Annotated in this window: 32 protein-coding genes and 1 pseudogene; 19 read left to right on the top strand and 14 right to left on the bottom strand. The window is 43.2% G+C overall.

Going from position 1 to position 41,740, the window contains the following annotated elements:
- From A3IK_RS19060 to A3IK_RS20300, 4 genes are all read right to left on the bottom strand, one after another.
- Positions 1-878: class I SAM-dependent methyltransferase (locus A3IK_RS19060; protein WP_162596634.1), on the bottom strand; the 878-nt coding region annotated here is incomplete at its 3' end.
- 8 nt (positions 879-886) lie between these two features.
- Positions 887-2,260 carry an ABC transporter ATP-binding protein gene (locus A3IK_RS0109540; RefSeq protein WP_020559762.1) on the bottom strand — a complete coding sequence of 458 codons (1,374 nt, stop codon included), beginning with the start codon at positions 2,258-2,260 and terminating at the stop codon, positions 887-889.
- Positions 2,250-2,999 carry an ABC transporter permease gene (locus A3IK_RS0109535; RefSeq protein ID WP_020559761.1) on the bottom strand — a complete coding sequence of 250 codons (750 nt, stop codon included), beginning with the start codon at positions 2,997-2,999 and terminating at the stop codon, positions 2,250-2,252. Before A3IK_RS0109535 ends, A3IK_RS0109540 begins: the two co-directional genes overlap by 11 nt.
- A 607-nt stretch (positions 3,000-3,606) precedes the next feature.
- On the bottom strand, positions 3,607-3,996 hold the full coding sequence (locus A3IK_RS20300) for a glycosyltransferase family 9 protein (protein WP_281167272.1): 390 nt from the start codon (positions 3,994-3,996) through the stop codon (positions 3,607-3,609).
- Positions 3,997-4,168: 172 nt separating this feature from the next.
- Here A3IK_RS20300 and A3IK_RS0109525 point away from each other — a divergent pair, with 172 nt between their 5' ends.
- From A3IK_RS0109525 to A3IK_RS0109495, 7 genes are read left to right on the top strand one after another with little or no spacing between them, the layout of a single operon-like run.
- Positions 4,169-5,311: a glycosyltransferase family 4 protein gene (locus tag A3IK_RS0109525; RefSeq protein ID WP_020559759.1), complete on the top strand. Its 1,143-nt coding sequence runs from the start codon at positions 4,169-4,171 to the stop codon at positions 5,309-5,311.
- Positions 5,312-5,366: 55 nt separating this feature from the next.
- Positions 5,367-6,521, top strand: a complete 1,155-nt coding sequence (locus A3IK_RS0109520; protein ID WP_020559758.1) for an O-antigen ligase family protein — start codon at positions 5,367-5,369, stop codon at positions 6,519-6,521.
- A gap of 19 nt (positions 6,522-6,540) precedes the next feature.
- Positions 6,541-7,542 carry a glycosyltransferase family 9 protein gene (locus A3IK_RS0109515; protein ID WP_020559757.1) on the top strand — a complete coding sequence of 334 codons (1,002 nt, stop codon included), beginning with the start codon at positions 6,541-6,543 and terminating at the stop codon, positions 7,540-7,542.
- A complete protein-coding gene (locus tag A3IK_RS0109510) occupies positions 7,542-8,636 on the top strand; it encodes a glycosyltransferase family 4 protein (protein ID WP_020559756.1) in 1,095 nt (364 codons plus the stop codon). Before A3IK_RS0109515 ends, A3IK_RS0109510 begins: the two co-directional genes overlap by 1 nt.
- A gap of 8 nt (positions 8,637-8,644) precedes the next feature.
- Positions 8,645-10,468 (top strand): asparagine synthase (glutamine-hydrolyzing), encoded by a 1,824-nt coding sequence (gene asnB / locus A3IK_RS0109505; protein ID WP_020559755.1) that lies wholly within the window; start codon positions 8,645-8,647, stop codon positions 10,466-10,468.
- Positions 10,465-11,652, top strand: a complete 1,188-nt coding sequence (locus A3IK_RS0109500; RefSeq protein WP_020559754.1) for a glycosyltransferase family 4 protein — start codon at positions 10,465-10,467, stop codon at positions 11,650-11,652. Before asnB ends, A3IK_RS0109500 begins: the two co-directional genes overlap by 4 nt.
- Positions 11,633-12,601, top strand: coding sequence for a hypothetical protein (locus tag A3IK_RS0109495; protein WP_020559753.1), 969 nt, complete (start codon positions 11,633-11,635; stop codon positions 12,599-12,601). Before A3IK_RS0109500 ends, A3IK_RS0109495 begins: the two co-directional genes overlap by 20 nt.
- Here A3IK_RS0109495 and rfaQ read toward each other — a convergent pair.
- Positions 12,564-13,655, bottom strand: a complete 1,092-nt coding sequence (gene rfaQ, locus A3IK_RS0109490; RefSeq protein ID WP_020559752.1) for a putative lipopolysaccharide heptosyltransferase III — start codon at positions 13,653-13,655, stop codon at positions 12,564-12,566. The two genes, A3IK_RS0109495 and rfaQ, sit on opposite strands and share 38 nt — an antisense overlap.
- A gap of 75 nt (positions 13,656-13,730) precedes the next feature.
- On the opposite strand from rfaQ, the gene recC reads away from it, so the two are divergent.
- Entirely contained in the window at positions 13,731-16,913 is a 3,183-nt protein-coding gene (gene recC / locus A3IK_RS0109485; RefSeq protein WP_020559751.1) for an exodeoxyribonuclease V subunit gamma, read from the top strand.
- Positions 16,914-17,046: 133 nt separating this feature from the next.
- Here recC and A3IK_RS0109480 read toward each other — a convergent pair whose 3' ends face one another.
- Genes A3IK_RS0109480 through A3IK_RS0109465 form a run of 4 tightly spaced genes read right to left on the bottom strand, consistent with a single transcriptional unit; the run spans position 17,047 to position 22,314 of the window.
- Positions 17,047-18,258: an ABC transporter permease gene (locus A3IK_RS0109480; RefSeq protein ID WP_020559750.1), complete on the bottom strand. Its 1,212-nt coding sequence runs from the start codon at positions 18,256-18,258 to the stop codon at positions 17,047-17,049.
- On the bottom strand, positions 18,245-18,967 hold the full coding sequence (locus A3IK_RS19050; protein WP_020559749.1) for an ABC transporter ATP-binding protein: 723 nt from the start codon (positions 18,965-18,967) through the stop codon (positions 18,245-18,247). The genes A3IK_RS0109480 and A3IK_RS19050 overlap by 14 nt, the downstream gene beginning before the upstream one ends.
- Entirely contained in the window at positions 18,964-20,910 is a 1,947-nt protein-coding gene (locus tag A3IK_RS0109470; protein WP_020559748.1) for an efflux RND transporter periplasmic adaptor subunit, read from the bottom strand. Before A3IK_RS0109470 ends, A3IK_RS19050 begins: the two co-directional genes overlap by 4 nt.
- A 15-nt stretch (positions 20,911-20,925) precedes the next feature.
- Complete coding sequence (locus tag A3IK_RS0109465; RefSeq protein ID WP_020559747.1) at positions 20,926-22,314, bottom strand: efflux transporter outer membrane subunit; 1,389 nt, start codon at positions 22,312-22,314, stop codon at positions 20,926-20,928.
- A 416-nt stretch (positions 22,315-22,730) separates the two neighbouring features.
- On the opposite strand from A3IK_RS0109465, the gene A3IK_RS0109460 reads away from it, so the two are divergent.
- The 6 genes from A3IK_RS0109460 (at position 22,731) to A3IK_RS0109435 (ending at position 31,151) form a co-directional block, all read left to right on the top strand.
- Positions 22,731-24,485: an assimilatory sulfite reductase (NADPH) flavoprotein subunit gene (locus A3IK_RS0109460; RefSeq protein ID WP_020559746.1), complete on the top strand. Its 1,755-nt coding sequence runs from the start codon at positions 22,731-22,733 to the stop codon at positions 24,483-24,485.
- Between the two features lie 23 nt (positions 24,486-24,508).
- Positions 24,509-25,279, top strand: coding sequence for a phosphoadenylyl-sulfate reductase (locus A3IK_RS0109455; protein ID WP_020559745.1), 771 nt, complete (start codon positions 24,509-24,511; stop codon positions 25,277-25,279).
- Positions 25,276-26,178: a sulfate adenylyltransferase subunit CysD gene (gene cysD, locus A3IK_RS0109450; RefSeq protein ID WP_020559744.1), complete on the top strand. Its 903-nt coding sequence runs from the start codon at positions 25,276-25,278 to the stop codon at positions 26,176-26,178. The genes A3IK_RS0109455 and cysD overlap by 4 nt, the downstream gene beginning before the upstream one ends.
- Entirely contained in the window at positions 26,178-27,494 is a 1,317-nt protein-coding gene (gene cysN / locus A3IK_RS0109445) for a sulfate adenylyltransferase subunit CysN (protein ID WP_020559743.1), read from the top strand. Before cysD ends, cysN begins: the two co-directional genes overlap by 1 nt.
- The gene (gene cysI / locus A3IK_RS0109440; protein WP_020559742.1) at positions 27,491-29,248 is read left to right on the top strand and encodes an assimilatory sulfite reductase (NADPH) hemoprotein subunit; all 1,758 of its coding nucleotides are present in this window, start codon (positions 27,491-27,493) and stop codon (positions 29,246-29,248) included. Before cysN ends, cysI begins: the two co-directional genes overlap by 4 nt.
- A 136-nt stretch (positions 29,249-29,384) precedes the next feature.
- Positions 29,385-31,151, top strand: coding sequence for an SLC13 family permease (locus A3IK_RS0109435; RefSeq protein WP_020559741.1), 1,767 nt, complete (start codon positions 29,385-29,387; stop codon positions 31,149-31,151).
- A 61-nt stretch (positions 31,152-31,212) separates the two neighbouring features.
- On the opposite strand, the gene A3IK_RS21315 is transcribed toward A3IK_RS0109435, so the two are convergent.
- Positions 31,213-31,359, bottom strand: a complete 147-nt coding sequence (locus tag A3IK_RS21315; RefSeq protein WP_162596633.1) for a hypothetical protein — start codon at positions 31,357-31,359, stop codon at positions 31,213-31,215.
- 249 nt (positions 31,360-31,608) lie between these two features.
- Between A3IK_RS21315 and A3IK_RS0109430 the strand changes: the two genes are divergently transcribed.
- From A3IK_RS0109430 to A3IK_RS0109420, 3 genes are all read left to right on the top strand, one after another.
- Positions 31,609-31,959 (top strand): DMT family protein, encoded by a 351-nt coding sequence (locus A3IK_RS0109430; RefSeq protein WP_020559740.1) that lies wholly within the window; start codon positions 31,609-31,611, stop codon positions 31,957-31,959.
- 154 nt (positions 31,960-32,113) lie between these two features.
- Entirely contained in the window at positions 32,114-32,380 is a 267-nt protein-coding gene (locus tag A3IK_RS0109425; protein WP_020559739.1) for a hypothetical protein, read from the top strand.
- A gap of 353 nt (positions 32,381-32,733) precedes the next feature.
- Positions 32,734-35,532, top strand: a complete 2,799-nt coding sequence (locus tag A3IK_RS0109420) for a 2-oxoglutarate dehydrogenase E1 component (protein WP_020559738.1) — start codon at positions 32,734-32,736, stop codon at positions 35,530-35,532.
- Between the two features lie 61 nt (positions 35,533-35,593).
- On the opposite strand, the gene msrA is transcribed toward A3IK_RS0109420, so the two are convergent.
- The gene (gene msrA, locus A3IK_RS0109415; RefSeq protein ID WP_020559737.1) at positions 35,594-36,208 is read right to left on the bottom strand and encodes a peptide-methionine (S)-S-oxide reductase MsrA; all 615 of its coding nucleotides are present in this window, start codon (positions 36,206-36,208) and stop codon (positions 35,594-35,596) included.
- A 38-nt stretch (positions 36,209-36,246) separates the two neighbouring features.
- Entirely contained in the window at positions 36,247-37,155 is a 909-nt protein-coding gene (locus A3IK_RS0109410) for a cation diffusion facilitator family transporter (protein ID WP_110690399.1), read from the bottom strand.
- 141 nt (positions 37,156-37,296) lie between these two features.
- Here A3IK_RS0109410 and rlmD point away from each other — a divergent pair, with 141 nt between their 5' ends.
- Together rlmD and A3IK_RS0109400 are read left to right on the top strand one after the other, a co-directional pair.
- Entirely contained in the window at positions 37,297-38,640 is a 1,344-nt protein-coding gene (gene rlmD, locus A3IK_RS0109405) for a 23S rRNA (uracil(1939)-C(5))-methyltransferase RlmD (protein WP_020559735.1), read from the top strand.
- A gap of 23 nt (positions 38,641-38,663) precedes the next feature.
- On the top strand, positions 38,664-38,882 hold the full coding sequence (locus tag A3IK_RS0109400) for a DUF2798 domain-containing protein (RefSeq protein WP_020559734.1): 219 nt from the start codon (positions 38,664-38,666) through the stop codon (positions 38,880-38,882).
- Here the strand turns inward: A3IK_RS0109400 and A3IK_RS19045 are convergent.
- Together A3IK_RS19045 and A3IK_RS21890 are read right to left on the bottom strand one after the other, a co-directional pair.
- Entirely contained in the window at positions 38,849-40,762 is a 1,914-nt protein-coding gene (locus A3IK_RS19045; protein WP_020559733.1) for a S8 family serine peptidase, read from the bottom strand. The two genes, A3IK_RS0109400 and A3IK_RS19045, sit on opposite strands and share 34 nt — an antisense overlap.
- 161 nt (positions 40,763-40,923) lie before the next feature.
- Positions 40,924-41,651: pseudogene (locus A3IK_RS21890) on the bottom strand (IS5 family transposase); the annotation flags it as partial.
- Between the last annotated feature and the right edge of the window lie 89 nt (positions 41,652-41,740).

The following is a 41,740-nucleotide window of genomic DNA, read 5'->3' as shown; positions in this document are numbered from 1 at the left end:
TGATCACGCTCTTCAACTATTTGATTAAGGCTATCAATTTGCTGATTATTAGCATTGATAGTATTATTGTACTCAATAATTTGCTTATCACGCTCTATAATAGTTTTATCAACTGCCTGAGCCCATTTTGCAAACCCGACATAGTGTTCAACCAAATCTAATTTATCAGGATAAATAATTGATGCGTTTAATAATGGCAGCGTAGCATTGTTAGAGCCGCAAACTGCTAAAAAATAAACTGGTTTTTGTATAAGTGTAGATCCAGTTTTAATATTGATACCATCATCATGCCATGTTTGATAAGTACTTGTCCTATTCTCGATAGATTGAATAGTAGAACCTATCATCATTTTTTGACCATAATATTGTACTTGAGAAAATTGTCCTTTTAATAATTGATTAAACTCATAAAAATCAAGTTCTTTTAGGTGGAATTTATTATGCTCACCACTTTCCTCAGAATATATAGGTCTATTAGGAGATGATATAATTAAAACACCATCTTTTCGTAAAACTCGTTTAATTTCAGTAAGCATTTCATATTGTTCGATCAAATGTTCGATTGTCTCAAAAGATACTACTATATCAAAGGATTCATTTTTAGCAGGAATTGCAGTAACATCCCCCTGTAAAAATGTTAAATTATTAACATTTTGGTAGGTATTTGTAGCATGGGAAATAGCTTCTGAATCAATATCTACACCTACTACTGACTTTGCCGTCTGTGCCATCATGGCAGAGCCATAACCCTCACCACTTGCTATATCAAGTACACATTTATTAGTTAAAAATTCTAATATAATTGCGTAACGATGATAGTGCTCAAGACGTATCTTACCTTGCTCAGTTGGTATATAGCGTTCGCCAGTAAATTCCATGATTTATCCTACAGGTGACTCTTTGTTATTAATCTGATTTCTTTCATTGGTATGGCTAAGAGGCCAAAACAGACTTGACTAGCATGTACTTTGATCAGCAGAGCATCATGTACCCAATGATGCTGCACATGATTCTCTTGAGTTCCCTCTGCTATTGCTGGAGAAACTGTATATTCACCACTAGGCAAAATGGGTAATCTAAAAATAAATTGAGCGATAAAGACTTCATTTTTATTAATAGTCTGAGGGGTATGCATATATGATAAATAGGTGTTATCTGCAAAAATGACTTGTCCTAATTTATCCTTGAATATAAACCCGATAATTGGCATATAAATTTTTTTATGTGCTATACATTGTATTTCCAAAATGACATCTTCGCCACCAATTATCCATGATAAGGGTATTTGATTTTTATCAAGAATTCGGGTTGAGGTTATCTCTGCGTCACCAGTACCAAAGCTTGCTCGATCAGGATTAAATTTAAATATTTCTATATCATTACGTAAATGAGAAGATTCTATTAGGTCAGATCTAAAGTCTTTATAGTCAACTTTGGTTTCTGTAATATTATTTTCTATAATAGAAATTTTATTTTTTAATACACCATCGACATTTTGGGTGGATTCATAGAGATCAACCAAATACTCTTCGATAACTTCTTTTGGTGTCGAAAATAATAAGTTAATACCATTACGGATTAACATGGCAGATGTACAGAGGTTAACTACAGCTCCAGTATCATGACTTACAAAGAGTACTGTTCCAGTTTTCATAAACTCACGTAAAAAACGCATACATTTTTGAGTAAAAAATGCATCTCCAACTGCTAGTGCCTCATCAACTATTAAAATATCTGCATCAACATGAGCTATAACTGCAAATGCTAATCTAACAAACATTCCACTTGAATAGGTTTTAACGGGTTGTTCTAAATGTTCCCCAATATCTGCAAATGCTGCAATTGCATCAAATTTTTGATCAATTTCTTCTTTAGATAAACCCAAAATAGCAGCATTTAAATAAACATTTTCTCGACCTGTGAACTCTGGATTAAACCCAGATCCTAACTCCAAAAGTGCCGCAACGCGTCCAAATGTTTGTACACTTCCAGAGGTTGGAGTCAAGGTTCCACAGATCATTTGCAATAATGTCGATTTTCCTGAGCCATTACGTCCGATGATCCCTACTGTTTCACCTTTTTTTACTTCAAATGAAACATTCTTCAGTGCCCAAAATTCCTTAAAGTACTGCCGAGGCTCACGCCCCAATAAATGCTGTACTTTTGGGTAAAGTGACTGCTTCAGTCGATCAGAAGGTTTATCGTAAATCTGATAACATTTACTCAAGTTTTCAACTCGAATGGCTACATCAGAGCACATCAGCAAACCCCCTGCGGGTCTTTTGAAACCATATATATCCCAACCAAGCCACACTAGAGGCTATTAAAGTATAAAGTATCAATCCCCAAACATTGGGTAAACGACCCCAAATCACCACATCACGCGCTTGTTCAATAATAAAGGTAAGCGGATTAGCCATAATGATGGGTTGTATCGATTCAGGGATAGCACTGATGGGGTAAAATACGGGAGATAAAAACATCATAATCATCGTAATGATTCCAATAGTTTGCCCCACATCACGCAAATAAACACCTAAAGATGCTAAAAACCAAGCCAACCCCAGGGTCAAAATAATTAAAGGTAGTAAAACTAGAGGCAGAAAAATCACTGTCCAGTATAGAAAACCATTAAATAAGATAAACGCTAGCAATAATACCCCAATACTAATTAAGGTATGAAACAATGCTGCACCCATAGTAATAAAGGGTAAAATTTCTAAAGGAAAAACGACTTTCTTGACATAATTAACATTGCTTAATACCAGTCCTGGTGCTCGATTTAACACTTCTGCAAATAAACCATGTACAATCATGCCTACAAATAGTACCACCGCAAACTGCGTTTTACTCTCCTCACCACCTATACCCCACCGTGCTTTAAAGACCACACTAAATACAAACGTATAAACGGCTAGCATTAATACAGGTGTGAAAAATGACCAAGCTAAACCTAGCATAGAGCCTCTATAGCGCCCTATGACTTCACGCCATGTCATTTGCTTAATCAATGAAAAATTAGAGATAAATGACTTTATTAATAGAGTGGGGTGGATGGAGACAGTTTGATGAGGGTTCATAGCTATTAATTATCTCTGATACCCATGTTGGTTATTTTAGCAACAAGTAGTGGTAATTTATTCATAGTATTTGCTTTAAGTTTAGAATTGCTCACACACGCTACCGCCCTACCGTGTCAATACAGTATGAGCAAAGATGTTGAGGTAAGTAGCAAGCTCGCTTAGTTAGACTGTGTTTAGACAATCTGAAAGGAAGCAGGGTTAGCCATTCAAACAAAACGGATGTGATGTAAATAATGTGGTAATTGTCTGTAATTGTTAAGCGTATAGCAAGGGGGAGCAAAAAAATTGTACTTATTGGCAACAGAGTGTTGCTAATGCGTCCTTAACCTGTGTAGGTTTGATGTCTATCACTTGCTGGCTTGCAGGCTGTAAAACCACATGAGGTACACCCCAAGGGTGCCATTGTGCGGCATTACTAGAGCCAAAGAAACAGACAATAGGTTTGCCTAAACCAGCGGCGAGGCGATATGCATAGTACCACCATCACTACAAATGACCGCATCACACAAGCTCAGTGCAGCAATCAGTTTTGTGTCGGGCAGGGGAATACGGGTAAGTTTGCTACCGCTTGCATAATTTGCTGGGCTTTTTGATCATCACCTGGGTGGTGTTTGTTATTTTCATCTCCGGGAGACCAAAATAGCATGAACTGATAAGAGTATTGTTGAGATAGTAGCTGGATTAGCTCAATAAAATATTCAGCAGGCCAGCGTTGATCAACTTTGCGAGCACTGATGTGTAGACCTATGATCGGGCGATCTTGATACCAGAGAGTTTGGATTAAGTTTTGTTTAAATTGGTTTTGTAGTTCAGGTTGGCTACATAAGGTTAGGGCTGGAGGTTTAGGTTCAAGCGTTAGAGCAGTGAGTAAATAACTAGTGCGTTCCACTTCGTGCAAAATCGTAGCAGGGATGCTAATAGGATGCGCTGGATAGTTTGCATCACGTTCAGAAGTTCCGTTGAAAATAAAGGGGGAGTTTTAATTGCCAGCAGCCAATTGAATAATACTGATTATATCGCTTACTTTCTTGTCATAAAGAGTATTATGCTTACCCTCTTTTACCAGACGGATAACTAATAACAATATGACGCAAAGCCTCGCCATTATTCGCCAAAGCTACCGCCCAGACGGGGGCGCTGAGCGCATTATTCAACGAATGCTGACTGGGTTGCAACAATACCATCCTCTGGATATTACCCTGATTACTGAGCGTTGGCAGGGAAGTGAGGAGTCTTTTAAGGTACTGAAAGTAGCACGACGAGGTTGGACACGTGCCGCACGTTTTGAACATTTTATTGCGAATACCCAAGCGTTATTAACACAGCATACCTTTGATTGGGTGCAAGCTCATGAGCGGGTGCCTGGTTGCCAGATTTATCGTGCAGGCGATGGGGTGCATGCAGAGTGGCTCAGGATTCGAGGCGAGTATTTAGGGCGTGTGGGGCAGTGGTGGCAACAACGTGATCGCTTTCATCAGGCCGTATTAAAATCGGAGCGGGAATTATTTCATCATGCGAATTTGCAAGCGGTGATTTGCAACTCCGAGCAGGTGCGACAGGAAATTCTACAGCACTACCCTAAGATGGATGCGGCGAAATTACATTTAGTGCGTAACGGTATTGACCTAGGCTATTTTAGTCCACCGTCTGCAACGGAGAGACTAGAGGCGCGGCGGTCATTGGGTTTAAAGGCTAAAATGCCTACCTTATTGTTTGTAGGCTCAGGGTTTGAGCGCAAAGGACTCCCCTTATTACTACAAGCTTTAATCCGTTCTCCCTATTGGCATTTATTGGTGGTAGGTCAAGACAAACACTCCAAAAATTATCAAAAAATCTGCCTACAATGGGGTGTTAGTCATCGAGTGAAATTTTTAGGCATGATGAAAGATGTGCGTCCTGCTTATCAAGCAGCCGATGTATTGGTACATCCTGCTTGGTATGATCCTGCTCCTAATGTCATTTTAGAGGCGATGGCAATGGGTTTGCCAGTCATTACTAGCCAGCATTGTGGCAATAAAGAGCTAATTGAGCCTGATGTTAATGGCTTTGTCGTTCCGATTAAGCCGATTCAACCCTTGTTAACAGCACTGAACACTAAAACCGATTGGGCGATGTTGGGGCAGGCAGCTCGCAAAACTGTCGAACAATATCCGATTGAGCGGATGATTAATGAGTTGACGGCGGTTTATCAGCAAGTTATGGCAGAAAAAGTTATGTCAGTACTTTAGCAGACGGATAAGGAGTGGTAAGTTAGCGTCTTTTTAGGGATGCTGAAAGGTATTTATGACCTTAGTGCAACGTTGCTCTTTGCTGATAGCTAGTATTTTGCTGATGGTGTTACCGCTACCTCATACAGTCGCTATTCGTGTATTGGCTTTAGTACTGGCTTTAGGAGTAGTTATTTATCAGTGGCGACTATTAGATGTACCTAAGGTTCCATGTTTTAAAGTTCTATTAGCTTGGTTAGTTATACCATTGTTATTATTGCCTTATGCAGTGGATTGGCGCTATTCATTAAGTGAAATAAAAGTAGAAATAGGTTATGGCTTAGTCGGTTTTATTATTTTTCTGGCTTTAAGTAGCAATGAGCAGTGGTTGCGCTTTTTTATTGCAGTATTAGGTTTGAGTGCTGCCTTTTATTCTCTTATAGGAGTGGCTCAGTTTATACCGTTAGAAGTTTGGAATGAGTTGAGTTTAGTGGGAGGCTCAGCAAGCTTTTCTACCTATATTATTACACTAATACCGTTAATACTACCTGCATGGTATTTATTCCCTAAACATCATGGGTACTTAATAGTAATACTAGTATTAATGGTATTAGGAGGGCTATTAACAGGGCAGCGCATTGTATTTATTGTTTTTATAGCTCAGTTATTGCTAGTAATCTTATTGCTAAAACCACAGTATGTATCTGTGCAAAAAATATTAATATTTATAGCTACAGTAATCATCACTTTAGGCACCATCGCCTTTTTTACGATTCAGGCACGAGATAGAGTCATTGGTATGATCCCTCTTGCCGAAGACCCTAGGTTGATAGTCTTAGAGCGTACTTTAACTATTTTAGGGGAAAAACCTGAAACAGGCTTCGGGTTTGGGCGCAATGCTATGAAATTAGCACATCCTGAAATCAATGACATAATGTGGCATGCCCATAATACCTTATTAAATTATGGTATTAGCCTAGGTTTTCTAGGTATTATCTTGATCGCTGTCGTGTGGTATTGCTTATTATTAGGCTACTGGCGTATACAGCGCTGTAGTATGGATCCCTTCATAAAGGCAACAGCAGTGGCTGGAATATGTCTAGTCGTGGGAGTAGTATTACGCAATCAAGTCAATGATATGTTTCACCGTGATCTGTCATTATTATTTTGGTGCATTAACGGTATGTTATTGGGGTTTTTATTGCGACAATCAAGCACTAGCAATGGCTAACTAGGTATATTATTACTATATGAACATATCGACTATCAAACATATTTTAATTATTCAAGTAGCAAGAATTGGCGATACTTTATTAGTAATACCTGCTGTGAAGGCAATAGCTGACTACTTCCCACAAGCTGAAATTACTGTATTAGCTCATTCTGAGCGTTATGAGTTATTATTAAACTTACCTTTTATTAAAAAAGTTATACCCATTAATAAGTTTTTAGCTTCTATCAAAAGTATAGTAGCAACTAAAAAATATGATTTAGCCTTTGTATATGGATCTACTAAACCATATGTTAATTTGGCTTTAAAATCAGCCCATAAAGTTATAGCCTTTAAACAGGAAGATAATGTATTAAATCAGCAGTTAACAGTAATAGTGAATCCTGATGATCAAAATAAAGATACAGCAGTCGATTTCTTATTGCGTTTACCTCAGGCTGTTGGTATTAATAACGTATCTAGTAGGCGTCTACTTTTTAGTTTAACTGAAAAAGAACAACTATTTGCCCAGCAAAAATTAACAAATCTATTAGCAAAAAATAATTTTCTAGTAGGATTTCAGGTGGCAAGTTTTCCTACTAGAAGCTATCGTGACTGGCCTATCGAGTATTTTTCTCAATTAGCACAGCAACTCAAAGCAAATAACCCAAATACACATATTGTAATTTTGGGGGGTAAGGCAGAGTATGAGCGTGTAGCATGGTTAGCTGAACAGTTAAAAGGCTATGTTACTATATTAGCAGGGCAATTGAATTTACGTGAAACAGCAGCCTGTATGAGTTTATTAGATTTATATGTGGGTATTGATACGGGGCCTACCCATTTAATGGGTTGCTTTGATAAACCCATGGTTGTCCTTTATCATCATACACCAGAGCAGCTTAAGCCTATTGATCATCCTTATTTAGTCACTATTGCCCATCCTGATGTTGCCAAAGCAGGTGAGCATGATATGGCGGCTATTACTGTGGATGAGGTTATGGCAGCTTGTAAAACTGTAGTGGAGCTAAAAAAACTATAATGCGTATTTTACACACGGAGTCTTCTTGTGGTTGGGGTGGGCAGGAAATTCGTATTTTAACGGAGGCTCAGGGCTTTATAGAACGAGGTCATACTATTAAATTATTATGTCCTGTCGAGTCTACGATTTATCAGGCAGCGTTAGAGCGAAATATTCCAGTAGTAGCCGCACCTATAGGGCGTAAAAATCTCAAAAATTTATGGTGGTTGCGGCAATGGTTGAAAACACATATTCAGTCATTCGATCTGATTAATACACATAGCTCAACGGATTCTTGGTTAGTGGCATTAGCACAGCAATTATTAATCGAAAAGCGTCCTATTGTACGAACACGCCATGTTTCATCACCAATCAGTTTAAATCGACCTACACATTGGCTTTATCAATCAGCCGCTCGACATATTGTAGTAACAGGGGAGCCTTTAAAGCGTCATTTAGTTGAGCATAATCATTTTGCGGCTGAGTATATTACTTCTATCCCCACTGGAATTGATTTACAGCGCTTTTACCCTAGAGATAAAGCAACTATAAAAATGGAGTTAGGCGTTGAGGGTAAAGTGATTGGTATATTAGCTACTTTGCGTAATTGGAAAGGGCATCGCTATTTGCTTGATGCTTTTAAAGTGCTAAGTGAGCAAGACCCAGATCTACGCTTACTAATTGTTGGGGATGGCCCCCAAGCAGCTAATATTGAAAATAAAATTAATGAATTAAATCTAGGTAAAAAAGTGTATCGTGTCGGACGACAAGCTAATCCCGAATTATGGTTGAATGCGATGGATATTTTTGTTTTACCTTCTTATGGGGATGAGGGAGTATCTCAAGCGGTGATGCAGGCAATGGCTAGTCGTTTGCCCGTCATTACCACTGCGGTAGGGGGTATGACTGATGCGGTACAAAATAGGCAAACGGGGCTTTTAGTAGAAACCCATAGTAGTCAAGCCTTAATACAGGCTATTAATGAACTGCTGCAGCAACCATTATTAGCTCAACAATTAGCAGCAGCCGGTTATCAGCGGGCACAAGATTTATTTGGCATAACAATTATGTTGGATAAAATGGAAATGGTTTTTCAATCGGTATTAAAACAATAGGGTTAATAATGTGTGGGATAGCGGGTATTCTAGGTCACGAGCCTTTAACTAATGAGTTATTAGCTAAGGTACTACATAATTTGGCGCAACGTGGGCCTGATGCTCAGCAATGGCAAGGTTGGAGTCCTGATTTCGAGCCTATTGATACTAATCCTCATTTAGCTTTATTACATACACGTTTATCTATTCGTGATTTAAGCAGTAATGCTAATCAACCGATGTCTAATCAGAATGGTAACATTTGGCTATGCTATAATGGCGAAGTCTATGGCTGGGAACAAGATGCAGCGTTTCTCAAGCAACAGGGTGTTATCTTTAAAACGCATTCAGATACTGAGTTTATTTTGCATGCCTATGAGTATTGGGGCTTAGCAGGATTAATTCCTCGTCTTAGAGGAATGTTTGCCCTTGCTATCTTAGATTTACGCTCTTTTAGTCTGTATTTATTAAGAGATCGTATGGGCTTAAAACCTATTATTTACCACCAAAGTAAAAAAGGTTTTGCCTTTGCCTCTACGGTACGTACCTTGTTACCTTGGCTACCTAAGGAAGCAAAGTCTTTTAGTAAAATAGGTATTGATGCTTATTTAGCTCATCGTTATATACCAGCACCTCATACAATTCTGCAAGGTGTACAACGTTTAGAGAACGGTCATTATTTACATTATGATTTCAAAAATCATGCTCTCACTAAGCATGCTTATTGGCATCCTAAACCTTCAGAACAGCACTCATTAAGTGATGTATTAGATGAAAGTATTCGGCTGCGTACTGTAGCAGATCGACCAGTCGGCTTGTTTTTAAGTGGTGGAGTTGATTCTAGTGTATTAGCTCAGCGATTAAGAGCCGTAGATTTTAATAATATCCAAGCCTTTACCGCTAGATTTTTAGATAGTGATTTGGATGAAAGTCAGAGAGCAGAGCAATTAGCTCAGCATTTAAAACTATCACAAGTTAGTATAAATATACCAACTGAAATTAAGGAAGATTTTGAGCGTATTATCGCGGATTTAGATGAGCCTTTTGCAGATCCCTCTAGTTTTCCTTTATGGTATTTATCAAAAGCAGCCACCCAATCCGTAAAAGTAGTACTAAATGGCGATGGTGGTGATGAGTTATTCGCAGGGTATAAACGTTATCAGCAACATAAACGCTCTGCTTGGCGAAGTAAATGGCATTTGCCAGGGGTAAAAGTAAAATCTATACAGCGCAAAGGATTTTCTAAACTTTGGAATGAGCTAACTTTAAATTGGGTTGATGCGTATAGCTTACGTTTTTCAGGTTTTAGTATTGGGCAGCGTATGGCTTTACAGCCAAGTTTAGTGATTCCACCTCATTATTGGAGAATGCCAACTAATATGCCTCCTAGCATTGATACTTTGTTGGCAATCGATCAATTAAACTACTTACCCGAATATATCTTACGTAAAGCAGATTTAATGACTATGGCCCATGGTCTTGAAGGGCGCTCCCCTCTACTGGATCAACAGTTTGTACAAAGAGTTATGGGCTTATCTGTTCAAGAACGTTTTACTCAACCTCCTAAAAAAACACTCGTTGATCTCGCTAATTTCCCAGATCAATTAAACCCATTATTACAGAAAAAAAAGGGATTTAATCCTCCTTTGCAACCTTGGTTAGATAGTGATTTAAAGAGCTATACTTATGATTTAGGTGAGGTATTAGAAATATTAACAAATGGCCAAATAATAGCATCCCCTGTGAATAGTTTAGTAGGTGCTTATTATCAAGGTAAATATGACTATGCAGAGCAATTATTACAATTAATTATATTGCGTGTTAGTTTAGAACAATATGACGAGTTGAAATGAAAATAGCCTATATAGACCCACACCCTGTACCTGATATCTTACCTGAAACTATGCAAATTCTACAAACAGTAGATGCTATGGGGAAGTGTGGAGCGGAGGTTTTATTAGTCACTCCGCAAAGCACAAAAAATGCAGAAGAGGTTTTAGGGCGAGCGTTAAATGCTAATGTACATCCAATTGCCTTAAAGGATCTACGTCGAAGTAAATGGTATCCTAGTAACTCAAATAAAGCTTTTTATTGGTTGGCGACTTATTGGGTTTATAAAAATAGAAAGCAATTTGATACTATTCTAGTACGTAACTTAAAGTTAGCAGAACATCTGTTAAAAATTTTTCCTAAATTACCTATTTTTTTTGAGACTCATGAGTTATTTGCTAAGGTTTTTACTGAGGAAAACTCACCTTTGAGTCTAAAAAACAGTAAGAAGTTGGCAAAGCTCGAAAAGAGAGAGTCTTTTGTTTATCAGAGAGCTAAAGGTGTTATTGCCTTAACTCCTTTTCTAATGGATGATATTAAAAGTTATTATGCTATAAAAGATAATAAGTTTGTCATTGCACCGGATGGGGTAGATTTAGAGCTAGCAGAGCAGGCATTGGTTTTACCAAGTGTGAGGAATGAAGTACCTATTATATTATATCTAGGTAGCTTACATCCTTGGAAAGGTGTTGATTTAATTATTAAAGCGATGCCAACTATTGATAAAAGTTTACTCTGGATAGCAGGTGGTGAGCAAGGTAGAATTAATGAATTAAAAGCTTTATCTCAAGAGTTAGGTGTAGCAGAGAGAATAAGATTTTTAGGAAAAATTAAGCCTAAAGAACGCTTTAAATTAATTCATCAAACTGATATTTGTGTTTTACCCTTAAGTGATACTAGTATTGCAAGCTTATATACCTCGCCACTAAAACTATTTGAGTATTTAGCTATGGGTAAGATAGTAGTAGTGCCTGATGTAAAGTCTATGACTTCTATAGTTAATAATATGAGCAATGCTTTAACATTTAGCCTAAATAACCATTTAAATCTTGCATCAGTAATTAATCTTGCAACTAAAGATAGTTTTGATAAAGCTACTGTTTCAGCTAATGCCAAAGCTATAGGTTTTAACTATTCTTGGCTTGTTAGAGCAAATAATATTTTAGGTTTTATGAAGAGTGTTTTAAATGAAAACAGAAAAAATTAGTTTTTTCTATATTTTAGATTATAAGTATATCTCTTACTTAAGAATGAGTTTGAAAATGCTTAGGGTTTTACATCCTCTTTCAAATGTATATATTTATGATTTAAGCGAGTCTCCATCACAAGAAATGATTGAAATTTCAGAAAATGATGATTTGGTTTTTTATAATTATTGGAGTCCTGAAAAGTGGGTTAATATTACATTTGTAAACCAAGTAGATTTCAATTATTTTCATCCTAAGTGGTCAATAAAAGATGAAATAAAATATTTAACACGAAAATTTAGAGCAAAATATTTGGATCAATATAAATCAGAGTGGATTATAGATAAAGAAATTTATATAGAAGAAAAACGCAAGCGCTTAAGTATATGGGCACAAAAAGCCCCCTGCGCCCAAGATTGTTTAAACCATAATGATGATAGTGATCTTCTGATATTTTTAGATGCTGATGCTATGCCTTGGTCTTCATTAAATACTTTGTTTGATGAGGATTACTCCGATGTCGCGTTAACTTTAAGACGGCTAGATGAGGTAAAAATAGGTTTTGATACCAGTGTAAAAATGAGTGTTCCGCTACCTTATCATGCTATTAATGCGGGTGTTATAGTTTTTCGTCGTAATGAAGCTGCAAAGCAATTTGTGCATGATTGGATTTTAGAGCAAGAGAAAATTCAATATTTTATGCTTGAGCAAACTGCACTTTCACAAATTTGTTTAATAAACGATTCAAATGCCTTTAAACAGTATCGCAAACCTATCTATTTAAAAAATAAAATTTGGATTAATCTTTTACCCTGTGAGGAGTATAACAATACCTATTTTAGTAAGGGCTATAGTTTTCCAGAGAATTGTAAAGTCGCTCATTTTAAGGGGTATTTACATCAAGAAAAATACTTTAATCAGCTTGAAAGTCTTATTGCTGCAAGAGTACATGCTCTAGAAAGTCATTAAAACTCAACTCCTCCAAACACCGACTACGTTTACTATTCTCACAGCCCGCTTTACCACAGGGGGCACAGTCCCATTCTTGTTGAATGACGGTATGTTTACCCACTTTTTGAGTCCCATTGCGTTTAGGATAGGGATTCACTTCCAATTGATTCCAGCCATTAGGCCACGGCCCCCAGTCGAATGTACCAGATGGCCCGAATAAGGCTGTGACTGGCGTGTTGACCGCTGCTGCCATATGCATAGGCGCACTATCCACACCTAAGAAAAACGTTGCCTGGCTGGATAAGGCTGCCGTTTCTTTAAGGCTTAATTGACCACCTAAATCAATGGATTTGGTTTTGCAGTGACTAATAATACTATTGAGCTTTTCACGCTCTTTCTGATCAGGTGCGCAGGTTAAAACCACTCTTAAATTTAATTGGTTTTGAATAGTATCAATGGTCTGTGCCATATAGTCATCGCGCCAGCATTTAAAAAACCAACGCGAAACGGGGTGAATATGCACATAAGGTTCTTGATACCAACCCGCTTGTTTTAGTAAGTCCAATACACGCATTTCATCGAATGGAGTGTAGTGAATACTGACATTAATGGCTTGTGGTTTAACAATGTTTTCTAGTAGGTCTAAATTACGCAATACCGTATGCCTGCGTCCTGCTCGCATGGTATGGGATTCGGTGACTAGCTGTTTACGCCACCATTTATCTGTCGTTTTTAAATACCCAATACGCCGCTTTGCGCCACTGAGCCAGCCGAAAATTAAACCCCGATCACCTTCGGTGGTATTAATACTAATATCAAAGGATTCTGCGCGTAATTGTTGAATAAAGGCGATTTGACGTTGGAGAAACGACCATTGCGATTCTTGTTTTTGGCGCTCCGGTAGAATCATGACTTGTTTAATATCGGGATGACCTGTAAGCATAGCCTCCGTACCTTTTTTAACTAGAAAGGTGATTTCAGGTTTTGCGGGTAAGGTCGCTAGTGCCTCCGCCATCGGGCTAGTTAGCAGCACATCGCCAATATTACGGAATTTCATGATCAATATTTTCATAGGCGCTCTTTATACCACAGGCTGACCGTGTTTTGATGTTAGAATAGGCGAATTTATAGTGTTGTATCTTTATCCATGCTGTATCTAATCCATAGCAATCAACTAGAGTCATTAGCCGCTTTATACGCTGAATTTATCCGCACTAAGCCTTTGCCTCCTATGGAGGGCGAGACCGTGGTGGTACAAAACGCGGGCATGGGGCGCTGGTTGTCGATGCAAACCGCTATCCATAATAACATTGCGGCGAATACGCGTTATCTCTTTCCTGCGGAGGCGACTTGGGAATTATTGCGTAAAGTCTTGCCTACTGTCCCTAAACATGACCCGTGCTCGCCTAAGTTATTGCGTTGGCGTTTATTTCAAGAGTTTTTAGAGCATGCGGTGCGTTATCCAGAGTTGCAACATTACTTAAAAGAAGGAGACGAGGGAGCTGCATGGCAATTAGCTCAACAGGTTGCTAGGGTATTTGATGGTTATGTATTCTTTCGGCCTTTGTGGATTAAAGACTGGGAAAATTCTGCCCTCACTTTAGCAGAGCACGATTGGCAGGGGCGACTCTGGCGTAATGTAGTGGTGAGTGAGCAATTACAGCATTGGGTACGCTTACAGGATGATTTTATACAGGCACTGCAACAACAGCCCCCTCAAGATTTACCTAAACGCTATATCTTTTTCTCCATTCCCGCCGTCTCTAAAGCCTATATCAATCTCGTCAATCAAGTGGCGCAATTCATTGATATTTACTTCTTTATTATGAATCCTACCCAAGAGTATTGGAGCGATATTGAATCCGAAAAGCGTTTGATTAAATTAAGCGTAGAACAACAAGAGCTATCCGATATTGGAAATCCCTTACTCGCCTCATGGGGTACACAGGGGCGTGATTTTATTGGTAATTTACGCTCCCTAGAACCTTATCCGCTGGAGCAAGAACAATTTATTTTGCCGATTCAAACGCTAGAGTCACGTAGCCTAATGCTTAAGGTGATTCAGGCCGATATTCTCAATCTGCATGTTCCGAGTTCTGAAAGCGTTTTTCCCTTAGAGCTGGCGGAGGATTATTCGGTGCGGGTGCATAGTTGCCATTCGCCTATGCGCGAGGTGCAGGTGCTGTATGATCAAATCCTTGCGGCGATTGAGGACGACCCAACGCTCGCTCCCTCGGATATAGTGGTGATGACGCCCGATATTGATCAGTATGCCCCCTATATCGAAGCAGTATTTGGCACGGTAAGTGATCCCAAACAACGTCTGCCTTTCAGTCTTGCCGACCAGTCACCTAAACAACTTCAAAGCATTATCACTACCTGCTTGCAATTGTTGGATTTGCCCGATAGTCGTTTTGAAGCGGAACGTATTTTTGAACTCTTAGAAAATGAGGTAGTGCGTGCCGAGGCGGGTTTGGATTTAGACGATGTGCATCAGTGCCGTATCTGGGTGAGTAAAACCAAAATTCGCTGGGGGGTAGATGCTGAGCGCCGTGTTAAACAAGGTGGAGCCGATACCTTTGAGCATACGTGGCGTTATGGGTTAGATCGTTTATTGCTGGGGTTTGTGTATCCGGTTGATGAGTTAATGAATGAGGTTTTACCCTATCCCGCGATTGAAGGGTCTCAGGCACAAGTATTGGGGCGTTTTCTGCAATGGTTAGAGCCTTTATTTGCCCTAGCAGATTGGGGGCGGCAACTACAAACGATTCAGGTCTGGGCAGAGCGAGTACGAGAGTTATTTAAGCAAGTCTTGGGCGATACAGAGGACTTAAAAACAGTACTGAAAACCTTAGAGGATATTGCTCAGCAAAGTCTGACTGAAGCCCAATTCGAGCGTCCGGTGAGTTGGCGTATTGTGCGGGAAGCCTTGCGTAATGGTTTAGAGCAGCGTAATCAAGCCGAAGGTTTTATGGGGCGCGGGATTACGTTTTGCGCCTTAATGCCCATGCGTAGCGTACCCTTTAAGCTTGTTGCTTTGTTGGGCATGCAGGATAAGGCATTTCCACGCATCGATACCTATCTCAGTTTTGATCGTCTAGCACAGGATAAAAAACAACGCGGCGACCGTTCAAGACGGGAAGAGGATCGCTATTTATTTCTAGAAAGTGTGTTATCCGCCCGCTCCCGTTTATATATTAGTTATGTCGGGCAAAGTGTTTATGATAATAATGAAATTATGCCCTCTATTTTAGTCACCGAGCTATTAGATTACATTACCAAGCGCTTTGCATTAGAGCCAAAAGCATTAATCACTAAGCATCCCTTACAACCCTTTAGCACGCGCTATTTTACGGATGAGGGTTTATTTACCTATTCAGCCCATTATGCAGAAGCCTATAAAGCACGCCAGCAAGCTCCTCAGTCATTTATTAAATTTTGGCAAACCGAACCCTTACCACCGTTGCATGAAGAATATAAGCGAGTGGGTTTAGAAACCTTAGTGAGTTACTATCGCCAACCGGCTCGTGATTTTTTAGCGAAACGATTAAATCTAAGAATCCGTGATCGAGCTATTGAGTTACCAGAGCGCGAGCCTTTTGAATTAGAGGATTATGCCGGGGATGAAATAGCCACTACTTTATTAGATCAGCATTTGAATCAAAAGCTTGATCCAAAGCTATTAAGTCGGCGCTTACGGGCGGAGGGGAAATTACCGCATGGTAAACCGGGGGATTTACTCTATGAGGAACAAGTCGAGCGTACCGAGCAGTTTTATCGGAGTTTAACCGCAGCGGGGAATATTGAATGGTTAGCCCCCCAGCATTTTGATTTTAAGGTACAGGATTTTCAGCTCCATGGCAGTATTGGCGAGCTAACTAAACAAGGGCGCTTAGTCTTTAAGATAGGTAAAATCCATGCATGGCAATGGGTGGATATTTGGCTGAAGCATTTAGCACTGAATCATTGTGCGGATAGTCCTACTAAAACAACCTTAGTATATAGCGCCGATAAAACTTTTACTCTGCAAGCTATCGATGAAGATACTCAATACTTACTCATGCAGTTTATAAATACCTATTGGCAGGGAATGTGTGAGCCATTGCCATGTTTTCCTAAGGCCGGTTTAGCCCTTGCTGAAGATAAAAATCAGGATCTGAAAAAAGCTATTAATGCGTGGGAGGGGAGTGAATACAGTAGCTCAGAAGCAGAAAAACCTGAAAATGCTTTGCTTTATCGTGGGCTTAATCCGATTGAGGATGACCCACGTTTTGTGGAGTTAGCTAAGCAGTTTTGGTCACCGTTGGTTCAATGTCGTGCAACCGCATAAACAGCGACCTAAAAGTAAGTGGGTGTTTCTGGAGCAGTCTTGGCGGCATGGATGCCGCCTTGTAGCGTACAAGGATGTATTCACAGCGACTGCGGAAGAAATGCCCACTTACTTTTGATCAGCTATTGGTGACTTACTCATGCCGCAACGCATTAATAGGATCTAGCCGTGCTGCACGTTTTGCGGGCATAAAGCCGAATAGCACCCCAATACCCGCAGAGAAACCAAAGGCGAGCAGGTTAATACCGGCATTAAATTCATAAGGCACATTCATCACACCCGACAGCACATAGGAGGCTAGTGTGGCTAGTATAATGCCAATTAACCCGCCCAAGGCTGAGAGCATCACCGCCTCGGTCAAAAATTGCATTAATACTTCACGCTCTAAGGCACCAATGGCTAAACGGATACCAATCTCACGGGTACGCTCCGTCACGGACACCAGCATAATATTCATAATACCAATCCCGCCTACCAATAGGCTCACCGAAGCAACCGCACCTAAGAGCGTAGTCATGACTTGCGTCGTACCGGAGAGCGCGTCGGCAATTTGGCGGGTATCCATAATATTAAAATTATCATCCTCACCCTCAGTTAGGCGGCGGCGTTTGCGTAATAATTCAGTGATCTCACTTTGAGCTTGAGTAATATTATTTTCGTCTTGAACAGAAATGGAAATGGTCGATACATCGTTATTGCCAAGTAAGCGCCGCTGCACCGTTTTTAAGGGCATGATTAAAGTGTCGTCCTGATCACGCCCCATCGCAGCTTGGCCTTTGGCTTTTAAAATACCAATAATTTCACAGGAAAAATTTTTGACCCTTAAGCGTTCGCCTAAAGGTTCACGAGTGCCATAGAGTTCCTTTCTCAGGGTAGCACCGAGTAAACAAACCGATTGCCCCGTCTCCAGTTCGGCATCTGAAAAGGTGCGGCCTGTTTCTAAGCTCCAATTGCCCGCCGTAAAAAAGTCATTATCAGCACCCGTAACACTCGTAGACCAGTTCTTAGCCATAGCGACCACGGTAGCAGTGCGTGATACTTGAGGTGATACCGCCGCTAGCCCACTAATTTCATTACGAATCGCCTGTGCATCTTCAACGCGAAAATTAGGCACACCGCCCCCACCACCGGGTGGCTCCATCATCCGTTGTCCGGTGCGGATTTGGAGTAAATTACTACCTAAACTAGCGACTTGGTTTTTGACCGCCTGTGTTGCACCATTGCCCAATGTGACCATAGTAATAACCGCAGCGACCCCAATCACAATGCCTAAAATGGTTAAAAAAGAACGTAATAAATTGCGCCGAATTTCACGCATCGCCAAGATTAAACTATTCCAAAACATTGATGATCTCCTCGGCTCTGAGAGGGCGATGGCGGGTATCACTCGCAATATTACCATCCACGAAATGCACAATACGCTTAGCATATTCCGCCATATCCGGCTCATGCGTGACCATCACAATGGTAATGCCGTGGGTTTGATTGAGATCAACCAATAGCTCCATAATTTCGTGACTGCGTTTGGAGTCCAGATTCCCTGTTGGCTCATCGGCGAGTAATAGCTCTGGACTAGTCACAATAGCTCGCGCAATCGCAACCCGCTGTTGTTGACCACCCGAAAGCTCTACTGGGGTATGATGCCCCCATTGGGATAGTCCGACTTGTTCTAGTGCAGCCTGTGCAGCTTTACGGCGTTCACTGCTAGATTCACCGCGATAGAGGAGGGGGAGTTCAACATTTTCTTGGGCGGAAGTACGCGCTAATAAGTTAAATCCCTGAAACACAAAGCCGAAATAAAAGCGGCGTAATAGGGCGCGTTGGTTGCGGTCGAGTTGTTCTACTTGTACATCACGAAAGTGATACTCCCCTCCTGTGGGTATATCGAGGCAGCCTAAAATATTCATACAAGTCGATTTACCTGAACCACTAGGCCCCATCACCGCCACAAAGTCACCTTTTTCAATCACAAGGTCGACGCCTTTAAGAGCTTGAAATTGAGCTTGCCCTTGTCCATAGGTTTTAGTGATTTGACGTAGCTCGATTAGGTTCATGGTTGCGCCCCGCGATTAGCACCTATACCCCTTTGCCCGCCTTGTCCTCCTTGACCGGAGCGTCCTTGGCGATTAGGGCGACCTGAGACACCTGTACTAGTACCTGTAATCACCGCAGTGCCTTCAGTGATTTGATCAGAAATAATCTCGGTTACTTTGCTATTACTTAAGCCTATTTGGACAGTGATAGGTGAGGGCTGATTATCTTTTAAGATCCAAATCTGTTGCTCTCCGCTCCGGGAGCGATTATTAGCACTATTGTTACGGTTGCGATCTCGGCGCATAGGAGGGCTAGGCATGAGTTTAGATAAAAAATCACCCCCCGCTTTTGTCTCGGAATCGGCTGCAGCACTTGGGGGCGTGAAGCGTAAAGCCGCATTAGGCACAAGGAGGACATTCTCATGCACTTTAGTATTAATATTAGCAGTCGCTGTCATACCCGGACGTAGGGTTAGGTCATCATTAGCAACCATCAGCAGCGTGGTATAGGACACAATATTATCGGTAATGGTGGAGCCTAAACTCACCCGTGTAATAGTGGCGGAGTATTTACGCCCAGACCAAGCATCCACAGTAAATTCAGCCGTTTGGCCTTCTTGCACTTGCCCCACATCAGCCTCATCAACACTGACCTGTAATTCCATTTTTTTTAGGTCTTCGGCGAGGGTAAATAGCGTCGGAGCGGATAAGGAAGAGGCTACAGTTTGCCCCGGCTCTACCGAACGGGTGAGCACGATGCCATCAATAGGCGAGATAATCGTGGCTTTGGCAAGATCGCTTTGAGCGCTACGTAAGTTTGCCTTAGCTTCTATAACATTAGCATTAACCGCCTCTACATTGGCTTTAGCGCTGATTTTATCAGCTTCAGCGGACTGCACTAAGGCTTGTAGCCCCTCTACATTGGCTTGCGAGGCTTCAGCACTTAAATTGGAAGCACTCACTCCCGCTTTAGCTGAGTCAATACTGGCTTGGGCAGAAGTGACCCCGGCTTTGGAGGAGGTAACCCCTGCCTTAGCAGAGGCTAGATTGGCTTTAGCCGCTTCAATATTAGCCTTTACCCCCCCAATACTGGCTTGCAAGGCTTGTACATTAGAGACGGTAGCGGATTCTGCCGCTTGTGCTTTTTGCCAAGTTGCTACCGCGCTGTCTAACTCTGTTTGAGCGGGTAGCCGCCCCCCACTGGCTTTTTGTAGCTCGCGTAAGCGATTGAGTTTGACCCGTGCTTCTAAGGTAGTGGCTTTAGCTTGGGTAATATTTGCCTTAGCCTGTTGGATTTGAGCGTTTATTTGTTGAATTTGAGCATAGTATTGCTGAATTTGAGCGTTATTTTGTTGGACTTGAGCCAGACTTTGCTGCACAGAGGCATTGCTTTGTGTGAGTTGTGCGGTGTTTTGTTGTACCTGAGCCTGATCTTTATGAATTTGCACCGAGGATTGCTTGGCATTGGCAATCCCCTGTTTGAGATTAGCCTTGGCTTGTAGGATTTTGGAGTCTGTTTGAGCGAGTTGGGCTTTCGCCTGAGCCACTTTAGAGCGTGCTGAGGCTAAAGCGGCCTCCATTTTGGTAATATTATCTTGTAATTGAGAGGTCTTGAGGCTAGCGAGTTTTTGCCCTTTTTTGACGGTGTCATTGTCATCCACGAGTACCTCATCGATAGTACCAGACAGCTCCGTACCAATATCCACTTGATTGACTGGTTGTAAAGTGCCGGTAGCGGTCACTATGGTACTAATATTACCCCGTGTCACGGCCTCAGTTTGATAAGAGGTGACGGTACTACTAGCCGGAATAATAGCGTTCTGATAGTAGTAATACCCCCCGCCTGCGAGTGCGGCTAAAACCGTTAAGGTGATTAAACGTTTGCCCCAGTTACCCTTTTTTTTAGTGGGTTTGCCCACCACGGCTCGTACAGATTCGGCTACATTAATATCGTTATTAGCCATGTTAGAGACCCCTTGTTACCATGCCCCGCCGACTGCTTTATAGAGGCTGATTAAGGCTAAACTGTAGTCTGCTTGCGCGGATAATAAACTTTCTTGTGTACTTAAGATGGAGCGTTGTGCATCCAGTACATTTTGAAAGTCATCCACGCCAGCTTGATAGCTTAAGTTAGCCAAATGTTCAGCACTACGTGCAGTAGCTAGATTTTTTTGTAGAATTGGTTGTTGTCGTTGTAGACCTTGTAGAGTAGCGAAACCATCTGCAATGTCTTTGAGCGCAGTCAGTACTGTTTGTTGATAATTGGCGACTGCTTGATTATAGGCTGCGTCTTTTATAACAACCTGTTGTCTTAATTTTCCGCCATTAAATATTGGCGCACTAATCGAAGCCACTAATGCTTTAACAATAGCGCTCGGATCTAAAATATCCGCCAGCGTAAGCCCACTGTTAGTTAATGTACCAGATAAACTAAAGCTAGGATACAGGTCGGCTTTTGCGGCTCCAATGCGTGCCTGAGCCGCAGCAATTTGATATTCAGCCGCCCGCATGTCGGGACGCTGGCGCAGTGCATTAGCCGGGATATTGGGTTGAATACGTCCGGTCGCGGTCGGAATAGGTTTAATCGTGCTCAGACGTTGAGTTAGTGCTTGCGGTGATTTTCCGGTTAAAACAGCAAGTGCATATTGGGCGCGTTGTACGGCACTATTTAGGGTAGGCAGATTAGCCTGATTTTGGCCTAAGCTTAAGCGGGCTTGTTCCGTAGTGAGGCCACTATCTAGACCCGCTTTTAGGCGCATTTCAGTTAAGCGCATGGTTTCTTCACGCGATTTATTGGTTTGATTGGATAGACTTAATCGCGCTTGCGCCAGACGAAGATTCACATAGGCACTGGCTACCTCCGCTGCTAAGGAAGCTTTCACATCCTCATAGCTCGCTTGAGCCGCTTTAAGATCCTCATTAGCGGCCTTAGCCGTGAGGCGATTACCTCCCCATAAATCCAATTCCCAACTCGCATCCGCCCCTAATGACCAGCTAGGACTGCTACTACTGGTATCCCGTGCACTCATACTACTGGATACGGTGGGTAATAGGCTGGCTCCGGCTATTACACCTTGAGCGCGAGCGGATTGTACACTAGCTCTTGCCACAGTAAGGGAAGGATTGGCCTGCCACGATTCTTGAATTAAAGCCACCATAAGTGGGTCATTAAAGCGTTGCCACCATGCTGTCTGAATAGCTGGGCGCTTGGCGAGTGGTACACGAATATTAGTGTTAGTTGCTTGAGGTATTGAGGCGGCGCTGTTCGAGGTCGGTGCAGAGGTAGCAGAGGGTGTACCCATACTACAAGCACTGATTAATCCGCTAATACACAATAAAAAAACTAATTTAAACGGATATTGAATCATAAAAATAAAGTTAGCCCATACCAATAAGAGTTTTTAAAGTATGCCGGATAGCATAAAAAATGGCAGGCTCTAGGAACAATATCCTTAATGTTTAAACAATTAATGTTTTGAGTTTGCTTAATTTCTTCAGCTATTCTTCAGGCGCTATTTGAGTTGAACGAAAACAAACAGTGAGCGGGTATTTCTGGAGCAGTCTTGGCGGCAGGGATGCCGCCTTGTAGCGTACAAGGACGTATTCACAGCGACTGCGGAAGAAATACCCGCTCACTGTTTGTAGCTGCAGAGCACTTCTAGCAATTGTTTTTTGATCTCTTTTAGAGATTTAAATATCAATAAACATCACTTTTTTAGCTAAAAGCTTTATTCCATACTATCCCGCATTAACATTTCTCATTAGTGGTATGGAGATTTCAATAATGGTTTTGAGTGAGCAGCAGCTTCAGCAAGTGACCAATGCCATAAGCGGCTTATCACCGACACAATTGGCATGGCTAGGCGGTTATTTCAGTGGTTTATCGCAAACCGCTTTAGTCGGACAAGTGACCCAAACGACCCCCGCCGCTAATCTTACTACGGCACTGACTGCAACCGTGTTATACGGCACACAAACTGGCAATAGTAAAAAGGTAGCGACAGAGCTTCAGGCGGCTCTACAAGCTAAAGGGGTGACTGTAACCCTTAGTAATATTAAAGATTACCGCCCGCAAAACCTGAAAAAAGAAACGCGTTTATATGTTGTTGTGAGTACGCAGGGAAATGGTGAGCCGCCGGATGAAGCGCGTGCTTTTTACAAATTCCTACAAGATAAACGTGCGCCTCGTTTAGAGCAGTTAGAGTATTCTGTGCTAGCGTTAGGCGACTCAAGTTATGAAGAATTTTGCCAAGCCGGTGTGTTACTCGATGCACGTTTAGCCGAGTTAGGCGCTAAACCTATTGTGAAGCGCACCGATTGCGATGTGGACTTTGCCGAGCCTGCGAGTTCTTGGCAACAGGCCGTCATTGAGCAATTGCCCGCAGCACCGAGCAATGTCGTTTCTCTACGCCCGAATGCGGTCAGTGCTCAAGTTGCTCAAGCAACCGATAGTTTTTTTGCAGCTGAAGTTTTAAATCGTGTCAGTGTGACTGCCAGCCAGTCTGATAAAGATGTCTATCATATCGAGTTTTCACTAGAAGATTCTGGTTTAAGCTATGCGCCGGGCGATATCTTAGTAGTGAAAACCAAAAATAATCCCGAATTTGTTGCCGAGTTTATTCAAGCGTTGGGTTTGGACAGTTCCGCAACAGTGACGACTAAAACGGGTAACAGTTCTTTTGCAGAGGCACTACAAGAGCGCGAGTTAACCAGCCTGACCCGCAAACAGCTAAAAGCGTATGCAGAGCTGATTGGCAATGAAACATTGGTAGCGGAGCTGGATGCTAAAGCCGATTTTGAATGGCTAACCGATGCCGATTGGATTGATGTGGTAGGACGTTACCCATCGACCCTTAGCGCTCAGCAATGGATTGATTTATTACGAGTATTACAGCCGCGTCAGTATTCGATTGCCTCTAGCCCTAGTGCTCATACGGATGAAGTACATTTATTGATTAAACGCGTGGAGTATACCCACCTCCAACGTTTACACCGTGGTTCTGCCTCTAATGCTTTGGCACAGGTAGAGCTAGGGGACAAAGTCGAGATTCAAGTCAAACCGAATGCTCATTTTAAATTACCCCAAGATCCTAATACTAAGGTCATTATGATCGGTGCAGGGACAGGTGTTGCCCCCTTCCGTAGTTTCTTATTTGAGCGTGAAGCGCAAGGGATTACAGGGAACACTTGGTTATTCTTCGGGGAGCAACGTTTCCGTACTGATTTCCTCTATCAAGTGGAATGGCAAGCCCTATTAAAGTCAGGTGCCTTAGAAAAAATGAGCGTGGCGTTCTCACGCGACCAAACCCAGAAGATCTATGTACAACAGCGCATTACCGAAAATGCATCCGCCGTTTATGAGTGGCTGCAATCCGGTGCTCATATTTATGTATGTGGCGATATGAACAAAATGGCAAAAGATGTCCATCAAGCCTTGGTCCAAGTACTGGTCAGCGCAGGCAAACAGAGTGTGGAAGAAGCCCAGAATACGTTAGAACAATGGATTAGTGACGGGCGTTATCAACGCGATGTTTACTAAGAACAACAAGGAAGACCTGTAACATGACTTTCACCTGTCCAGACCTTAAAGCCTTAAATGAAGAGTTTGCTCGCTATGAGTTAGCCGTAGCACTTCAGGCTTTGCGTCAACGTTTTCAACATAAAATCGCTTTTTCTAGCAGTTTAGGACTAGAAGATCAGGTGATTACCGCAGCGATTTTTAGCCAACACTTAGCGATTGATGTATTTACGTTAGATACCGGACGCCAGTTTCCAGAAAATTATTCGACCTTAGCAGCGACGACTAAACAGTATGGCAAAACGATTCAAGTACTGTATCCCAATACAGAGATGCTAGAGCAGTATGTGTCAACTAAAGGCATTAATGCCTTATATGACTCAGTAGCTAACCGCAAAGAGTGCTGTGCGATTCGTAAAATCGAACCTCTAAATCGCGCCTTACAAGGTGCAGAAGTGTGGATTACCGGCTTACGTGCCGCACAGTCAGCTTATCGTTCAGATATGCAATTATTTGAATGGGATAAAGCTCGGAATTTATTGAAATTTAATCCGCTCCTGCATTGGTCTTTAGCTGATGTGCGCAACTATATCACCGAGCAGGGCGTACCCTATAACCCGCTGCATGATCAAGGTTTTCCTAGTATTGGTTGTCAACCTTGTACCCGCGCTATTGCTGAGGGTGAAGATGAGCGAGCAGGGCGTTGGTGGTGGGAAACCGCTAATCAAGAGTGTGGTTTACATGATGGCACAGCCGCCGTTCCCTTTAAAAAAATTAATTTACTAGGTATTTCATTGGCGGAGACGAAAGCATGACTAAACCGTTAAGTCATTTGGATTGGTTAGAGGCAGAAGCGATTCATATTCTGCGCGAAGTCGCCGGACAGTGTTCTAACCCCGTTTTACTCTTTTCGGGTGGTAAGGATTCTATCTGCCTCTTACGTTTGGCAGAAAAAGCCTTTCGCCCCGGACGTTTTCCTTTTCCACTCTTACATGTGGATACCGGACACAATTATGCTGAAGTGGTTGAGTTTCGAGATCGTAGAGCGGCTGAATTGGGTGAGCGTTTAATTGTGCGCTCAGTAGAAGACTCGATGAAGCGTGGCACTGTGGTACTGAAACACCCCAATGAGTCACGTAATAAGCATCAATCGGTTACTTTACTCGAGGCGATCGAAGAATTTGGTTTTGATGCCTGCATTGGGGGCGCTCGCCGTGATGAAGAGAAAGCCCGTGCTAAAGAACGCATTATGAGCTTCCGTGATGAGTTTGGTCAGTGGGACCCTAAAAATCAGCGTCCTGAATTATGGAGCTTATACAATGCGCGGAGCCATAAAGGTGAAAATATTCGCGCGTTCCCTATCTCCAATTGGACCGAGTTAGATGTGTGGCAATACATTCAACGCGAAGGTTTAGAGCTACCGAGCATTTACTTTGCCCATACGCGTCCGATTGTAATGCGTAAAGGGGCGATGCAGCCTGTGACCGCTGTGACACCAGCTTTAGCAGGTGAAGAGGTAGTGAATTTACAAGTTCGCTTCCGTACCGTAGGCGATATTACCTGTACTGCTCCCGTACTCTCCGATGCGGATACTGTAGATAAAATTATTGCTGAAACTGCGACCACGACGATTACTGAGCGTGGTGCAACCCGTTTAGATGATCAGGCTTCAGAAGCCGCGATGGAACAACGTAAGAAAGAGGGGTATTTCTAATGACTATTCAAACTCACCCAATCGAAGACCACGGTTTATTACGTTTTCTAACCTGTGGCAGTGTGGATGATGGCAAGAGCACTTTAATCGGGCGCTTATTATTTGACTCTAAAGCGATTTTAGCCGATACCCTGACGGCCATTGAAAAGACGTCTTTAAAGCGTGGTATGGAGCAAGTCGATTTATCCTTACTGACCGATGGCTTACAGGCTGAGCGTGAGCAGGGGATTACGATTGATGTAGCGTATCGCTATTTCACAACGGGCATTCGCAAATACATTATTGCTGATGCCCCCGGACATGAGCAATACACGCGTAATATGGTGACGGCCGCCTCGACCGCTGATCTTGCCGTGATTCTAGTCGATGCGCGTAAAGGTGTGATTACTCAAACGCGTCGCCATTCCTATTTGGCACATTTGGTCGGTATCCCCCATTTAGTGGTGGCGGTTAATAAAATGGATTTGGTCAATTACGATCAAAGCGTGTTTGAAAAGATTCGTAGTGAGTATTTAGCTTTTGCCGAGCAATTAGGGATTAAGGATGTGCGTTTCATCCCCTTATCAGCTTTGAAGGGCGATATGGTGGTTGAGCGTGGTGAAAATCTGCCGTGGTATCAAGGGCAGACCTTAATGGAAATTTTAGAGACGGCTACTACCGCACACGATGAGCATGTCGAAGCGTTCCGTTTACCGGTGCAATACGTATGCCGCCCACAAGATTCGACCAATCCCGAATTACACGATTATCGTGGTTTCATGGGACGGGTTGAGTCCGGTTCGATTAAAGTAGGTGAGCGCGTCACGGTATTACCATCTGGTTTAAGCAGTACGGTTAAAGCGATTGAGTTAGGTGGACAATCTTTGCCAGAAGCATTGACTGAACAATCAGTGACCATATTACTCGATGATGAAATTGATATTTCACGCGGTGATATGTTAGTACGTGCGACCGAGTTACCAAATCAAACTAAACAAATTGAAACCACAGTATGCTGGTTATCTGAAACACCTTTAGATAAATCGCGTACTTATTTAATTCGTCATACCACCCGTGAAACGAAAGCTAAAATTGCGAGCATTCCATACCGTGTGGATGTGAATAGTTTAGAGCGTCAAGCGGTGAATGGCTTGAGTATGAATGATATTGCCGTGGTGAATTTTAAATTAGCCCAACCCTTATTTACGGATTCTTATCGGGATAATCGCAGCACCGGAGCTTTCATTGTGATTGATGAAAGTACTAATAATACGGTCGGTGCAGGCATGATTGGGTTGATTGATAGTGCTAATTCAGATCAGAGGGATGCCGCATGACTAAGCCTACACCTAAGACCTTTAATGTCATGGTCGCGAAGCCTTCTGAGGTGGAGCATATTAAAGACAAAAGTCGCTATTTGCGTGGCACTTTAGTGGAAAGTTTCGCCGATCCTATTACCGGAGCAATTGCGGCTGATGATGTGCAACTGATTAAATTTCATGGTGCCTATATTGAGGATGACCGTGATCTACGCTTAGAGCGGCAAGAGCGCAAATTAGAGCCAGCGTATGAGTTTATGATTCGGGTACGGGTTCCGGGGGGCGATTTGAATGCACAGCAGTGGCTAAAGCTCACGGCTATTGCGGATCAATATGCTAATAAAACCTTGCGTATCACGACCCGTCAGGCAATGCAGTTTCATGGTATTTTGAAATTTGACCTGAAAAAATCGATTCAAATGATGGATGAGGCGGTACTAGATAGTATTGCCGCCTGTGGCGATGTGAATCGGAATGTCATGTGTACGCCGGATGCTTCTCTCTCCGCTATTCATGCCCAAGTCTTTCCGTATGCACAGAAGATTAGTGAGCATCTATTACCTCGCACTCGTGCCTATCATGAGATATGGCTCGATCAACCAGAAGGGCGTACTTTGGTTGCAGGTGGTGAGCCAGAAGAGTTAGAGCCTTTATATGGTAAGCATTATCTACCGCGCAAATTTAAAGTAGCTATTGCTATCCCACCCTATAATGATACCGATGTGTATATTAATGACATTGGCTTAGTGGCGATTGCTGAGGGCGAGAAGCTAGTAGGCTTTAATGTTGCAGTAGGGGGCGGTTTAGGAATGACCTTTGGGCGTGAGGATACTTATCCACGCCTCGCCGATACCATTGGTTTTTGCACGCCTGATCAAGTATTAGATGTGTGTTACCAGATTGTATCCATTCAACGCGATTATGGGAATCGCACGGATCGCAAACTCTCGCGCTTTAAATATACGCTTGATCAGTATGGTCTGGAGTGGTTTAAGGCTGAACTCAATCAACGTTTAGGTTGGGATTTAGCAGCGGCTAAGCCAGTGGAATTTATTACCACCGGGGATCAGTTTGGTTGGCGTCAAACCGCAGATGGTCGTTGGCATTTAACACTACGGGTTGAATACGGACGGGTGAAAGATACCGAAGAATATCAACTCAAAACAGCCTTGGCACAATTATCACAATATGCCTTGGATCATGCTTGGACAAATTTCCGTTTACGTTTGAGCGCGAATCAAAATTTAGTGATAGCTAATGTGGAAGAGGCGGATAAGGCAGTGGTTGAGACTTTACTCACTCGCTACCACTATCAACTAGAAGCCCAGCATATTTCTGGTTTACGACGTAATTCGATTGCCTGTGTATCGCTCAATACCTGCCCACAAGCCATGGCGGAAGCAGAGCGCTATATGCCTAGTTTATTGGATAAGTTAGAGCCTACGTTGCGCCAATATGGATTGCTCCAAGAGGATATCAAAATCCGTATGACGGGCTGCCCGAATGGTTGTGGGCGCTCGGTCATGGCAGAAATTGGTTTAATCGGTAAGTCACCGGGGCGGTATAATCTTTATCTAGGCGGTGATTTTCAAGGTGAACGTTTGAATAAGCTGTACCGTGAAAATCTAGATGAAAAAGCGCTTTTGAGTGAGTTAGATCAGTTACTCGGTCGGTATTCGGTGGAGCGTTTATCTGGTGAGCATTTTGGTGATTTTGTCATTAGAGCGGGAATTATCCGGGCTACCTTAGTAGGTCGCGAGTTTCATCAATAAGATAAACCTTGCTTGGTTCCTATGCTTTAGCGAAACTATTCCATAGCACCCCACGGTTAGCTCTTTTGTCTTGTACCTACCTATTTGGAGGCTAGGGTGGGGGTTATAAAAGTTGCAAGATTCCTCAGGAGGGTATATGGGCTGGGAAGCAATGCTAACCCTAGCAGTGGTTGTGGGTGTATTACTCGCTTTAGCTTTGACAACCATTGCTGCCGATTTAATCTTAATGGCAGGCTTAATGACTTTGCTGGTAAGTGGGGTATTGACGCCGGAAGAGGCTTTTGCGGGGTTTAGTAACACAGGTCTAATGACGATTGCAGCCCTTTACGTGGTTGCAGCAGGGTTACGTGAAACGGGAGCCATACAAGGGCTGGCTCGTTGGGTTTTAGGGCAGCCTCACACCGTGCGGGCTGCTCAATGGCGGTTATTATTACCCACCGCTTTCCTCAGTGCTTTCTTAAATAACACCACCGTGGTGGCTATGTTTATGCCCGCCGTACAAGATTGGTGTCAGCGTCTTAAACTTCCACCCTCGAAACTCTTACTACCCCTAAGCTACGCGGCGATTTTAGGGGGTACATGTACCTTGATTGGGACTAGTACTAATCTGGTCGTGAATGGCCTATTACAAAAAACGGGACATGCAGGACTGGGTATGTTTGATATTACCTTGGTAGGTTTTGCCGTGTTCTGTGCAGGAGCCGGTTTTATTTTATTGTGCGGTAATCGACTCTTGCCTAGTAATGCGGGGGTGCTGGAGTCGCCTGAGCAGATTCGTGAGTATCATGTCGAAATGGTGGTGCAAGAAAAGGGTAATTTGGTGGGTAAAACCCTTGCCGCCGCTGGTTTGTCACAACTAGGGTATGGTTATTTGGTTGAGATTGAGCGGGGGAATGAATTAATTCAAAGCCCTGATGTCGATTTTATTTTACAAGCGAATGACCTCTTAGCCTTTGTGGGTGCGCCCCGTTGCGCTCATGAATTGCGTAGTATTGAGGGTTTACAACCCGCCAATGAGGATATTCATAATCTGGGGATTGTGCATTATCGGCGGCGTCTGGTGGAGGCCGTGCTCAGTAGTGAGTTCCCGTTTTTAGGCATGACGATTCAGGAATGTGACTTTTTAGCGAATTATCAGGCCGTTGTATTGTCGGTTTCTCGTGGGGGCACCCACTTGCCTGATAAAGGCTTAAATATGCGTTTGCAAGCGGGTGATACCTTGTTACTAGAGGCGGGTAAGGAGTTTGCTAATCAATATCGTTTTCGCAAAGATTTTCTATTGGTCAGTGCTTTGGATAATTCAAGCCCGCCCAATTTTGCCAAAGCTAAGTTAGCTTTAGGGATTTTAGTGGGCATGGTGTTGCTGAGTGCTTTTGAAATTATCCCGATTTTAGAGGCGGCTTGGGTGGCAGCAGGTGTTATGTTACTAACGCATTGTTTAAATGCAGGCTTAGCACGGCGTTCGATTGATTTTACGGTATTGACGGTGATTGGTGCTTCGTTTGCCCTAGGGGAGGCTATGACTAAGACGGGAGCTGCCCAATGGATCGCAGAGTCTGTCATGGGGATGGGGGTTAATAGTCCGCTAATGGCTATCGTTGTGGTTTATGTCATGACTTCGCTGTTTACCGAGGTCATTACTAATAATGCCGCAGCCGCCTTGATGTTTCCGGTGGCTATTTCCTTGGCTAAACAGTTTGGGGTGGATATTGTACCGTTTGCGATTACTATCATGTTTGCCGCTTCTGCTAGTTTTATGACACCAATTGGTTATCAAACTAATTTAATGGTGTATAGTCCGGGAGGCTATCGGGCGCTGGATTACCTAAGAATGGGTACACCGATGAACATAATTGCGGGTGCAACAGCGATTGTGATGATTGCGGTGGTGTGGCCTTTCTGATGGGAGGGGGCAGTACAGTGTTACGGGTGACCATACAAAGCAGTATGGTCACTAGAATAGGTTAAGCTAATGATGGTTTCTGTTGAGTTGTTTTTGTATCGGCTTGAGATAGCAAAGTTAATTTGCGAGATTGGCTGAGATAATCACTGGCGTTGTTCATGGCTAAGGCATTAAAGATGCGTCGCCAGATTTCAAGAAATGATTTCATACTGATTCCTCCCTATATTTAAAACCGAGCTAATACTAAGTACTCTATGTTGAGTTATTTTTAAGTCGGCGATACGAATTTAACGTGAATTGTTAGAAAAGGGAAGTGATAAATCCTGAATTGCTTATTCAGATTTTGGATAAGGGACGGTTAGATAAGCTGTTTTTTTACCAAAGTGATTACAAAATTATCAATACACTCTCGTACAATAGCTTATTTTAACATCATTGAGAGGGGGGAAACTAGGCTATGCATCCTATTATTATCACCGTTGGGCTGCTGATTTGCAGTAATATCTTTATGACCTTTGCTTGGTATGCCCATTTAAAGGAGCTGAATAATAAATTTTGGGTGATTGCGGCTTTGGTGAGCTGGGGGATTGCCTTGTTTGAGTATTTATTACAAGTACCGGCGAACCGCATTGGCTATACCGTGTTAAGCGTGGGGCAGCTAAAAATTATTCAAGAGGTAATCACCTTGGGGGTATTTGTGCCTTTTTCGGTCTATTACCTTAAAGAGCCACTGAAGCTAGATTACTTATGGGCGGGGCTATGTTTGGTGGGAGCCGTTTACTTTATGTTTAGGAGTAAGTTCGTTTAGGTTGATTAGGGGAGATTTATTCATCTTACATTCTGAATACTTACTAGACACTAAGGGGTGTAGTTATGGAAGGTTAACTGCATACGAGGTGGCCTTTAGTCATGGGCTTAATGGCTAGGGCGTTGGTTAGCGAGTGAGTATAAAAGAGTGGTGCATGATGAAAATGAAGTATACTGTCAGCCTAAAAAATGGTGAGACTTACCATGCAGGGGAAGTGGAGCAAGTTGGGACTTTTTTGGTCTTAAATGATATCCGTGAGTGTTGGCATCGGGAGCTACGCATTCCAACGGGAGAGGTTGCTGAGGTCTATGTTCCTCTAGTGCCTGAACATGTCTCTGATTTAAGCAATCAAGCACGACTTAACCTAGTGCTGAGTGTGGTTTTAATGCTCTTAATTCTAGTTATTATTTTTGCAAGTTAAACAGCATGCTAACCCCCTATTTAGATTGCTATGCTACCGCTAGGAGAGATGTACAAAACCTACTCATCCCCGCATGTTTTGCGCTAAAAATATCATTATGTCGACAATTTTGCTAAAAACCCGCTTAACTATTTCGCTATGGTATACTTTATAGATATTTTGTGCTTGAGTGTTGACACGATAAAAGTTATTAAAATATCCCCTTTTACGGGTCTAAAGCGTAGATTTATGCTGCTTGCATCTTTCAATCTAGCGCTTTTATCCTATAATATTGCGCCTTGACTATTTAAAGAAACATTGCTTAGCAGTTGCTAACTGTTGACACCCTAAAGCACTAGCTCGGAGTAGGATGGATGAGTAATCACCAAGGTCTAGGTTCATTAGACGAAACTTTCTTAGATGGCGAACATGCGCTCTTTTTAGAGCAGATGTACTTGCAATACCAACAAGCGCCCGATTCGCTCTCTCCAGAATGGCGTGAGTACTTTAGTGGTTTAGACCATAGCCTATTAAATACTTCCCGTGCTAGCTCGTTCCAACAATTAGCTGCCGAAGGCCCTCAGGCTCTTGAGCGTCGTAGTATGCAGGTGAGAGTATCACGCTTAATTAATGCCTATCGTAATTTGGGGCACTTTCAAGCGGATACCAACCCCTTAGGTAGTTATGCCTATAAGCAAGAAATGCCGCAGCTAACTTTAGAGCATCATCAATTAACCGATGTCGATGGTAATACGGTATTTGATCCAGGTTCCTTTAATATTGCCGCGACTCCAACGCTTACTAATATTGTGAATGCATTAAAAGAAACCTACGTGCGTAGTATTGGTTTTGAGTATATGCATATTATGGATGAGGAGGAAAAGCGCTGGCTGCAAAAACGCATTGAGTTAAGTCTAGGGCGTGCGACTCTCACAAATGATGATCGTAAGACCTTATTGCGCCATGTCACTGCCGCCGAGATGTTTGAGCAATATTTACATCGTCGTTATGTAGGGCAAAAGCGTTTCGGTTTAGAGGGTGGCGAAAGCTTAATCCCGATGCTGAAAAAAATTGTACAAAAAGTCGGTGAGTTTGGTGCTAAAGAAGTCGTCTTTGGTATGGCGCATCGGGGGCGCTTGAATGTACTCATTAATGTGATGTGCAAACCTTCCGGTGAGCTATTTGCTGAGTTTGAGGGTAAGGTTGAAGATCCTAATTTCACAGGCGATGTGAAATATCACAAAGGTTACTCCTCTGATGTACAGACTCCGGGTGGGTCGGTACATATGGCCTTAGCCTTTAATCCCTCGCATCTAGAAATTGTTAGCCCAGTAGTTGAAGGCTCGGTGCGGGCGCGTCAAGATCGACGGGGCGATAAGACAGGTACTGAAGTGTTAGGGATTGTAATCCATGGCGATGCGGCCTTTGCAGGACAGGGCGTGGTCATGGAAACCTTCAATATGGCACAAACCCGTGGCTATCGTACCCACGGCACTATTCATATTGTGGTGAATAACCAAATTGGTTTTACCACTAGCACCGTTGCCGATAGTCGCTCTACTTATTATCCGACCGACGTCGCCAAAATGATCAATATTCCCATTTTCCATGTGAATGGGGATGATCCAGAGGCGGTGGTTTATGTGGCTCAATTAGCGGCTGAATATCGTGATCGCTTCCGTAAGGATGTGGTCATTGATTTAGTCTGTTATCGTCGTTTAGGTCATAATGAGGCAGATGAGCCAGCAATGACTCAACCCGTGATGTATGACATTATCCGTAACCTTGCGACCACTCGTACTCAATATGCGAATAAATTAGTAGCCGCAGGGGTGCTGACTCAGGATGAAGCCGATAATATGGTGAAAGCCTATCGGACTCACTTGGAGAACGGTGATGTAGTCTGCGAAAACTATCATCAGACAGGCTTACCCCCTGCATTACAAACGCATTGGAAAATTTACTTAGAAGGTAAGTGGCGTGATGAGGCAAAAACTACTTATCCAGCCGAGCGTATTAGCGCTATTTCCGAGGGATGGTTGAAAAATCTTCCTGCTGATTTTATGGTTCATCCACGGGTATTAAAAGTATTTGAAGCGCGTGCTGAAATGGGACGGGGCGAGAAACCAGCCGATTGGGGCTTTGGTGAGACGCTAGCTTATGCGACTTTGGTGGATCAAGGTATTAATGTCCGTCTATCTGGTCAAGACTGTGGTCGTGGTACTTTCTCCCATCGTCATGCTGTGCTACATAATCAAAAGCAACGTCAGCAATGGGTGCCTATCAAACATACCGCACAGACACAAGGTGAGTTTACGGTGATTGACTCGGTACTATCTGAGGAAGCCGTATTGGCCTTTGAGTATGGTTATTCTACAGCGGAGCCTAGTGCCTTAGTCATTTGGGAAGCACAATTCGGTGACTTCGTGAATGGCGCTCAAGTGGTGATTGACCAATTCATTAGCTCAGGCGAGCAGAAGTGGAATCGTCTCTGTGGTCTGGTAATGTTTTTACCGCATGGTTTTGAAGGTCAAGGCCCTGAACACTCCTCTGCCCGTTTAGAGCGCTTTGTACAGTTATGTGCTCAAGGCAATATGCAGATTATAGTGCCATCGACTCCTGCACAAACTTTCCATATGATTCGCCGCCAAGTGTTACGTAATTATCGTAAACCTTTGATTGTATTCACACCAAAAAGCTTACTGCGTCATCCATTAGCGGTGAGTGAGCTGAAGGATTTCACTGAAGGGCATTTCCACTTAGTGATTGATGATGTGGATGCAGTGACACCAGAGGCTAAAGCAAAAGTTGAGCGCGTGGTCATGTGTAGCGGTAAGGTTTACTACGATCTATTAGAAGAGCGTCGTAAACAAAACTTGGAGCAGGTGGCGATTGTCCGTATTGAGCAACTGTATCCATTCCCTGCACCAGAACTGAATCAGATTGTACGTCAGTACGCTAATATGAAAACCGTATTATGGTGCCAAGAAGAGCCAGTGAATCAAGGTGCTTGGGATGGTATTCGTCACCGCTTTGAGGTGTTTGATGCAGCAGAAATCACTTGCGTCAGCCGCCCCTCGTCAGCAGCTCCAGCGGTAGGTTCGCTCTATGTCCATCAAAGACAACAACGCGCTTTAGTCGCAGAAGCTCTAGGCTTAGCGGCTCCAGAGTAAGCGTTAGACTTTAATGAAATAATGCTGGCAAAGCCCGATTTAATATCGGGCTTTGTTGTTTTTACCTAGGCTCTTCACTTGCAACCGCACCCCAAAGCCTTTCAACTGTGGCATCACGGTTACAATTCCAACGGTAATAGTTATAACGTATAGGATTTTTTTTGTAGTAATCCTGATGGTAATTTTCGGCTAAATAAAACGGTTTGGCGGGCAGTATTGAGGTGACTATTGGAGCTGTGAAAGGTTTACTCGCATTAAGCTCTTTGAGTGAGGCGTCAAAAACCAGTTTTTGGCGTTGGGATTGATAAAATAGCGCAGTGCGATAAGGTTTGCCCTTATCACAAAATTGCCCTCTAGCATTAGTAGGATCAATCGTATGCCAGTAGTAATCCACTAATTCTTTTAAGCTAACCTTGCTATCATCAAAAGTAATACGAATCGCTTCAAAATGTCCGGTATCGGTATACGAAACTTGTTTATAGGTAGGGTTTGGGACGTGACCGCCGGTATAACCGGATACCACATCAAGCACCCCTTTTTTACCCTCGAAATCCGCTTCTGCACACCAAAAACATCCCCCTGCTACCATAAGCGTCTCAGTTTTAGCCTGTGCTAAAGTATGAAAGCTTAAGAAAATTACACTGCTGGCTAAGAGCGCTGTTTTAACAAGTGACATCACATCCCCCTATAGAAATAAATGATAAGCACTTAGACTCAGTGAATGCCATCTGGTTCCACATGGACAGTAACATCGGAATGAGGAAGTAATTCCTCGACTAAATGCTCAATTTCTTCGGTGAGAGCATGGCTTTCCTGCACCGTCATTTGTCCGGGGACGGTCACATGCATATCGACAAACCAACGCCCTCCAGAGGAACGAATGCGTAAAGCATGAGCATTAGTAATACCTTGGAGTTGACTAACTGCGGTGATAATTTGCCCTTGAATCCCATTTTGCGGGGCAGTATCAATTAATTCATGTACTGCTTTTAGCCCCAATTCACCACTCACAAATAAAATAATCAGTGCCACAATAATCGCGGCGATAGCATCGGCTTTTTCCAGCCAAATAATATTGAAAGCACTACTAGCCCAGACTAAACCCAAACCTAAAAGCACTACCATAGAAGACCAAATATCAATACTAAAGTGTAATGCATCGGCCTCTAGTGCTTGAGATTTATGTTTTTCGGCAGCCTTTTTGAGCATTCTAGAGCGTGAATAGTCCACGACAATTGAAATACCCATCACAATAAACGCCCAGATCGAGAGTTCTAAATGGGTGCCGGGGTGTATTAGCCGATCAAAAGCCTCATAAATAATCCAGCCTGCCGTTAAAATAAGAATCAGGCTTTGGATGAGAGCAGAAATATTTTCTAATTTTCCATGCCCAAAGGGGTGTTTTTTATCGGCTGGCTTATCCGATACCCGCACAGTGAAATAGGTAATTAAGGCCGCCATGAGGTCTAAAGCGGAGTGTGCGGCTTCGGCTAAAATACCGAGTGAATTCGTCAGTAAACCCACGATAAATTTTAGGGTAGTTAAGCCTAAAGCGGCTAGGACGGAGGTCGCTGCAACAAGGGATTTTTCTTGGCTAGCAGCACTAGAGTGTGAGTGTGGCATAGTCATTTACAATTAGCGAAATAACATATACTAGCCGCGCTCTGCGGGGGATGCTATGGATTTTCAGCTAGCCGTTTGCACCCTCCCACACTTAGCCTCATAATACGCCCCCTTTGTCAGTGTAATGGATTGAAAGTTTTCATGGGTCATCGTTCGCGTCGTCAACCAGCACGGGTTGATCATCTTCCGCCAGTGGAGTTAACCATTGAGTCAATGACTTTAGAGGGAAAAGGAGTTGCCCACTTAGAGGGAAAGGTCATATTTGTGGAAGGAGCACTCCCCACGGAAACGGTTAAAGCCCGTTATACCCTACAAAAAAAGAGCTTTGATGAGGCCGTGACGGTCGAGGTGTTAACTCCCTCGGATGAGCGTGTTACCCCCAAATGTATGCACTATAGCGTATGCGGAGGCTGTTCTTGGCAGCATTTAGCGCCAGAGGCTCAGATTCGTTATAAGCAACAAGCACTCTTAGATCAATTAAAGCATGTGGGCAAGGTCGAACCGGACACCGTGCTGGAGCCGCTACGGGGAGATATTTGGGGTTATCGGCGCAAAGCCCGTTTGGGGGTGCGCTATGTACCTAAAAAAGGCAAGGTATTAGTCGGGTTTCGGGAGCGTGAGGGTTCCTTTTTAGCCGATTTAACTCGCTGTGAAGTACTACATCCAAGTGTGGGCGAGCATTTAGTCGATTTGCAGCAGTTAATGAGTAGCATGTCGCAAAAAGAACGTATTCCACAGATTGAGGTGGCGGTCGGTGATAATGCAACCGCGCTGATTGTGCGCCATCTAGAGCCATTAACCGCGCAAGACATAGAGCTATTACGTGCCTATGGCGAGCGCATGAATCAGCAAATTTATTTGCAACCTAAAGGCCCCGATACCGTGCATTGCATTTGGCCTACTACACCAACTCTATATTATGAGCATCCGCAGTTTAATACCCGTGTAGAGTTTGGGCCGCAGGATTTCTTTCAGATCAATCAGTCGATTAATCGTCTCATGGTCAAACGGGCTGTAGAACTATTAGACCCTCAAGCGAATGAAACGGTACTCGACTTATTCTGTGGTTTGGGAAATTTCACGTTGCCTTTAGCACAGCAGGCCATGCAAGTCACAGGTGTGGAAGGCGATGCGGTAATGGTGAAGCGGGCGAAACATTCCGCAGAACTCAATGACATTCATAATACGGATTACCATGCTTGTAATCTGATGGATGATGATGCTTTAAAACAGCAAGCTTGGTTAAAACGCCACTATGACAAGATTTTACTAGATCCCCCCCGTGCAGGTGCGATTGAGATCATGCCGTATATCGGACGTTTAAAAGCCAAACGCATTGTCTATGTGTCTTGTAATCCCGCAACACTTGCAAGGGATGCCCATGAACTAGTAAATACGCATGGTTACCGGCTAACAAGTGCCGGAGTCATGGATATGTTCCCACATACTTCCCATGTGGAATCTATTGCTGTTTTTGATAAATAATAATGAGTTAGGATTTGATACTAATGAAACAACCTTTAAAGGTGCGCCTGTTATTTGCCTTATTAATGTCCTTTTCGATGGCGCTACTGATGACCTTTATCATTGTGGCGCTTAATACTGGCTTTTCGAATGGCTTTTTATTGCGTTGGGGAACAAGCTTTATTACTGCATTCCCCATTGCCTTTGGAGCCGTATTAGTAATAGCCCCTCAAGTACAAAAGTTAGTACTCCGTCTGACATAAACTAATAGGGCTAATAGAACTAATACTAACCATTCAACGCTACCGCCACCGCCTGAAGACGTAGTCGTGGTGGTGGCTACGGCGGGGGTAGAGGGAGTTGGGATTGTGGGTGTTACAGACTCGGTAGAGGGGGTTGATTGAGTCGGGGTGTTGGGTGTTGGCATAGCAGGTGTTGGAGTGGTAGTCACAGACTCAGTAGGTGTCACTGGAGTAGGAGCAGCCTTAATCGTTACGGTAATGGTTGTACTTGCACTTAAACCCACATCATCGGTGACAGTGAGTTTAAAGACTAAGCTTTGAGGCTGGCTCGGTGCGGTAAAAGTAGCTTTGGCTTGAGTGTTGTTGCTGAGTTTTACTGTTTCGCCTTGCACTTGTTCCCAGCGATAGGCTAAGCCTTGAGTATTGTAACTATCATCACTGCTAGCCGAAGCATCTAAAGTCGCGGTTTGTTTAACGATAGTTGCAGCAGCCTTGCCTACCGCAACAGGTGGGGTGCTGACCGCATTCACCGCATTAAAAGCATCTAATAATCCCGCCCCACATTGTCCAGCACATAATGTTTGAGTTCCGCTACTAAAGGTACGAGTGCTTTGTTTTAGTTTACTTTCAATTAGAGCAGGAACAGAGTCTGTCGCTACTTTTCCATTAGTCAGATTAGGGTTAGCCGCTAACATTAAAGCACTCACACCAGTCACTAGTGCGGTAGACATACTAGTACCAGTCATAGAGCTATAGGTGGCACTTAAGGGGGCATCATAGCCCGTGTTATAGGTAGATAGGATATCAACTCCGGGAGCCAGCAAATCCACCGCGCTACCCCGATTACTAAAGCTTGCCATTTGCCCGGCATAATCCGCAGCACCTACTACAATCACATGCTCACAGTTCGCAGGCATTTGTTGGCTGACCGAAATCGCGGCATTACCGGCGGCGACCACGACCACGACCCCTTTACGGTTAGCACTATCGAGGGCGGTTTGTAGGGTAGGTGAGCAAATAGCACTACGTCCACCAAGGCTTAAATTTAAAATCCGTGCGGGGTGTTGATTGATAGGGGTATTGAGTACAGGCTCACCAATCGCCCAATAGATAGCATCAATTAGATCCGAGGTATAACCCCCATTAGCGCCCATAATCCGTGCATTGAGTAGGGTGCTATTAGGGCTAACACCAGAAATACCTTGTTCGTTTTGCCGTGCGGCGATGAGTCCAGCCACATGGGTGCCATGCCATTCGGTAGTATCTAGCGTACCTTGATCGGTAGGGTCGCTATCGCGGGCATCATTATCACGCGCCACGTTGGCATTACTAATAAAATCATAGCCAGAGAGAGCAGCACTGTGTCCTACAAGGTTAGCATTAAGATCAGGATGCTCGGTAATCCCAGTATCAAGCACGCCAATGACAAGCGATGAGTCGCCTTGGGTAATAGACCATGCGGCTTCTGCATTAATAGCACTGAGATAGTTAGCTTTAGGGGCAAATAAATAGGATTGTTGAGTATAAAAAGGGTCTTGTGGTTGTAATAAATTGGGGTGCAGAGGGATATCGGGTTCAACACTGACCACACCCGGCAAAGTCGCTAGGGTATCTGCGTAAACTTGGGCGGCTTCAAGGGTCATGTTTTGTCTAGCGACTAAGACATCTGCTCCGGTAGCAAGGGTACGAGTATGTTTTAGGTCTAGACCCGTTAGATCTTCCGCTGCTTGGGTCATGAGATTTTGATGGGCTAGTTGATTAGAAGCACTCATAGCCCCAATAGTAGGTTCGTAATTAATAATAAAACGATCTGTTGTTATGAACTCCTCTGTGTATCCTAAACTAGGTAAGACTAATCCAGCACAGAGTAAAGCAGTACGCCATCCATTGAGCATTAACATAATAAGCAAACCCATAAATTGATAAGGGTTAAATTACGGATTTAGCCTATGAAACCCAATGAGTGCAGGTATAAGGTGTTATAAGGTTAAGATTAATACCCTTAATGGATTTAAGCCGGGGATGAGCGGTAGTGAATTATTTTACTAGGTTCTGTTGACATTTACCGAGTCCAGATTAAAACAGCGACAAAATGAAGAAATGCCCTAAAGTTTTGAGCCTTCTTGTCAAACCGCGAAAAGACTCGTCGATAGTGCTTGATCTTACCAAAAAAGCACTCAATTAAGTGGCGCTCCTGATACCTCACCTTGTCATAGGTGCGGGGTTCCCGCGCATTAGAGCGTGAGGGAATCAGGGCTTCTATCTGATGCTCGTGAAGATAATCGATAAAATCTTGTGAATCATAGGCCTTATCCGCCAACAGGGCTTGAAGCGCTATTGAACCGACTAACGTCTTAGCCGGTGTAATATCCGCCGTTTGACCGGGTGTTAAGATAAAGCGTAAGGGATAACCTAATGCATCGGTTAACACATGGATTTTACAACTAAAGCCGCCAACCGAGCGCCCTAGAGCTTCGGCCTCGGCACTACTTTTTTTGCCCCTGCTGCACACGCATGGGCGCGTACCACCGTGCTGTCAATGCAGCCTTCTTGTAGATCTGGTTCGACCTGAACCGCTTGAAAGAGAGCCTCCCATACCCCTAAGGCCGCCCAGCGGTTATAACGCTTAAACACGCTATTCCAGTGACCGTACTCTGGTGGTAAGCTACGCCATTGACTACCTGATCGTAGAATCCACAACACCGCATTCAAAAACAAGCGACAGTGATCAGGGCGTCCGACATAGACACGTGGGTGGTCTTGGAGGACTTGATGAAGTACTTCCCATTGCTCATCGGTCAAAACGTAACGACTCATCTTAACTAACTGAAATTCAGTGCTTTTAGCAAATGATCGTTATAAATGTCAACAGAACCTAG

Source organism: Thiofilum flexile DSM 14609 (assembly GCF_000380185.1).
Classification (GTDB): Bacteria; Pseudomonadota; Gammaproteobacteria; order Thiotrichales; family Thiotrichaceae; genus Thiofilum; species Thiofilum flexile.
This window is presented reverse-complemented; position numbering and strand designations above follow the sequence as displayed.

What these genes read in the sequence shown, in the direction of transcription:
- A3IK_RS21315 (WP_162596633.1), bottom strand. Translation starts at nt 31,359, where the DNA reads ATGAAATCATTTCTTGAAATCTGGCGACGCATCTTTAATGCCTTAGCC.
- A3IK_RS0109430 (WP_020559740.1), top strand. Translation starts at nt 31,609, where the DNA reads ATGCATCCTATTATTATCACCGTTGGGCTGCTGATTTGCAGTAATATC.
- A3IK_RS0109410 (WP_110690399.1), bottom strand. Translation starts at nt 37,155, where the DNA reads ATGCCACACTCACACTCTAGTGCTGCTAGCCAAGAAAAATCCCTTGTT.
- A3IK_RS0109500 (WP_020559754.1), top strand. Translation starts at nt 10,465, where the DNA reads ATGAAAATAGCCTATATAGACCCACACCCTGTACCTGATATCTTACCT.
- A3IK_RS0109540 (WP_020559762.1), bottom strand. Translation starts at nt 2,260, where the DNA reads ATGTGCTCTGATGTAGCCATTCGAGTTGAAAACTTGAGTAAATGTTAT.
- A3IK_RS19045 (WP_020559733.1), bottom strand. Translation starts at nt 40,762, where the DNA reads ATGTTAATGCTCAATGGATGGCGTACTGCTTTACTCTGTGCTGGATTA.
- A3IK_RS0109520 (WP_020559758.1), top strand. Translation starts at nt 5,367, where the DNA reads ATGACCTTAGTGCAACGTTGCTCTTTGCTGATAGCTAGTATTTTGCTG.
- recC (WP_020559751.1), top strand. Translation starts at nt 13,731, where the DNA reads ATGCTGTATCTAATCCATAGCAATCAACTAGAGTCATTAGCCGCTTTA.
- A3IK_RS19050 (WP_020559749.1), bottom strand. Translation starts at nt 18,967, where the DNA reads ATGAACCTAATCGAGCTACGTCAAATCACTAAAACCTATGGACAAGGG.
- rfaQ (WP_020559752.1), bottom strand. Translation starts at nt 13,655, where the DNA reads ATGAAAATATTGATCATGAAATTCCGTAATATTGGCGATGTGCTGCTA.
- A3IK_RS0109465 (WP_020559747.1), bottom strand. Translation starts at nt 22,314, where the DNA reads ATGATTCAATATCCGTTTAAATTAGTTTTTTTATTGTGTATTAGCGGA.
- A3IK_RS0109515 (WP_020559757.1), top strand. Translation starts at nt 6,541, where the DNA reads ATGAACATATCGACTATCAAACATATTTTAATTATTCAAGTAGCAAGA.
- A3IK_RS0109455 (WP_020559745.1), top strand. Translation starts at nt 24,509, where the DNA reads ATGACTTTCACCTGTCCAGACCTTAAAGCCTTAAATGAAGAGTTTGCT.
- cysI (WP_020559742.1), top strand. Translation starts at nt 27,491, where the DNA reads ATGACTAAGCCTACACCTAAGACCTTTAATGTCATGGTCGCGAAGCCT.
- A3IK_RS0109435 (WP_020559741.1), top strand. Translation starts at nt 29,385, where the DNA reads ATGGGCTGGGAAGCAATGCTAACCCTAGCAGTGGTTGTGGGTGTATTA.
- A3IK_RS0109480 (WP_020559750.1), bottom strand. Translation starts at nt 18,258, where the DNA reads ATGTTTTGGAATAGTTTAATCTTGGCGATGCGTGAAATTCGGCGCAAT.
- A3IK_RS0109400 (WP_020559734.1), top strand. Translation starts at nt 38,664, where the DNA reads ATGAAACAACCTTTAAAGGTGCGCCTGTTATTTGCCTTATTAATGTCC.
- A3IK_RS0109425 (WP_020559739.1), top strand. Translation starts at nt 32,114, where the DNA reads ATGATGAAAATGAAGTATACTGTCAGCCTAAAAAATGGTGAGACTTAC.
- A3IK_RS0109470 (WP_020559748.1), bottom strand. Translation starts at nt 20,910, where the DNA reads ATGGCTAATAACGATATTAATGTAGCCGAATCTGTACGAGCCGTGGTG.
- A3IK_RS0109535 (WP_020559761.1), bottom strand. Translation starts at nt 2,999, where the DNA reads ATGACATGGCGTGAAGTCATAGGGCGCTATAGAGGCTCTATGCTAGGT.
- rlmD (WP_020559735.1), top strand. Translation starts at nt 37,297, where the DNA reads ATGGGTCATCGTTCGCGTCGTCAACCAGCACGGGTTGATCATCTTCCG.
- A3IK_RS0109420 (WP_020559738.1), top strand. Translation starts at nt 32,734, where the DNA reads ATGAGTAATCACCAAGGTCTAGGTTCATTAGACGAAACTTTCTTAGAT.
- asnB (WP_020559755.1), top strand. Translation starts at nt 8,645, where the DNA reads ATGTGTGGGATAGCGGGTATTCTAGGTCACGAGCCTTTAACTAATGAG.
- A3IK_RS0109510 (WP_020559756.1), top strand. Translation starts at nt 7,542, where the DNA reads ATGCGTATTTTACACACGGAGTCTTCTTGTGGTTGGGGTGGGCAGGAA.
- A3IK_RS0109495 (WP_020559753.1), top strand. Translation starts at nt 11,633, where the DNA reads ATGAAAACAGAAAAAATTAGTTTTTTCTATATTTTAGATTATAAGTAT.
- msrA (WP_020559737.1), bottom strand. Translation starts at nt 36,208, where the DNA reads ATGTCACTTGTTAAAACAGCGCTCTTAGCCAGCAGTGTAATTTTCTTA.
- A3IK_RS0109460 (WP_020559746.1), top strand. Translation starts at nt 22,731, where the DNA reads ATGGTTTTGAGTGAGCAGCAGCTTCAGCAAGTGACCAATGCCATAAGC.
- A3IK_RS0109525 (WP_020559759.1), top strand. Translation starts at nt 4,169, where the DNA reads ATGACGCAAAGCCTCGCCATTATTCGCCAAAGCTACCGCCCAGACGGG.
- cysN (WP_020559743.1), top strand. Translation starts at nt 26,178, where the DNA reads ATGACTATTCAAACTCACCCAATCGAAGACCACGGTTTATTACGTTTT.
- cysD (WP_020559744.1), top strand. Translation starts at nt 25,276, where the DNA reads ATGACTAAACCGTTAAGTCATTTGGATTGGTTAGAGGCAGAAGCGATT.